This window comes from Candidatus Methylopumilus planktonicus, from assembly GCF_000981505.1.
GTDB lineage: Bacteria > Pseudomonadota > Gammaproteobacteria > Burkholderiales > Methylophilaceae > Methylopumilus > Methylopumilus planktonicus.
Genome location: NZ_LN827929.1, coordinates 1 through 57,671 on the forward strand (window position 1 = coordinate 1; position 57,671 = coordinate 57,671).

The 57,671-nt window shown below is 37.8% G+C and carries 48 protein-coding genes (1 of these 48 running past the window's edge); 24 read left to right on the forward strand and 24 right to left on the reverse strand.

Going from position 1 to position 57,671, the window contains the following annotated elements; translation table 11 throughout:
- The first annotated feature begins 181 nt into the window (after nucleotides 1-181).
- The 4 genes from dnaA (at nucleotide 182) to BN1208_RS00020 (ending at nucleotide 6,259) form a co-directional block, all read left to right on the forward strand.
- Nucleotides 182-1,573 (forward strand): chromosomal replication initiator protein DnaA, encoded by a 1,392-nt coding sequence (gene dnaA / locus BN1208_RS00005; protein ID WP_046486536.1) that lies wholly within the window; start codon nucleotides 182-184, stop codon nucleotides 1,571-1,573.
- Nucleotides 1,574-1,802: 229 nt separating this feature from the next.
- A complete protein-coding gene (gene dnaN, locus BN1208_RS00010) occupies nucleotides 1,803-2,903 on the forward strand; it encodes a DNA polymerase III subunit beta (protein WP_046486538.1) in 1,101 nt (366 codons plus the stop codon).
- Nucleotides 2,904-2,928: 25 nt separating this feature from the next.
- A complete protein-coding gene (gene gyrB / locus BN1208_RS00015; RefSeq protein ID WP_173424741.1) occupies nucleotides 2,929-5,346 on the forward strand; it encodes a DNA topoisomerase (ATP-hydrolyzing) subunit B in 2,418 nt (805 codons plus the stop codon).
- Between the two features lie 13 nt (nucleotides 5,347-5,359).
- Nucleotides 5,360-6,259 carry a LysR substrate-binding domain-containing protein gene (locus BN1208_RS00020; protein WP_046486541.1) on the forward strand — a complete coding sequence of 300 codons (900 nt, stop codon included), beginning with the start codon at nucleotides 5,360-5,362 and terminating at the stop codon, nucleotides 6,257-6,259.
- A gap of 43 nt (nucleotides 6,260-6,302) precedes the next feature.
- On the opposite strand, the gene BN1208_RS00025 is transcribed toward BN1208_RS00020, so the two are convergent.
- From BN1208_RS00025 to dsbD, 7 genes are all read right to left on the reverse strand, one after another.
- Nucleotides 6,303-6,620: a YgaP family membrane protein gene (locus tag BN1208_RS00025; protein WP_046486543.1), complete on the reverse strand. Its 318-nt coding sequence runs from the start codon at nucleotides 6,618-6,620 to the stop codon at nucleotides 6,303-6,305.
- A gap of 51 nt (nucleotides 6,621-6,671) precedes the next feature.
- A complete protein-coding gene (gene prmA, locus BN1208_RS00030; RefSeq protein ID WP_046486545.1) occupies nucleotides 6,672-7,571 on the reverse strand; it encodes a 50S ribosomal protein L11 methyltransferase in 900 nt (299 codons plus the stop codon).
- Nucleotides 7,572-8,921: an acetyl-CoA carboxylase biotin carboxylase subunit gene (gene accC / locus BN1208_RS00035; RefSeq protein ID WP_046486547.1), complete on the reverse strand. Its 1,350-nt coding sequence runs from the start codon at nucleotides 8,919-8,921 to the stop codon at nucleotides 7,572-7,574. It abuts the gene before it with no gap.
- 8 nt (nucleotides 8,922-8,929) lie between these two features.
- Nucleotides 8,930-9,400 carry an acetyl-CoA carboxylase biotin carboxyl carrier protein gene (gene accB / locus BN1208_RS00040; RefSeq protein ID WP_046486548.1) on the reverse strand — a complete coding sequence of 157 codons (471 nt, stop codon included), beginning with the start codon at nucleotides 9,398-9,400 and terminating at the stop codon, nucleotides 8,930-8,932.
- Between the two features lie 20 nt (nucleotides 9,401-9,420).
- Complete coding sequence (aroQ, locus tag BN1208_RS00045) at nucleotides 9,421-9,858, reverse strand: type II 3-dehydroquinate dehydratase (RefSeq protein WP_046486550.1); 438 nt, start codon at nucleotides 9,856-9,858, stop codon at nucleotides 9,421-9,423.
- A gap of 85 nt (nucleotides 9,859-9,943) precedes the next feature.
- Complete coding sequence (locus BN1208_RS00050) at nucleotides 9,944-10,492, reverse strand: TlpA family protein disulfide reductase (protein ID WP_046486552.1); 549 nt, start codon at nucleotides 10,490-10,492, stop codon at nucleotides 9,944-9,946.
- A complete protein-coding gene (gene dsbD / locus BN1208_RS00055; RefSeq protein ID WP_052734584.1) occupies nucleotides 10,479-12,272 on the reverse strand; it encodes a protein-disulfide reductase DsbD in 1,794 nt (597 codons plus the stop codon). Before dsbD ends, BN1208_RS00050 begins: the two co-directional genes overlap by 14 nt.
- Nucleotides 12,273-12,416: 144 nt before the next feature.
- Between dsbD and BN1208_RS00060 the strand changes: the two genes are divergently transcribed.
- Nucleotides 12,417-12,812 (forward strand): FxsA family protein, encoded by a 396-nt coding sequence (locus BN1208_RS00060; protein WP_046486555.1) that lies wholly within the window; start codon nucleotides 12,417-12,419, stop codon nucleotides 12,810-12,812.
- On the forward strand, nucleotides 12,812-13,834 hold the full coding sequence (locus tag BN1208_RS00065) for a CDP-6-deoxy-delta-3,4-glucoseen reductase (protein WP_046486563.1): 1,023 nt from the start codon (nucleotides 12,812-12,814) through the stop codon (nucleotides 13,832-13,834). The genes BN1208_RS00060 and BN1208_RS00065 overlap by 1 nt, the downstream gene beginning before the upstream one ends.
- A 232-nt stretch (nucleotides 13,835-14,066) precedes the next feature.
- Here the strand turns inward: BN1208_RS00065 and BN1208_RS00070 are convergent, their stop codons facing one another.
- Both BN1208_RS00070 and hemC read right to left on the reverse strand, forming a co-directional pair.
- On the reverse strand, nucleotides 14,067-14,840 hold the full coding sequence (locus BN1208_RS00070) for a uroporphyrinogen-III synthase (RefSeq protein WP_046486566.1): 774 nt from the start codon (nucleotides 14,838-14,840) through the stop codon (nucleotides 14,067-14,069).
- Nucleotides 14,837-15,766, reverse strand: coding sequence for a hydroxymethylbilane synthase (gene hemC / locus BN1208_RS00075; RefSeq protein WP_046486568.1), 930 nt, complete (start codon nucleotides 15,764-15,766; stop codon nucleotides 14,837-14,839). The genes BN1208_RS00070 and hemC overlap by 4 nt, the downstream gene beginning before the upstream one ends.
- Before the next feature lie 88 nt (nucleotides 15,767-15,854).
- On the opposite strand from hemC, the gene argH reads away from it, so the two are divergent.
- Nucleotides 15,855-17,249 (forward strand): argininosuccinate lyase, encoded by a 1,395-nt coding sequence (gene argH / locus BN1208_RS00080; RefSeq protein ID WP_046486571.1) that lies wholly within the window; start codon nucleotides 15,855-15,857, stop codon nucleotides 17,247-17,249.
- Nucleotides 17,250-17,254: 5 nt separating this feature from the next.
- Here argH and BN1208_RS00085 read toward each other — a convergent pair whose 3' ends face one another.
- The 5 genes from BN1208_RS00085 to BN1208_RS00105 all read right to left on the reverse strand — a co-directional run bounded on the left by BN1208_RS00085 (nucleotide 17,255) and on the right by BN1208_RS00105 (nucleotide 23,657).
- Nucleotides 17,255-18,655 carry an efflux transporter outer membrane subunit gene (locus tag BN1208_RS00085; protein WP_046486573.1) on the reverse strand — a complete coding sequence of 467 codons (1,401 nt, stop codon included), beginning with the start codon at nucleotides 18,653-18,655 and terminating at the stop codon, nucleotides 17,255-17,257.
- A gap of 3 nt (nucleotides 18,656-18,658) precedes the next feature.
- A complete protein-coding gene (locus BN1208_RS00090; protein WP_046486575.1) occupies nucleotides 18,659-21,781 on the reverse strand; it encodes an efflux RND transporter permease subunit in 3,123 nt (1,040 codons plus the stop codon).
- A complete protein-coding gene (locus tag BN1208_RS00095; RefSeq protein ID WP_052734585.1) occupies nucleotides 21,781-22,854 on the reverse strand; it encodes an efflux RND transporter periplasmic adaptor subunit in 1,074 nt (357 codons plus the stop codon). Before BN1208_RS00095 ends, BN1208_RS00090 begins: the two co-directional genes overlap by 1 nt.
- A gap of 170 nt (nucleotides 22,855-23,024) precedes the next feature.
- Nucleotides 23,025-23,300 carry a DUF6804 family protein gene (locus tag BN1208_RS00100; protein WP_046486581.1) on the reverse strand — a complete coding sequence of 92 codons (276 nt, stop codon included), beginning with the start codon at nucleotides 23,298-23,300 and terminating at the stop codon, nucleotides 23,025-23,027.
- Between the two features lie 18 nt (nucleotides 23,301-23,318).
- The gene (locus tag BN1208_RS00105; protein WP_046486584.1) at nucleotides 23,319-23,657 is read right to left on the reverse strand and encodes an STAS domain-containing protein; all 339 of its coding nucleotides are present in this window, start codon (nucleotides 23,655-23,657) and stop codon (nucleotides 23,319-23,321) included.
- A 221-nt stretch (nucleotides 23,658-23,878) separates the two neighbouring features.
- Between BN1208_RS00105 and BN1208_RS00110 the strand changes: the two genes are divergently transcribed.
- Nucleotides 23,879-24,307, forward strand: coding sequence for an ATP-binding protein (locus tag BN1208_RS00110; RefSeq protein WP_046486587.1), 429 nt, complete (start codon nucleotides 23,879-23,881; stop codon nucleotides 24,305-24,307).
- On the opposite strand, the gene BN1208_RS00115 is transcribed toward BN1208_RS00110, so the two are convergent.
- Entirely contained in the window at nucleotides 24,296-25,870 is a 1,575-nt protein-coding gene (locus BN1208_RS00115) for a Na/Pi symporter (RefSeq protein WP_046486590.1), read from the reverse strand. The two genes, BN1208_RS00110 and BN1208_RS00115, sit on opposite strands and share 12 nt — an antisense overlap.
- A gap of 11 nt (nucleotides 25,871-25,881) precedes the next feature.
- Nucleotides 25,882-26,562, reverse strand: a complete 681-nt coding sequence (locus BN1208_RS00120; protein ID WP_046486593.1) for a hypothetical protein — start codon at nucleotides 26,560-26,562, stop codon at nucleotides 25,882-25,884.
- Between the two features lie 141 nt (nucleotides 26,563-26,703).
- On the opposite strand from BN1208_RS00120, the gene BN1208_RS00125 reads away from it, so the two are divergent.
- Genes BN1208_RS00125 through BN1208_RS00145 form a run of 5 tightly spaced genes read left to right on the forward strand, consistent with a single transcriptional unit; the run spans nucleotide 26,704 to nucleotide 33,911 of the window.
- The gene (locus BN1208_RS00125) at nucleotides 26,704-29,322 is read left to right on the forward strand and encodes a response regulator (RefSeq protein WP_052734586.1); all 2,619 of its coding nucleotides are present in this window, start codon (nucleotides 26,704-26,706) and stop codon (nucleotides 29,320-29,322) included.
- The gene (locus BN1208_RS07405) at nucleotides 29,322-30,479 is read left to right on the forward strand and encodes a PP2C family protein-serine/threonine phosphatase (RefSeq protein WP_046486595.1); all 1,158 of its coding nucleotides are present in this window, start codon (nucleotides 29,322-29,324) and stop codon (nucleotides 30,477-30,479) included. Before BN1208_RS00125 ends, BN1208_RS07405 begins: the two co-directional genes overlap by 1 nt.
- Before the next feature lie 3 nt (nucleotides 30,480-30,482).
- A complete protein-coding gene (locus BN1208_RS00135; protein ID WP_052734587.1) occupies nucleotides 30,483-32,000 on the forward strand; it encodes an ABC transporter substrate-binding protein/permease in 1,518 nt (505 codons plus the stop codon).
- Complete coding sequence (locus tag BN1208_RS00140; protein ID WP_046486598.1) at nucleotides 31,997-33,085, forward strand: amino acid ABC transporter ATP-binding protein; 1,089 nt, start codon at nucleotides 31,997-31,999, stop codon at nucleotides 33,083-33,085. Before BN1208_RS00135 ends, BN1208_RS00140 begins: the two co-directional genes overlap by 4 nt.
- Before the next feature lie 37 nt (nucleotides 33,086-33,122).
- A complete protein-coding gene (locus BN1208_RS00145; RefSeq protein WP_046489127.1) occupies nucleotides 33,123-33,911 on the forward strand; it encodes a transporter substrate-binding domain-containing protein in 789 nt (262 codons plus the stop codon).
- 16 nt (nucleotides 33,912-33,927) lie between these two features.
- Here the strand turns inward: BN1208_RS00145 and BN1208_RS00150 are convergent, their stop codons facing one another.
- Nucleotides 33,928-34,632, reverse strand: coding sequence for a VIT1/CCC1 transporter family protein (locus tag BN1208_RS00150; protein WP_046486600.1), 705 nt, complete (start codon nucleotides 34,630-34,632; stop codon nucleotides 33,928-33,930).
- 96 nt (nucleotides 34,633-34,728) lie between these two features.
- Between BN1208_RS00150 and BN1208_RS00155 the strand changes: the two genes are divergently transcribed.
- Nucleotides 34,729-34,977 carry a hypothetical protein gene (locus BN1208_RS00155; protein ID WP_046486603.1) on the forward strand — a complete coding sequence of 83 codons (249 nt, stop codon included), beginning with the start codon at nucleotides 34,729-34,731 and terminating at the stop codon, nucleotides 34,975-34,977.
- A 147-nt stretch (nucleotides 34,978-35,124) separates the two neighbouring features.
- On the opposite strand, the gene BN1208_RS00160 is transcribed toward BN1208_RS00155, so the two are convergent.
- The 7 genes from BN1208_RS00160 to rph are packed head-to-tail and all read right to left on the reverse strand — an operon-like array spanning nucleotide 35,125 to nucleotide 39,760.
- The gene (locus tag BN1208_RS00160) at nucleotides 35,125-35,742 is read right to left on the reverse strand and encodes a MarC family protein (protein ID WP_231854580.1); all 618 of its coding nucleotides are present in this window, start codon (nucleotides 35,740-35,742) and stop codon (nucleotides 35,125-35,127) included.
- 23 nt (nucleotides 35,743-35,765) lie between these two features.
- The gene (locus BN1208_RS00165; RefSeq protein WP_046486606.1) at nucleotides 35,766-36,617 is read right to left on the reverse strand and encodes a radical SAM protein; all 852 of its coding nucleotides are present in this window, start codon (nucleotides 36,615-36,617) and stop codon (nucleotides 35,766-35,768) included.
- A gap of 2 nt (nucleotides 36,618-36,619) precedes the next feature.
- The gene (locus tag BN1208_RS00170) at nucleotides 36,620-37,039 is read right to left on the reverse strand and encodes a protein tyrosine phosphatase family protein (RefSeq protein ID WP_046486609.1); all 420 of its coding nucleotides are present in this window, start codon (nucleotides 37,037-37,039) and stop codon (nucleotides 36,620-36,622) included.
- Nucleotides 37,040-37,048: 9 nt separating this feature from the next.
- A complete protein-coding gene (hemW, locus tag BN1208_RS00175) occupies nucleotides 37,049-38,218 on the reverse strand; it encodes a radical SAM family heme chaperone HemW (RefSeq protein ID WP_046486612.1) in 1,170 nt (389 codons plus the stop codon).
- A gap of 7 nt (nucleotides 38,219-38,225) precedes the next feature.
- The gene (locus BN1208_RS07240) at nucleotides 38,226-38,453 is read right to left on the reverse strand and encodes a hypothetical protein (RefSeq protein ID WP_046486615.1); all 228 of its coding nucleotides are present in this window, start codon (nucleotides 38,451-38,453) and stop codon (nucleotides 38,226-38,228) included.
- Complete coding sequence (gene rdgB, locus BN1208_RS00185; RefSeq protein ID WP_046486618.1) at nucleotides 38,446-39,042, reverse strand: RdgB/HAM1 family non-canonical purine NTP pyrophosphatase; 597 nt, start codon at nucleotides 39,040-39,042, stop codon at nucleotides 38,446-38,448. The genes BN1208_RS07240 and rdgB overlap by 8 nt, the downstream gene beginning before the upstream one ends.
- Before the next feature lie 4 nt (nucleotides 39,043-39,046).
- The gene (gene rph, locus BN1208_RS00190; RefSeq protein ID WP_046486621.1) at nucleotides 39,047-39,760 is read right to left on the reverse strand and encodes a ribonuclease PH; all 714 of its coding nucleotides are present in this window, start codon (nucleotides 39,758-39,760) and stop codon (nucleotides 39,047-39,049) included.
- A gap of 103 nt (nucleotides 39,761-39,863) precedes the next feature.
- On the opposite strand from rph, the gene BN1208_RS00195 reads away from it, so the two are divergent.
- From BN1208_RS00195 to BN1208_RS07410, 10 genes are all read left to right on the forward strand, one after another.
- Entirely contained in the window at nucleotides 39,864-40,760 is an 897-nt protein-coding gene (locus tag BN1208_RS00195) for a YicC/YloC family endoribonuclease (protein WP_052734588.1), read from the forward strand.
- A gap of 19 nt (nucleotides 40,761-40,779) precedes the next feature.
- Nucleotides 40,780-41,391, forward strand: coding sequence for a guanylate kinase (gene gmk / locus BN1208_RS00200; protein ID WP_046486624.1), 612 nt, complete (start codon nucleotides 40,780-40,782; stop codon nucleotides 41,389-41,391).
- 16 nt (nucleotides 41,392-41,407) lie between these two features.
- On the forward strand, nucleotides 41,408-41,623 hold the full coding sequence (gene rpoZ, locus BN1208_RS00205) for a DNA-directed RNA polymerase subunit omega (protein WP_046486627.1): 216 nt from the start codon (nucleotides 41,408-41,410) through the stop codon (nucleotides 41,621-41,623).
- A 42-nt stretch (nucleotides 41,624-41,665) separates the two neighbouring features.
- Entirely contained in the window at nucleotides 41,666-43,867 is a 2,202-nt protein-coding gene (locus BN1208_RS00210) for a RelA/SpoT family protein (protein ID WP_046486630.1), read from the forward strand.
- Nucleotides 43,868-43,898: 31 nt separating this feature from the next.
- Complete coding sequence (locus BN1208_RS00215; RefSeq protein ID WP_046486631.1) at nucleotides 43,899-44,276, forward strand: RidA family protein; 378 nt, start codon at nucleotides 43,899-43,901, stop codon at nucleotides 44,274-44,276.
- Between the two features lie 28 nt (nucleotides 44,277-44,304).
- Nucleotides 44,305-46,368, forward strand: a complete 2,064-nt coding sequence (gene recG / locus BN1208_RS00220) for an ATP-dependent DNA helicase RecG (RefSeq protein WP_046486634.1) — start codon at nucleotides 44,305-44,307, stop codon at nucleotides 46,366-46,368.
- Between the two features lie 2 nt (nucleotides 46,369-46,370).
- Complete coding sequence (locus tag BN1208_RS00225; RefSeq protein ID WP_046486636.1) at nucleotides 46,371-46,832, forward strand: chorismate--pyruvate lyase family protein; 462 nt, start codon at nucleotides 46,371-46,373, stop codon at nucleotides 46,830-46,832.
- 119 nt (nucleotides 46,833-46,951) lie between these two features.
- The gene (locus BN1208_RS00230; RefSeq protein ID WP_046486638.1) at nucleotides 46,952-48,643 is read left to right on the forward strand and encodes a ShlB/FhaC/HecB family hemolysin secretion/activation protein; all 1,692 of its coding nucleotides are present in this window, start codon (nucleotides 46,952-46,954) and stop codon (nucleotides 48,641-48,643) included.
- 331 nt (nucleotides 48,644-48,974) lie between these two features.
- On the forward strand, nucleotides 48,975-49,277 hold the full coding sequence (locus BN1208_RS07245) for a hypothetical protein (RefSeq protein ID WP_156157754.1): 303 nt from the start codon (nucleotides 48,975-48,977) through the stop codon (nucleotides 49,275-49,277).
- A gap of 196 nt (nucleotides 49,278-49,473) precedes the next feature.
- Nucleotides 49,474-57,671 carry the 5' portion of an autotransporter-associated beta strand repeat-containing protein gene (locus tag BN1208_RS07410; protein ID WP_046486641.1) on the forward strand. Its footprint extends 718 nt past the window's final position, so 8,198 of the gene's 8,916 nt are visible here — the first part of the coding sequence; the start codon lies at nucleotides 49,474-49,476; its stop codon lies off the right edge, out of view.

Sequence of the window (57,671 nt, forward strand, 5' to 3'; positions counted from 1 at the left end):
CAACGATTATTTGTTTAGGAAGTCTTAAAACGCCTGTGGATAACTTTGACAGGTTCAGTTAAGATGACTTCCTTAAAGCAATCATTCCTAAAAGGCATTTTTACACCATTCCGGTTCTCTAAAATGCCAAACCAAGAAGAAATTGTAATTTTAATACTATATATATCGGATTTTGCCGTTAATGGAAAATTTTTGGACTCACTGTCTCGAACGCTTTAAAAAAGAGCTCTCCGCTCAGCAATTTAATACCTGGATTAAGCCGCTTAGGTTCGAGCACGACCAAAATAAAATTAAGATATTAGCCCCCAATAAGTTTGTGCAACAGTGGGTAAAAGATCGCTTTGCACAAAAAATTGAATTGCTAGCCAAAGAACTGCTCCCCGATGTCACCAAAGTAGAATTTGCCATACGCGCTATTAAAGAATCTATATTGCCTAAAAAAGAGGCTATTTTATCAAAGGCTTTAGCCATATCTCCACCAAACAACGTGGCCGAAGCGCCTAGTCAAGAAACAATCAAAAAAAGTGCGGGCGGCACACTTAAAGAAGTCAAGGCGTCTGGCCTCAACCCTCAATTTACATTTGAAAGCTTTGTGACTGGCAAAGCCAATCAATTGGCTTGCGCTGCAGCTATGCAGGTAGCTGAAAATCCAGGCAAAGCATATAACCCACTTTTTATATACGGCGGCGTGGGCTTAGGTAAGACTCACTTAATTCACGCAATTGGCAATCACTTAAAACAAATTCAGCCTGACGCAAAGATAAAGTATCTTCACGCCGAGCGCTACGTATCGGATGTAGTTAAAGCGTATGAAAATAAAGCTTTTGATGCTTTTAAAAAAAATTATCATTCATTAGATTTGCTATTGATTGATGACATTCAGTTTTTTTCAAAGAAAAATCGCACACAAGAAGAATTCTTTTATGCATTCAATGCGCTCATTGAAAATAAGAAACAAATTATTATTACCTGTGATAGCTATCCGAAAGAAATTGAAGGCGTCGATGAACGCTTGAGAACTCGATTTAGTTGGGGGCTTACTGTAGCTATTGAGCCGCCCGAGCTTGAAATGCGCGTAGCTATTCTTCTAAAAAAAGCCGAAGAAAATAAAATGAAAATCTCTGAAGAAGTTGCGTTCTTCATTGCAAAACAAATTCGTTCTAATGTGCGTGAATTAGAAGGTGCACTAAATAGAATATTAGCAATGTCTAATTTTACAAAATCAGCCATTGATATTCAGTTGGCTAAAGATGCGCTGAAAGATTTAATTGCGGTGCGCGGACGTCAAGTGAGTGTTGAGAACATCCAAAAAACCGTGGCAGAATATTTTAAAATTAAAATATCTGACATGTTAAGCAAGAAACGTTCACGTAATTATTCAAAACCAAGACAGCTTGCTATGGCTTTGACAAGAGAGCTTACTAATTTAAGCTTTCCTGAAATTGGTGAGGCTTACGGTGGCCGACACCATACAACTGTTATGCACGCATGTGAAGAGATTGAACAATTGCGTTTAAGTAATCAATCGGTTGCGCAAGACTTAGGAATACTTAAACAAGTACTTAAGGGTTAATTAAACCCTGTGGAATGGCTGTGGATGAATTGTGGGTAAGTAGTGTTTTATTAAAACATGTTCTTTTTGTCCACAATTCATCCACAGGAAATTACAATAGAAATGCATGGTTATTCACAAGATAACTATTTGATTATATTAAGGTTTATAAGGTTATCCATAGAAAACCTCACCATTATTACTATTATTAGATTTATATATTAAAAAACATTAAATAAAGAAGAACGACATGAATATAAAAATTAATCGAGACGCATTACTTAAACCCCTAGCTAATGTTGTAAGTATTGTAGAGCGTAAGCATGCACTTCCCATTCTTTCGAATATTCTAATTCAAGGAAAAGATGGTCAAGTACAACTTACGGCAACAGACTTAGAAATGCAAGTATCTTTAAGTTTTAAAGCAGACCTAAAAGAAGAGATTGCTACAACCATATCTGCAAGAAAATTTTTTGATATCACAAGATCATTACCCGACGATTGTGTGATCGATATTACAATTAAAGATAGTCGCGTTGCAGTAAAAGCTAATAAGAGTCGTTTCGCCATTCAAACATTACCTGCAAAAGATTATCCAGTTATGACAAAGGCCTCAAGCGAAGCTGTAGTTATTACAATTTCTCAAATTCAACTTAAGCGTTTATTAAAGCAAGTTGAGTTTGCAATGGCACAACAAGACATTCGTTATTATTTAAATGGTTTGTTATTTGAAGTGAATGGCAATCAACTTAATATTGTAGGCACTGATGGACACCGCTTAAGTTTTACATCAATTCATTTAGATCAAAATTACAATAAAACAGAAGTGATTCTTCCCAGAAAAACAGTAATTGAATTAATTAAACTTCTTAATGAAACAGAAGAGTTAGTATCGGTTGAGCTTTATAAAGGCCAAGTCAGTTTTAATTTTAATGACATAAAACTCATTTCAAAAGTTATTGATGGTAAGTTCCCAGATTACACACGCGTTGTTCCTGAGGGACATAATAACCAATTCACAATTGATCGATCACAGTTTTTAACTTCTTTGCAGCGCGCATCGATTTTATCAAACGAAAAATATCGCGGCATCCGCTTGATAATTGCAGATAATAATTTAAAGTTAATTAGCACAAACACAGAGCAAGAAGAAGCAGAAGAGGAATTAGAAATCCAATACCAACAAGATCCTATTGATATTGGTTTTAATGTGACATACTTAATTGATGTTCTTACAAACATTCAAGAAGATAAAGTAACACTCGCATTCTTGGATACGAACAGCAGCTGCTTATTTACAATACCGAACAACAACGACTACAAGTATGTAGTCATGCCAATGCGCATTTAATTCAATTTAAGATAAAGAGAAACTCGTGGCTCAAAAGATAGACAATCAAGAATACAACTCAGACAGTATTAAAATCTTAAAGGGATTAGATGCAGTAAGAAAAAGACCAGGTATGTATATTGGTGACACATCTGATGGTAGTGGACTCCATCACATGGTCTTCGAGGTGCTTGATAATGCGATTGATGAGTCTTTAGCAGGTCATTGTGACGACATTAAAATTATTATACATCCAGACAATTCCGTGAGCGTTTCAGATAATGGGCGCGGTATTCCAACAGACATTAAAGACGACGACGAGTTTAAAAGGTCGGCAGCTGAAATTGTAATGACAGAATTACATGCTGGTGGAAAGTTTGATCAAAACTCTTATAAAGTATCTGGCGGTTTACATGGTGTAGGCGTCTCTGTAGTGAACGCACTATCTGAATGGTTGCGCTTAAAAGTTTGTCGTAATGGTAAGGTGTATCAAATGGAATTTAAACGCGGCGAGCGTGTGGCTGCGTTAGCTGAAATGGGCACCACGGATCGTCGCGGAACAGAAGTTCATTTCTTCCCTTCAGCTGAAACATTTACTAATATAGATTTTCATTATGAAATCTTAGCTAAACGCATACGCGAACTATCATTTCTTAATAATGGCGTCAAAATGGAATTGATAGATCAAAGAAATAACAAGTCAGAAAACTTCGCATATTCCGGTGGCGTGCAAGGTTTTGTGGAATACATGAATCGATCTAAATCCGTGCTTCATAAAAAACCCTTCTACGCGGTTGGCGAAAAAGAAGGCATCATCGTTGAAGTGTCGATGCAATGGAATGATTCATATGGGGAAAATGTTCAATGCTTTACAAATAACATTCCTCAACGAGACGGGGGCACGCACTTAACAGGTCTTCGCACCGCGATGACAAGAACACTCAATAATTTTATTGAACAAAACGACCTCGCTAAAAAAGCAAAAGTAGAAACAACTGGTGACGACATGCGAGAAGGCCTCACTTGTATTCTTTCAGTGAAAGTGCCAGAACCTAAATTTTCTTCACAAACAAAAGATAAGCTGGTTTCAAGCGAAGTACAGCCAGTAGCGTCTGATGTGGTTGCTTCAAAGCTCGCTGACTTCTTGGCAGAAAATCCTGCGGACGCAAAAGTTATTTGCAATAAAATTATTGATGCAGCGCGCGCAAGAGAGGCAGCACGTAAAGCACGTGATATGACAAGACGCAAAGGCGTTATGGATTCGATGGGCCTTCCAGGCAAATTGGCAGATTGCCAAGAAAAAGATCCATCATTGTGCGAAATTTACTTAGTCGAGGGCGATTCTGCAGGAGGCTCAGCAAAACAAGGCCGTGATCGGAAAAATCAAGCGATCCTTCCATTAAAAGGAAAAATTCTAAATGTGGAGAAAGCGCGCTTTGATAAATTATTATCTTCACAAGAAATTGCAACCTTAATTACTGCCTTAGGGACTGGAATTGGCAAGGATGATTTTAATGTTGAAAAGCTCCGCTACCATCGCATTATTATTATGACTGATGCTGACGTTGACGGCGCCCACATTCGTACTTTGCTATTAACATTCTTCTATCGTCAAATGCCAGAGCTTGTAGAGCGAGGACATATTTATATAGCACAGCCCCCTCTTTTTAAAGTGAAACAAGGTAAGCACGAGCAATATCTCAAAGACGAACAAGAACTTGATCAATACTTACTTGAATCAGCCATAAAAGATGCAACCTTGCTTACTAAAAAAGGCGGTAGTAGTCTTACAGGCGATCCGTTAGGGGAAATTGCAAGACAAATGGTATTAACGGAGGCGGTCATTCGTCGTATTGCACCTCATTATGACGAAGCGGTATTGCGCGCAATTCTTCATGTAGGTGCTATAGACTTAACAAGCGAGACTAAGGTTGAAAATGTTGCAAAAGCGATAAGAGAGCGTCTCATTAATAAGAGCACAGAAAAATCAGAAGTAATTGTGTCGCTTGATGAAGAAACTAAAACTTATAAGTTAGCCGTTCATAAATTTGTTCATGGCAATTTAGAAAGCTGTGTTATTGACGCATTATTCTTGTCGAGTGGCGATTACCACCAAATATTAAAAACATCACAAATGCTAGATGGTCTTGTGGGTGCGGGTGCTGAAATTCAGCGAGGAGAAAAATCAGAATCCATTTCTAATTTTAAAGAAGCACTGGACTGGTTGTTGGGAGAAGCAAAACACAATTTAAATATTCAGCGCTATAAAGGTTTGGGTGAAATGAATCCAGAACAGCTTTGGGAAACAACGATGGATCCTAGCGTGCGCCGATTACTTAAAGTACAAATTGATGATGCTATTTCAGCTGATGAAATATTCTCAACGCTCATGGGAGATCAGGTAGAGCCGAGACGTGCATTTATTGAAAATAATGCATTAGGAGCAAGCAATCTCGATATTTAGTTTTGATTAATTTATGACGCTAAGCGAATTAAGATTTGTAGTGGCCGTGGCTAAAGAGAAAAATTTTCGACGTGCCGCAAATAAATGTTTTGTGAGTCAACCCGCTTTAAGTTTAGCAATTAAAAAACTAGAAGAAGAACTGAATGTTTCTTTATTCGAGAGAAATCGCACCGAAGTTACTATTACTGAAATTGGCGAAAAAATTGTTGAGCAAGCCAATATTATTCTAGAGCAAGTTGAAAAGATAAAATCATTTGCCAAATCTGGCGGTGACCCCTTAGACGGATTAATAAAAGTTGGCATGATTCATTCGGTCGGCCCTTACTTGTTGCCGCAAATTATTCCTATCCTAAGAAAAATCGCTCCAAAAATGCCGCTAGAGGTTGAGGAAAATATTACCGCGAGTCTCGAGCTACAATTGAAAAATGGACAAATTGACGCAGCGATTGTGGCATTGCCATTTAATATTCCGGGTATACATGTTCTGCCGCTTTATAAAGAAGAATTTGTTGTGGCTGTGCCGAATAACCATCCTTGGGCAACACGTAAAAATATTCATCCAAAAGAATTAAGCGACGAAAAAGTATTACTTTTAAATAGTGGACATTGCTTTAGTTTGCAAGTGATTGAGTCATGCCCAGATTTATCTAAAAAAGGTGAGGTGCTCCAAGGAAATTCACTTGAAACGATTCGTAATATGGTGGCATCGAACTTAGGGATTACTGTGTTGCCAAAAAGTGCAACCTCAGACCGCTATCAAAACTATTTAATAAAAGTAATTCCTTTTATTAAGCCTGTGCCTTCGAGAACAATTGCAATTGCTTATCGAAAAAGTTTTGTACGAATGAAAGCCGTAGAAAAAATCTCAGAGGCAGTACGATTGATTAAAACAGATACGATTGAAATGATATAAGAAGCGTTATTTATATGTAACGCTTCTTAACATGGATAAGCGATTAACGAGCCGCGCGTCTTCTTTTTGGAGCCGCTTTACGTTTAGCTGGTTTTTTTGCAGCAACTTTACGAGCTGGTTTACGTCTAGCAGCTGGTTTTTTTGCAGCAGGTGATCTTGCGGGAGCTTTCTTAGCACCAAGACCTAAAACAGATTTGATTGGACATGAAGCTAAAACACCAGTGCCTAATAACACAACACCAACGACTTCATCAACAATACCATATTCAAAAACAGAGTAACCACCAATTGCTTGACCTAATATAGCAGCGCCAAGAGCAATACGAACTACTCTTTCTAAACCTTTAACATTCGTTTTCATTTACTATCCTTTTTATTAAGAGGAGTTTGCATCATAAACGAATTAAAAAATTTAGGAAATACTTTTTTTGGTGCCTGACAGCAAAATCCAGCCTTCGCGTTCAATTGGTTTGTTTAAATCAAACCATGTACTATATATTTCAGTCAGCATCACGATTTGTTCTTTCAATATGCCAGATAATGCAATTTTCCCATGAGGCTTACAAGCCTTTGCTATGAGGGGTGCCAGGACGGATAGCGCGCTTGACAAAATATTTGCAACCACTATATCGGCTTCAAAAGTGAGTGGTAATTCCGAATTATAAAACTGAACATCGACATGATTTTCTTTTGCATTATGTATGCTTGCAATAATGGCTTGTGGATCAATATCAACACCTATGACTTGTTTTGCACCACATTTTTTTGCTGCAATAGACAAAATACCTGACCCACATCCGTAATCTAAAACGTGATCATTAATATTCACTTCTTTAATAAGCCACTCTAAACATAAATGTGTTGTGGGGTGACTTCCTGTTCCAAATGCTAGTCCAGGGTCTAAAATAATATTGATGGCATCAGGATTGGGTGAAGTATGCCAGCTTGGAACGATCCAAAGCCTGTCAAAAATGTTGATGGGTTCAAATTGTGATTGAGTCAAAGCAACCCAATTTTGTTCTTCCACAGTATCAAGCGTGTAATCAATATGAGGTAAACCAGTAATAGTTTTCAGTTCATTGATGATGGTGTCAATAGATACGGCCGCATCAAAAAGAGATTCAACTGTATTGTGTTGCCATATTGTATTGCTTGGAATGTTGGGCTCACCAAAAAGCGCTTCTTCATTTTCGCTATTAAGATAAGAGTCTTCGATAGCGCAGGAAAGTGCGCCGAGTTCGATTAAAGCATCACTCATGATATGTGCATAGTCTGCACTTGCTCGGATTTTAAGATTAATCCAAGCGGCCATTTATTTTTTTTGTATGCCGAGTTTTTTTTCTAAATAATGAATGCTGACACCACCATTATTAAATGCAAGATCAGCCATGAGGTCGTTGTGTAACGGAATATTTGTTTTAATGCCTTCGACTACCATTTCAGATAAAGCAACGCGCATTCGCGCAATAGCTTGATCGCGTGTGTCACCATAAGTAATTAACTTACCAATCATGGAGTCATAATTCGAAGGCACGGTGTAACCTGCGTAGGTATGAGTATCTACTCGAACGCCTGGGCCTCCAGGCATATGAAACGTAGTGACTTTTCCAGGCGACGGTAAAAAGGTATAAGGATCTTCCGCATTAATTCGACATTCAATTGCATGCCCTTTAAAGACAATATCTTTTTGTTTAAAAGGTAATTTTTCACCGCAAGCAATCTTGATTTGTTGTTGAACAATATCAATACCAGTTATAAATTCTGTAACAGGATGTTCAACTTGTAATCGTGTATTCATTTCAATGAAATAAAATTCATTGTTTTCATATAAGAACTCGAAAGTACCCGCGCCACGATAATTAATTTTTCGGCATGCTTCCGCGCAACGCTCACCAATTTTTTCACGAATTTTTTGTGATAAACCAGGTGCCGGCGCTTCCTCAATAATTTTTTGATGACGACGCTGAAGAGAGCAATCGCGCTCACCGAGATATACAGCATTACCATGCTCATCAGAAAGTATCTGAAATTCAACATGGCGAGGTTTTTCTAAATACTTTTCCATATATACAACGGGGTTGCCAAAAGCAGATTGTGCTTCCTGTTTGGTCATATTGACTGAAGTAATTAAAGCAGCCTCAGTGTGCACTACGCGCATGCCTCTCCCACCACCACCACCAGCAGCCTTAATAATAATGGGGTAACCAATTTTTTTAGCAATAGCAATGATTTCTTTGGGCTCATCAGGAAGCGCACCTTCAGATCCTGGAACACAGGGTACCCCCGCTTCTTTCATGGCGTGTTTTGCGCTAACCTTGTCGCCCATGAGGCGAATCGTTTCTGGACGGGGACCTATAAATACAAAACCACTCTGTTGAACGCGCTCAGCAAAATCTGCATTCTCCGACAAAAAGCCATAGCCAGGGTGAACGGCCTCTGCATCTGTAACTTCTGCAGCGCTAATGACAGCTGGGATATTTAAATAACTTTGTGTGGAGGGCGCCGGCCCAATACATACTGACTCATCAGACAGTTTGACATATTTTGCATCGCGGTCTGCTTCAGAATGGACGGTAACTGTTTTAATGCCAAGCTCGCGACATGCACGCAAAATTCTAAGTGCTATTTCGCCGCGATTAGCGATCAGTATTTTTTCAAACATAAAATAAGTTAGCCAATAATAAAGAGAGTTTCGCCGTACTCAACGGGCTGGCCATTTTCAACCAAGATCTTCTTAATCGTGCCAGTAGCGTCAGCTTCAATTTCATTGAGTAATTTCATAGCTTCAATGATACAAAGAGTGTCACCTTTAGTGACTTTGGAGCCTACATCGACAAAAACTTTAGCATCAGGCGACGGTGAACGATAGAACGTTCCCACCATAGGTGAATTTACTGCATGGCCATCTATTTTTTCTGCAATAGGTTTAGTTTCTGAAGTCGCTCCCCCGTCTGATGGAGCGGCCATTTGGGGCTGATGCCCCATTTGCTGAGGTGCTTGTATATAGTGTGTCATAGGTGCCGCTTGATTCATAAGTTGCCGGCTGATTTTTACTTTCTCTTCACCTTCGGTGAGTTCAAGTTCGGCGATACCAGACTCTTCTACTAAATCGATTAATTTTTTAAGTTTGCGTAAATCCATGATGGCCTCTTTTTAAAACTTTAAGCGTTAATTGCAAAATTAAGGGCTGCTATATAACCATCCGCACCTAGGCCGCTAATCACCGCGACTGCGATATCAGAAAAATAGGAGTGATGCCTAAAAGGCTCCCTTGCATATACATTCGATAAATGAACTTCAATAAATGGCACTTTGACGGCTGAGAGCGCATCACGCATTGCAACAGATGTGTGGGTATAAGCTGCCGGGTTAATAATTAGGAAATCAACTTTGTCATTACTAAGCGACTGGATTTTGTTTACCAAGTCTCCTTCGCTATTGCTTTGCATGGTTTCAAGCTTAATAGACTTCGCTGATGCTATGGTTTTTAACGCTTGATCGATGTCTTCTAGGGTCTGTTTACCATAGTGCTGTGGCTCACGCTCACCAAGAAGGTTTAGGTTAGGCCCGTGCAAAACTAAGATCGATTTTGTTGCCATGTGTTACGTTTTTCTTGAATCTATGGAAGTTAATTTTGCCGAAAATAAGGTTTTTTGTCTACAAATTAGACGAAATTAAGGAAAATTAAAGGCTTTTAGAGGGTTGCAATAAAGGCTTGAGTATGGCATCCAATTGGTCTTTATGTACGCGACCGAGAATCGTTTTCTGGATGTTACCATCTGAACTGATGATTACAGTATAAGGCAAAATACCCTCATTGTTCCCTAAATTTTTACTCAAAATCACCCCTTGATCTTCATCTACAAATATAGGGTACGCTACCTTTGTTTTTTGAAGGAAAGATTTCACGGCCTTTTCCTCATCAATTGCAATACCAACTACTACAAGGTTTTTGGATTTATTCTCAGCATAGAGTTGGGATAATTCAGGCATTTCTTCACGACAAGGCTCGCACCAAGTTGCCCAAAAATTAAGCACAATAGTTTTATCCTGAAATTGTTTGAGGCTTTGAGGCTTGCCATCAGGGTCATTCATTATGGATGAATATAGGGGGGCAGTCGAAGGAGCGTTTTTCTCAGACGGCATTAAAAAAATGCGAGAAAAAGAAAAACCTAAAAAAATAATAGCAACCAAATAGATGGCTAAATGAAGTTTGGTTTTATTGATTTTCATGTTGGAGCGTTTTAAGGTGGTCTAGCATTTGAGATGCGTTCTTATAACCTACAATTCTATAAGTACGCATTTCGTTATGCTGCTTATCAAAAAATAAGATGGCTGGCGGCCCGTAAAGATTGAAATGTTTTAAGAGGGCTTTATGGTTAGCATTATTTTTAGTGACGTCAACTTGAAGCAAGCTATATTCTTTGAGACGCTCTTTGACTTTTGAATTACTAAAAGTAAGTTTTTCGTATTCTTTACAAGATACACACCAGTCCGCATAAAAATCGAGCATGATCATTTTGTTATCGCGCTGATTAAGTTCGCGAGATAAATCATCGAGACTTTGAATTTGCTTAAAAGGCAAAACAGAAACGTGATTAGGCTTCGTGGCACTAGGAATGTTTTCATTATCTGAGACATTTATTTTTTGAAGAGTTAGGCCAAAAAGTAAAATGGAAGCAAGGAGCGTTACAAAAGCTAACACATGAACCCAAGACATCGCTTTATATTTAAAGCGACGAGCTGCAAAAAATAAATATATAGAGAGTGCGAGTAATAAAGCACTGTAAGCAATCTGATCAAAATGTTCAGGGAATAGTGGACTCATAATAAAAAGGCCCATGGCAATTAAGATAAAGCCAATCAGCTCTTTAACAATAATCATCCAATGGCCGCGCTTTGGTAGCCATTGATCAGAAAAAATACCAATGAGAAGAAGCGGTATGCTCATGCCAATAGACAGTGTAAATAAAGCTAAGCCACCCAAGATAAAATCTTGTGATTGATTGATATAAATGATTGCTCCTGCAAGGGGAGGGGCGATGCAAGGACTTAATACAAGAGATGAAATCATACCGATAATAAAAACATTAAAATATCTCCCCCCCTCTACGCGAAGGATAGATGTTGCAATGAAATTTTCAACGAAGTGAGGTAATTTGAGAGCATATAAATCAAACATAGAAAGAGCTAAAAGAATAAAAACAATGCCGAGGATAATCATGAGCAAGGGACTTTGAATGCTTGATGAAATTAAATTACCTGATAATCCTGCAAAAATACCTATCAAGGTGTAAGTAAAAGAAACGCCACCCACATAACTCAAGGACAGAAAAAAATCTTTTAAGCGTGTTTGATGAGAGGGGCGCTTATGTGATGCAAAAATAATACTTGATAAAATAGGAATCATGGGAAGCACACAGGGCGTTAAAGAAAGCAAAAGCCCTGCAATAAAGAATCCCAATAAGATAAGACCAATGTGTTGTGACTGAAGTAAAAATTGCATCGTATCAACTTCAGAATTAGAGCTGACCGCGTTTAAGTTTTTGTTTTGAATGTTATCGAATTTAAATGCTTTTGTAATGGGAGCATAACAAAGACCTTTTTGGCTGCATCCTTGATAAGTCAGGCTTATCTCTTTTGGTGGATGAGTTGGGTCATATGGAATAGATACATCTAAAGTGTCATGGTAAATTTCTGTTTTTCCGAAGTGTGGGTCTGTTTTAATTTCAGCTGTGGGCAAAAGCATTTGTTTTTGAACAATATGATCAAATTCAACTCTCAATTTATTACGATAAAGATAATAGTCTTTAGCAATAAAAAAGGCCGCCTCGATAGATTGAGGATTTTTCTTAATTGTTAATTGAAAAGCTTCGTCAGGCGGTAAGAATGCATTTTTATCTTTTAAGATTAAAGAGTCATTAGCATTTGCGCTGTTGATGAGTAAGCCGATAAAAAATAAACCAAATAAGATGGTTATTTTTTTTGATAAAGAAAAAATACGGCTAAACATGAATAACGGCCTTCAATTAATAAGAAATAAGTAGATTGGAGTTAATTTGTCACAAAATCGTTCCTTAAGTATTATTCAAACAAGCTCTTAAGCACAACGATCATTTATTACATATAATTCTAACTAGATTCATAGAATAACCCAATGCGATTACTTTTTACTATTCTTTTATTGTCCTTCCCAGTCATTGAGATATGGGGCATTTTTAAATTAAGCACTCTTTATGGCTGGTGGTTTTTTCTTTATATGGTTTTAGTCAGTTATCTTGGTTGGCGGTTAATTAAAGAAGAAAAACAATTAGTTTTTGCAAAGTTTATGGGAGCAATGGGCCAAGGTGGCAACCCAATTAAAGTCATGATTGGAAGTGCTCGTAATTTATTTGTAGGTCTCTTATTTATTATTCCCGGCGTAATTACAGATCTCTTTGCAGTCATATTGTTGCTTATTCCTATTAAAAATAACGCTTCTCAAAATATTAATCCATCAGAAGAAGATGTGATCGAGGGCGAGTATCGTCGCGATGATGAGCTTTTAAAATAATGAGTTACACCATAAAACTTTTACCAAGTGGCCATGTCTTTCAAGCTAAAGGAAGTCAAACCATTGTAGAGGCCGCCATAGATGAAGGGATTCATCTACCTTATGGTTGTCGTAATGGAGCATGCGGCGCATGCAAAGGTAAAGTGGTTGAAGGAAAAGTACATTTAGAAGATTATCAATCATCTGTGATTTCAGAAGATGAAATTAAAAATGGTATGACATTATTTTGTAGAGCCATCGCTTTAGAAAATTTAACCATCGAAATAAAGGAATTAGCGATTAACAATAATATTAGACCTAAAATTTTTCCGGTACGCGTTGAATCATTAGAGGCTCTTACACATGATGTGATGCTTATGAAGTTAAAGCTGCCGAGTACAGACAAACTTCAATTTGTGGCTGGCCAATATTTAGAATTTTTACTCAAAGATGGGAAAAGACGCGCTTTTTCTATTGCGAGTCCTTCTCACGAGTCTTCCTTGCTTGAAATTCACCTAAGACTGATCCCAGGTGGCGAATTTACAGAATATGTATTTAAAGAAATGAAAGAAAAATCTATTCTTCGTGTAGAAGGACCTTTCGGGAATTTTTACTTACGCGAACATTCTGAAAAAACTATTATTTTTGTAGCTGGCGGAACGGGCTTTGCACCGATTAAGGGCATGATCGAAGAGTCTATTCAAAAAGGCATGCAGAGACCCATCAAGCTTTATCGTGGTGCTCGCGTGCTGGAAGATTTATATATGGATTCATTATGCAAAAAATGGGCAAATGAATTTTCGCATATTGAATACATTCCTGTATTGTCTGAATCGCTTGAAGAAGATGCTTGGCATGGCCGCAATGGACTAGTGCATGAAGCTGTATTAAAAGATTTTGTAAATTTTAATGACTACCAATTGTATTGTTGTGGCGCTCCTCAGATGGTAGAGGTTGCACATAAGGCATTTATTAAAGCAGGGCTACCAGAGGATGAGTTTTATTCGGATGCTTTTACGTTTGCAGCACCCGTAAAAAAATAAACAGGCATAAAAAAGGCGCTAAAAGCGCCTTTTTCTTTAGTACTGAATAAGCAAATTACTTAGCAGCTTTAGCATCAGCAGCTGGTTTAGCAGCCTCAGCAGCAAATGCATTTAATGAAAGCAGGAAAAGTTCCTTGAAGCCGAAAGGACTTGCGAATTAAGTAATGTTTAATTAAAACGAGTTTGCAATAGTGAAAAAAAACTCTTAAAAGAGAACGCGAGAAATCTAAAATTAGTGATCGATTGTCTCTAAGAGCTTTTTCATCATAGATTGATCAGAAGGCTCGTCCGATGAAAAAGTCATAAAAGACTCCCTCTCAAGAACATTTACCATTCTCGGATGATTGACTATAAAAAGTACGTCCTTTAAAAAACTCATATCTTTTAAGCGATTTAAACGAATAAACTCCTTACATGCCTCAGAGCTTGTAATAAGAATTGCTGAAATATGAATTTTTTCAGAGAAAGTTTTAAGTAAATCTAAATTGGTTTGCGGAAACGTGCGGGTATAACATTCTGCGTAAGTAACTTCAGCGCCACGCGCTCTTAATGTTTCAGCTAAAGTTTCTCGGCCACCCTCGCCTCTGAAGATCACAATTTTTTTATTCTTAATATCATTCATTTCTTCGGTAGCAAGTAAACCCTCGCTATCGAAGTTTTCATCTGGTATGAGTACATGATTTACATCAAATAATTTCAATGCTTTTTGAGTGGAGGGGCCAATAGCTGCAAACTTTGTCGATTCGGGTAATATATGAAAAGCATGTTTGACTGCTGGCATACCAAATTGCACCGCATTAGAACTAATAAAAATAGCCCAATCATAATCATTCAATTTTAAAACGATATTTTGGAAAGTTTCGTTTTGACTTTTTGATTGAATTTCAAGCAAAGGAAATTCGATAGGATGCCCTTGATGATCATTGACCAAGGCTTTGATCTCTCCAGTTTGATGAGAAGGGCGAGTAATGACAATACCGGTTTGATGGAGTTCTTTTTTACTCATATAACAAGACTCGCTAAAATTTTATCGGCACCCTGATCAAGAAGTTGCTTCGCAAGCTTTTCGCCAAGTTTTTCAGCATCTTCAATAGAGCCTTCAATTCTATCTTTAATCATTTCTTTTCCATCTATGGTAGCTACAAAACCTTGAAGCTTGAGTATTTTATTTTCAATAATTGCATGGGCACCCAATGGAACATTGCAACTGCCACCCAATGTTCTACTCATAGCTCTTTCGGCTAAAACGCAGTAAGCCGACTCTTGATGATGCAGAGGCTTTAATAGCTCGACAAGATCCGAACGCACTTTTAATATCTCAATAGCAAGTGCGCCTTGCCCGACAGCAGGAATTGAATTTTCAGGGGACATGTACTGTCGAATACGTGTTTTTAATTTCAGCCGAATGAGCCCCGCCGCCGCCAATATAATGCCGTGATATTGTTTTTTATCGAGCTTTCTCAAGCGAGTTTGTAAATTTCCTCTCAATGGCTCAATCACGAGCTCAGGGAACCGACGTTGTAATTGACTTTGTCGACGAAGACTTGAGGTGCCAACAATACTTCCCGGTGGCAACATTTCGAGTGCCCCAAAATCATTAGAAATAAATGCATCTCTTGCATCTTCTCGTTTACCAATAGCGGCAATCATAAACTCTTCACTCAAATGCATGGGTAAGTCTTTAAGCGAATGCACTGCAATATCAGCCTCTTTATTTTGTAATGCGACTTCTAGTTCTTTGATAAAAAGACCTTTACCGCCAATCTTAGAGAGAGATTTATTAAGTGTTTTATCGCCTTGAGTCGTCATGCCAAGAATAGTAACTTCTAATCTTGGATAAAAAGATAAAAGTTCTGACTTAATATATTCGGCTTGCCATATTGCAAGGTCACTTTCGCGCGTCGCGATGGTTATGTGTGTAGGATAGGTCATATTTGAATTTAAAACGAATGTGTCATTTTATCATAAGCTATGGCATTGAAAATTTAGAAAATCATAAGCTTTAGCATATACTTTCATAATGGCTAAAAAAGATATGAAAAAAGCGAATTGGTCAGGCAGATTTAATGAGCCTGTGACTGAACTCGTCAAAAGATTTACAGCTTCTATTGTGTTTGATCACAAACTAGGTCTCCATGATATTGAAGGCTCGCTGGCTCATGCTGAAATGCTGGCCGCACAAAAAATTATCACTCAAAAAGATTTAAAAGCTATTCAAAGCGGATTACAAAGCATTCAAAAAGAAATTTTAGCTGGCAGCTTCAAATGGTCTATAGATTTAGAAGACGTACATTTGAATATTGAAAAAAGATTGACTGATAAAATCGGTGAAGCCGGTAAGAAATTACATACAGGAAGATCCAGAAATGACCAAGTCGCAACTGATTTGAGGTTATGGTTAAGAGCAACCATAGATGAAACGATCCAAAAAATTAAAACACTTCAGTTATCCGTTGTTCAGTTAGCAGATAAGCATCAAAAAACAGTTATGCCTGGATTCACTCATCTCCAAATCGCACAGCCTGTAACCTTTGGCCATCACTTGATGGCTTATTATGAAATGTTACAAAGAGATTTGACAAGATTTGAAGACGCAAGAAAAAGAATGAATCAATTACCCTTAGGATCAGCAGCCCTTGCTGGCACAAGCTATCCTATCGATAGAAATAAGGTTGCTAAAAAACTTAAATTTGACGGTTTGTGCGAGAACTCAATAGATGCAGTTTCAGACAGAGATTTTGCAATTGAATTTACTTTTGTAGCATCTTTACTCATGACCCATTTATCAAGATTTTCAGAAGAGCTCATCATGTGGTCGAGCCCTATGTTTGGATTTGTTGAAATTGCTGATAGATTTTGTACTGGTTCATCCATCATGCCGCAGAAAAAAAATCCAGATGTACCTGAATTGGTGAGAGGAAAAACAGGAAGAGTCACAGGCCATTTAATGAGCCTTCTTATGCTTATGAAAGCGCAACCACTTGCCTATAATAAAGACAACCAAGAAGATAAAGAGCCTCTTTTTGATACTGCAAATACTATTTTAGATGTACTCACCATTTATGCAGACATGCTTAAAAGCATTTCGGTGAATGAAAAAAATATGAAAGAAGCTGCTTTAAAAGGTTATGCAACTGCAACAGATTTGGCCGATTATCTTGTGATCAAGGGTGTGGCATTTAGAGATGCGCATGAGGTTGTTGCAAAAGCCGTAAATGCAGCTATTAAAAAGAAATGTGATTTATCAGAACTCAAGATAGATGAATTGAAAAAATTTAGTAAAGTGATTTCAAGCGATGTGTATAGCTATCTTACCCTCGAGGGCTCAATTAAATCGAGAAATCACATTGGCGGCACATCTTTTGAGCAAGTCAAAAAATCGATTGAAAAAGCTAAAAAAAGATTAAAACAATAATAGTTTTAACTATTTTCTGATTTTACAGACCAACCCCCACCTAAAGATTTAAATAATTCAACGCTCGCAATTAATCTTAACTGCCTTTTTTGAATATAAGCAATCGACGCATCATTGTATACACGCTGAGCATCAAGATATTCCAGATAACTTGAATAACCGGATTTGTATCGGTTCGATGCAATATCCATAGCCTTCTTCGCCGCATCTTGTGTGAGTTTTAAATCATTTTCTTGCTCGGTATATTCTTTTAAAGATACAAGTGCATTATTTACTTCTTTAAAAGCATTTTGTATAGAAGACTCATAATAGCTAAGCGCTTGTTTTTGTTTGGCTGTTGCTTGGCTAACTTTCGCTTGAGCTCTTCCCGAATCAAAAATTGGTAGTGTCAAGCCTAAACCTATTCCCCATATATCTGAACCAGTTTTATTAACATTTTTTAATTCAGCACTCTCTCTTCCAAAATTTGCCGTAAGAATAATATTTGGAAAAAGTGCCGCTTTAGCCACACCAATATTGGCATTCGCTGCAATCATTATTTGTTCAGCTTCTTTAATGTCTGGTCTTGATTCTAAAAGCGATGAGGGGATATTAGCCGGAGGTATTGGAGGCGTGATCAAAGTGTCCAATCTATTTTCAGGAATATTTAAATTCATATCGCCTGACAAAAGAATAAGTTGATTAGAAATGACTTCACGTTGACGAATAAGATCACTGAGTTGAGCAGATAGATTATTAAAAGCTGCTTCTGCTTGATGAAGATCGAGCGCTGATATAAGACCGCTCTCTAAGCGCTTTTTAGTGAGCTCTAGATTTTCTTTACGATATTCAACATTATCTTTTAAAGCCAATATTTGTGAATCGATGCTTCGCAATAATAAGTAATTACTTGCAAGAGTGCTTTGTAAACTTAATACCACAGTGTCTTTTGAATATTGAGATGAAATATATTCTGCACGAGCTGATTCTTTTGCTCGACGTAATCTTCCCCAAAAATCTAGCTCAAATGATGTGCCGAGTTGAATATTGAAATTTTTACGAAAAGGTTTTACAAAATTTGAGGGGACAATACCAGTTTCAGTGGCTTTAGTACGACTGCCTTGAGACGTTAAATCCACCGAGGGTATCAAAGCCGCTCCTATTTGTTTTAGGTATGCATCAGCTTCTTCCAGGCGCGCAATCGCAGCATTTATATCTATATTTTTAATTAATGCTTTGTCCATTAACTCATCAAGCGCTGGGTCCTGATAAAGCTTCCACCAATTATTTAAATCCGCAACTACATTGTCTTTATTAATTTCCTGGCGATAAGCGTTGGGTAAATTAATTTCTGGGCGCTTGTAGTCAGGCCCAACTAGAGTGCAACTTGCAACCAAAATTAGCGATATTAAAAATATGATTTTCATATTTTATTTTTTAAACTCTTCAGCAATTTTGATATAAGTGCCAATACGATCTTTTTGGTGTTTACTTAACCATACAAAAAATAGCGGAATAAAAATAGTCGCAATAAAAGTAGCCAAGATCATACCGCCAAAAACACCAGTCCCCATAGATTGACGTGCCGCTGCACCTGCACCCGTTGCAAAAACAAGAGGCACAATACCAAAAACGAAAGCCATCGATGTCATCACAATAGGTCTAAAACGGAGGCGCGCACCTTCAACCGCAGCCTCCATGAGGGGCATACCTTCTTCCATTTTTTGACTGGCAAATTCCACAATTAAAATTGCATTTTTAGCAGCGAGGCCAATCAAGGTGATTAAGCCAATCTGAAAATAAATATCATTTGGCATGCCGCGCACTAGAATAGCAATGAGCGCGCCAGTCATTGCAAATGGCACAGCCATAATTACTGCGAGAGGAAGTGCCCATGTTTCAAACTGTGCGGCTAAAATCAGAAATACCATAATAATGGCAAAGCCAAATGCGAAGAGCGCCGCAGAACCTGTGCGCTTTTCTTGATAGGCTTGTCCTGTCCAAGCCATTTGATAACCCTCAGGTAAACTTTCCTTCGCAATTTTTTCAACAAGTTTAATGGTGTCGCCCGAACTCACACCAGGGGCTCCTCCTGCTAAGACTTTTGCCGAGAGAAGTCCGTTAAAACGTTCGAGTTGTTCGGCACCTAAAAGACTATTGACTGTACTAATCGCTGAAAGAGGAATCATAGCGCCTGAATTTGATCTCACATACACTTTACCGAGATCATCTGGACTCATGCGATACGGCGCTTCCGCTTGAAGCTGAACGCGATAAGTTCTACCCGATTTATTAAAGTCATTAACATATAGTGAGCCCATAGTGCTTTGCAGCGTGTCATAAATACTCGAAATAGGTATGCCTAAGCTCATTGCTTTAGCTTCATCTACTTCAATAAAAAGCTGCGGTACAGTAGGCCTAAAAAAGGAATTAATGCCTATAAGGCGCGGTTCTTTTTTAAGTGCTTCAATGAACAAATTGACTGCTGCAAATAAACGTAATGGATCAGTGTCGCTCCTACTTTGGACGTAAGTTTCCATGCTACCCGAACTGCCCAATCCACGAATTGACGGGGGGTTAAATGCAATAGCAAGGCCATCGGATTGCATCATACCAATACCGATAATTTTTTTTACAATATCACTCGCGGAGCTTTCTCTTTCGGCCCAGTCTTTTAATCTAACAAAAGTTGTTGCTGCATTTGATTTGTTTCCACCACCTATCAGATCATAACCATTTATTGCAGTCTGATAGGCAACTGCAGGTTCCTTGGCAATTGAAATTCGTACGGCTTCTGTTGTTTTGGAAGTGCGACTAATTGTGGCGCCATCTGGCAACATCACGGCTGTAATAACGTATCCCTGATCTTCGGAAGGTATAAAGCTTGTAGGCGTATATTTAAAAAGACATATAGAGGCAATGACAATCCCAACAAAAACAATGCCACCAATAAAGCGGTGGTGCAATGTGCTATTAACAACCTTAATATAAAAATTGGTTAAGCGAGAAAATCCACCATTAAAGCGATCAAAAAATTTTGAATGAATAGAGTTCGGATTTAAGATAATGGCACAGAGTGCCGGCGTTAGCGTGAGGGCCACAACACCAGATATCACAACAGCAATAGCAACTGTCACAGCAAATTGGCGATAGAGCTCTCCCGCGATACCACCCATAAATGCCACAGGCACAAATACAGCACATAACACTAATACAATGGCAACGACTGCAGTAGAGACTTGCTCCATAGATTTAATAGCAGCTTGAATCGGAGAAAGTTTTTCTTCCGCCATCAAGCGTTCAATATTTTCTAAAACGACAATGGCATCATCGACCACAATACCAATAGACAAGACCATAGCGAATAGTGTCAGCGTGTTGATTGAGAAACCAAAAAGATATAGGCCTGCAAAAGTACCTATTAGAGAGATAGGCACAGCGATAATAGGAATTAAAGTTGCACGCCAGCTTTGTAAAAATAGAAACACGACAATCACTACAAGAAGCATTGCTTCACCAAGCGTTTTAAACACTTCTTTCATGGAAGCTTTTACAAAATTACTTGTGTCATAAGGAATTTCAAAATCCATCCCTTTAGGAAAGCGTCCTTTAAGTTCAGCCATTTTTTCTTTAATGCCTTTTGCTGTATCAAGAGCATTAGCGCCTGTTCGGAGGAAAATAGGAATACCTACGCCTGGTTTACCATTTAATGTTGTATTGATATCGTAGGTTTGTGCACCCAATTCGACCCGTGCAATATCTTTAAGATAAAGAATACCGTTAGGCCCTCCAGCTCTAACGATAATATTTCCAAATTCATTAGGATCAAGCAAGCGACCTTTTGCATTCACTGTATATACGAGCTGTTGGTCACTTAAAGAGGGTTCCTGACCAATTTTACCTGCCGCATATTGTGCATTTTGGCTTTGAATTGCTGCTGCAATATCAGAGGTGGTAATACCAAGTTGTGCCATTCGATCTGGTTTTAGCCAGATCCGCATAGAGTAATCGCGGGCACCAAAAATATTAGCATCACCAACACCTTTGACGCGTTTGATTTCATCTAAAACATTTAGCGTTGCATAGTTACTTAAATAAAGCGGATCAAATTGTTTGTCTTTTGACGTGAGCATCACCACCAAAAGAATGTCATTTGATTTTTTTTGTACAATCACACCTGTGCGCCTTACCATTTCTGGTAATCGAGGAGAGGCGATGTTGACACGGTTACTTACATTGAATGTAGCCTGATCAATGTTGGTGCCAATTTCAAAAGTAGCAGTAATGTTAAGTGTGCCGCTAGAGTCCGTGCTTGAATTAAAATAAAGAAGACCTTCAACGCCACTTAGCTGTTCTTCAATGGGGCCTGCAACTGTTTTCGAGAGTGTTTCGGCACTTGCACCTGGGTAGTTAGCAGTGATAATGACTGTAGGCGGTGCAATTTGTGGATATTGTGCAATGGATAATTTAAGTGCAGCTGCAATACCAGCTAGGACAATAATGATTGAGATTACCGCAGCAAAAATGGGCCGCGTAATGAAAAATTTACTCATTATTTTTTGAAGCTAGGCATGTTAGTCACAGGCATGCCAGGACGTACTTTGATAAGATTGTCGATAATGACTTTATCGCCCGCTTGAAGACCGCCTAGAATAACCCAATCTTTACCTTTCCATTGGCCAGTCACAACAGGACGGGGTGTCGCTTGACTTTTTTCATTGACCACAAATACAAATTTACCTTGGTCGGAATTAAGAACCGCTAACTGAGGCAATAAAAAAACACCATCTTTTTTACCTGTATTCACACGGACACGTACGAATTGGCCAGGTAAAATTTGACGCTCGTTATTTTCAAATGTTGCCCGGAGTTCTTGAGTGCCAAGTGACGGATTGATTTCGCTTGCGGCAAAGTTTATTTTGCCTTTTTTCGGGTATTCATTTCCACCAGAAAGGATCATTGAAACTTCTTGAATGTTTTTTTCATTTAATGCACCACCCAATTGTTTAAGTTCATTATCCGAAAAACTAAAACGCACCCAAATTGGATTTACTTGAGCTAATGTCGTAAGTAGACTTGTATTAGCAGAAATAAGTGCACCCTCAGAAAATTGAAAGCGACCTGAAATACCATCGACAGGTGCGGTGACATTAGTATAAGAAAGATTGAGTTCAGCCTGTCTTAAATTTGCTCGGCTTTGGGCAAGAGCCGCAACACTAATCGACTCATCTGATGTTGCATTATCAAATTCACGCTGACTAATTGATTGGGATTCAATCAAACTTTCTAAACGTTTTTTTTCTCGCTTAGCTTGTTCAGCTCGAGCAAGATTCTGATTGTATTGAGCACGCGCTTGATTTAAGGCTATTTTGTATGGCTCGGGATCAATGGTAAATAAGGTTTGACCGGCTTTAACTGGGGAACCTTCATTGTATTTTCGTTTTAATAAAATACCGCCAACACGAGGCCTAATTTCGACTTCTTTAGCACCTTCTGTTTGGCCTACTGCTTCAGCTGTAATAGGGACACTCGAAGGCGTCACTTCAAGCATGGTTACAGGCATTACAAAATTAGGTGGCATGCCACTTTGCTCAGGGGGTTTATGGCAGCCAACCAAGAAAAGCATTAGAAAAGGGAAGAGTAAAATAGATCTTAATGACAGGAAATGGCTTAACAACTGAAACCTCAACTTAAAAAATATGGATATAAGAAATGTATCTTAAATGTGACTATATTTTACTCTGAAACAGGGATGCGAGGGGTTAAACCCAAGTTTTTAAAGCTTAGATATTAAATCTAGCTCTTAAATTTTGTAGATAAATAAATGAGGTAAGCACCAATGATGATATCAAGAAAAATCCATACCATTATTGGGAAGTAAAATGGAATGAAAGGATTATCTATAATTAAGACGCCAATTAAAAAAGCAATATGAGGTGTATTAAGCTTTACCCATTTGTTAAGCAAAATAAATCCGACACCAATGAAAACAATAACTCTAAAATAATCATAAAAACTTTCAGGCAATGGAAAGGCTGCAACAAAATAGAGCAAGGCAATAACCCTTTCCATAAATATTATTTTTTTACATTACTTAACATAATCAATAGCAGCTTCTAATGTGCCGAAACTTGGAATAATTTTATCTAATCCAGAAATGGTAATAACCATATTTACATCAGGCTGAGTTCCAAATAATGCAAACTTACCTTTGCGGGCATTAATTGCTTTAACGTTAGATATTAAGAGTCTTATACCAATTGAAGATATATAAGGTACGTTTGACATATCTGCAACAACAGACATTCTTGGAGATGCTGTCATACCAGAAAATTTCGTTTCTATTTGTCCAACACCTTCAATATCAAGTCGTCCTGATAATAATATTTTTGTAATCGAGCCATCGATTTGTTCTTCACTAATTTCCATATAATCACCTTTTAAGTTATAAAGTTTTGTTATGTAATAATTATAAAAGTCATAATTTTTAATGCGTTAAATTAGGCTAATAGCCTAATAAATTAAAGATAGCTTAAACAAGAAAATAACACAATTTATCTATAAATTCGATGTTATATTTGCAACATTAACTAAAAAATAATAATAAAATAAGTTTTATGTCATAAATTTATAATACTTTTTAAGTTAGCATGGGCTTAAATAATATGAATGCACTAAAGATAAATTTAACTAAAAATATTTCCGACCTCACTATTTTAGTTACTAAGCTCGAGCAATTTTTTCAAGAAAATAATACTCCTAGTATTTCAATGCCGATGACTTTGATTTTGGAAGAGCTTTATACAAATACGATTACGCACGGCGCTTCTGATGGCCGGGATGTTTTCATAGAAATCAATTTGGGTATTGATAAAGATGAATTGATTATGACTTATAAAGATAATGGTATTCCATTTAATGTCCTTGAGCTTCCAGAGCCCGACTTGAATGCATCAATAGAGAACAGAGAGGTTGGAGGCCTTGGCGTTCATTATGTAAAGGCTCTTACGGATTCAGTTGAGTATGAGTATGTAGAAAAGCATAATGTACTAAAAATGAAGAAAAAATTAAGCGGCTAGTCTTGCAGCCTGAATTCTACGAACCAGCCAAATAATTCTCTCAAATGAACTCGTAGAAACGAAGAGCATCTGTCTTTCTTCTAAACTAATTGATTGATCATTCAGTAAAGAATCTCGAATTTTTTCCATAAGATCACTGCGGTCCGAAGTTAAACTTACAAGCAATTCGTCGTCATTATCTTTCGTAACCAGAGACTCATTAAGTAAAGTTAAGATGAGATGAAGGCTCTCTACCATTGAGCTCGCAAGCCCCTTTTGAAAATTATGAGTGGCCTCAATATTTTGTTCAAAACTATAGAGCCCATTAACAAGAGAAATAATGTCTTCATTTCTGCTTTGAATCAAAAATAAGTTCTCAGTATTAGTGTCATTTTTATTTAAAGAGGCAGCTTCAGAGATAAATAATTTTGTTTTAGTTAATAAGTCTAAAGTTAACTCATGTCTTGTATTTAATTGAATAGTTACATCTCTCTCATGCTCAATTCTTACTGGCTCAAGATAATCGACTAGGCTCTCAATGAGTCTATTTTGCTCTTTCGACACCAATATTAAAGCTGTTTCAGTATTATCAGAAGATTCGGGATATATAAAATGTAGCTTAAATAAATTCTCTTCTTCAGATTCGGGGCTAAGATAATTAAGTAACAAAATAATCTTATTTTGAAATAAAGCCACTACGAGGCCGCCGGATAATTGCAAAGCCAAATAGACTAAAGACAACATCAAAGATGAGTTGATTGTTAAATGGATAGCATTAAAAACTCCAAAGAGTTTGGAGGAATCTAACCAAGTTAGCGGATAGAGGACTAAACTCCCCAAAAGTTTTGAAAGAAAGCAATAAATAGCGATCTGTTTTTTTTTGCCTTCCAGATGAGAAGCGAAAAATAAGACACTTAATCCAGATCCAATATTGGCCCCAAAAACTAAAATCAAAGCTTCATTAAAATGTATGATGCCGGCCATATTTAATGCAACAGCAAGAATGGCAACACTTGAAGATGATTGCACTATCAATGCAGAAAATATTCCAATCAATAAACCTATCAAACTTGACTCAGCTGAAAATATAAAAAACTCTCTGGCCCAAGTCGACGTGTTTAAAATATGTCCTGTTTCTTTAATGAGGCTTAGTCCAAATAAAAGTAAGCCAAAGGCAAGGAATACAGCTGCAAGTTGTTTGGCTTTGATATCTTTAGTTAGATTAAGGAGATGCATCAATCCAACGATCCCAAGTGAAAAGAAACTAGCAGTTTTTATATCAATTGACACTAAAAAAACTAGCAATGCTGTTCCTGATCCTGACCAGGCAACCATTGCTAATGCTCGATTGATAGTCAAGGCTCCAGAATTTAAAAGCCCTAAACATAAAAAAGTTGCTGCACTAGTACTTTGAGTGATGACGCCTAAAAACGATCCAGTGAGTGCACTTGATAATGGCCCGCGAGTAAAATTGATTAATATAGAACGCAATTTACCAGAAAAAATAGGTTGCATACTGGCAGAAAGATAATGTAACCCAGTAAAAAAGAAACCAAGTCCAGCCAAGAATGAAATGATTTGCATAATACTAAATTCTATTCAGAGGAAACTCTAAGTGCTTTAAATAAGTTGATAAAAGATAAAAATAAGGCAAATAAGATAACTAAGATTAAAAATTGTCTTAATTCATAATAGCGAATTTCAAAATCATTTTTGACTTTTACTTGCAGTGCGACATATATTTCAATAATTTCGTGATTCATAATAAATAATTTGTTTTCAATATTTTTAGTTAAACCTATAGTTTTTTTGTCTAATAAAACTCCTTCCGTTAATGAAAGAGATTCATATGCTCTCAAGAGATCTCTATATCGATTTATGATAATTAAAGAATCTTTTTTTAGATTATCAATATCTTTTAGAGCCAAGAGTGGGATTTTATTATCGCTTTCTATGCTTTCTATGTTTTCTTGAAATGCTAATACTTTTATCTCAAACAAACGCTTATATTTAATTTTTGTTTCTTTATCGCGGGCACGAATAATAAGATTTTTCCATTCTTGATCTACTGATTTTAAATTAAGTTGTGCTAGTGATAGTTGTTCAGAAATATTCTTTAGCACATTTACTTTTAATAAACTTTGATTGTATTCACGCTCCATCTTCCATAAAGCAAAAAGTGAAGCGATGCCCATCACAACTATTAAAAATATAATTGTGATGGTAGATGAAATTAGTTTTTGTCGAAACAGCGTTTTATTCTTTAGTTGATCCAATTCAAGCACCTTATTGTGTAATTAGTTTATTGATTAAAAGCCAAGCTTTTAGGAACTTATAGTAATATTAAATTATGTAACACTATTAATGGTTACATTTGTTAATTGTTACATTTGTATGACATAAATTTAGAGAAAACTATGGCAAGTATCGAACAAGCGCAAAAACTTATCTTAGAGCTTTTAAAGGATTTTGAAGAAGACACTTTAGAAATTTTAAGACATAGCCCAGTAGCTGTGAGGATCATGAGAGTATCTGATCGCCAAATTACTTTTGCCAACCCTCGATATATGGAAATGTTTAAGGTCAAAGAAAAGGATCTTCAAACTCTAACCCCTCTTCAGGTATATCAGCACAAAGATGACTTTGAGGCGCTCAGTATTCGGATAAATGCTCATGAAATTATTGTAGATGAGGTGTTGGCAATGAAAACCCTGGCTGGGGATTTACTACAAGTTATGGGGTCATTTCATCACATGAAATATCTTGATCAAGAAGTTGTTGTCGCTTGGTTTTACGATGTGACAGCAGCTCACCAGGCAAAACAACTTGCTGAAGATGCGGCAAAAATGAAAAGTGAATTTTTAGCTAACATGAGCCATGAAATTAGAACTCCTATGAACGGAGTTATAGGAATGGCTCATTTAGCCCTAAAGACAGACTTAAATCCAAGGCAACGAGATTATGTGCTTAAGATTCAGCAGGCAGGCAAACATCTTTTAGGCATTATTAATGATATTTTAGATTTTTCTAAGATTGAAGCAGGCAAGGTAACTATAGAAGAAGTAAGTTTTGATATTGATGAAATGATGTCAAATATATCAAGCATGATTAGCCAAAAATGTTCAGAAAAAAATTTAGAACTTATTTTTAAATTGCCTGGTGATCTTCCTCACAAAATTATTGGGGACCCTTTAAGGCTCTCCCAAATTCTTATTAACTATGGAAATAATGCGATTAAATTCACAGAAAAAGGTGAAGTAATAATTTCGGCAGACATTCTTGAACAAGATGAAGAAACTATTTTTCTAAAATTTAATGTTTCTGATACAGGCATTGGATTAACGCCAGAACAAAAAGGGAAATTATTTCAGTCATTTCAGCAAGCTGATACTTCGACCTCGCGTAAATTTGGTGGCACCGGTTTAGGACTTGCCATATCAAAACAGTTAACCAATCTGATGGGGGGCGACGTAGGTGTTGATAGTGAATTTGGTAAAGGTAGTACATTTTGGTTTACGGCTAAATTTAAACTTGACAAAACTATAACAAAAAGAGTTTTCTTTAAAGAGGATTTAAGTAGTAAATCTGTTTTGGTGATTGATGACAACGAGCCTGCAAGATTAATTATTGAAGATATGTTAATTGCAATGTCACTTAAGGTAGCAGCAGTAGAATCCGCAGAAAAAGGTTTGCAAGCAATTATTGACGCGGATAAACAAGGCGCCCCTTTTGATATGATCTTTGTTGATTGGCACATGCCACCTGGAATGAACGGCATTGAGTTTGTAAAAGCATTGAAAAAATTAATTATTAACAAAAAACCACCATGTGTTCTCGTAACAGGATATGCAAAAGATGATGTAATGAATGATGCAACGATTGCGGGTATAGAGCATGTGATTGCTAAACCAATTAATGCCTCTTTACTTTTCGAAACTATCTTAAGTACTTTCAATTTAGAAGCTCCAGAACATAATGTACAAAAAAGCTATAGCAACCATACAAAAATAGATCTTAATAGTCTTAAGGGTTCAAGAATACTTCTTGCGGAAGATAATTTACTCAATCAGCAGATTGCAACTGAGATATTAGAAGACGAAGGTTTTATTGTAGAAATAGCAAACAATGGCGAAGAAGCGGTCAATATGGCGAATCAATCTCAATACGATGTTGTATTAATGGACATGCAAATGCCCGTTATGGATGGACTTGAAGCAACAAAAACAATTCGCCAAAAATTTTCTAATAATGATTTACCTATTTTAGCCATGACAGCTAACGCATCTGATGCAGACAGAGATAAGTGTTTAGAAGCGGGGATGGACGCGCATATTACGAAGCCTATTGATCCAAATTTATTGTTTGCTGGACTAGCTAAATGGATTAAGGGAAAAAATTCAAATCTAATAAATGATGAAAAGACCGTAATCAGCGCAAAAGAAGAAATAAAGGTTCCAGAAATTAATGGGGTAGATTCTCGTTTGGGGCTTCAAGTTGCGGCAGGGAAAGTTTCTCTCTATATAAAAATGCTAAAAACATTTTCTACTGATCAAATAAATGCAGTGAGTGATATTAAAAGAGCCCTAGATATAAGTGATTATTTAACAGCTCAAAGAGTAGCTCACACTCTCAAAGGAACATGTGGCAGCATAGGCGCAAATGAAATACAAAAAAAAGCAGGTGAAGTTGAAGGTCAATGTCTGGACAAAATACCAGTTGAGAAAATTATTAAAAATCTTGACCTAATTCAGCCTAAATTAATAAGCATTATTGATAGCATTAAAAAAACTTTGCCCGAGGATAAAAAATTAATTTCAACAACAATCCTTGACGATAGCCAAATTAAATCATTAATTAATAAATTATCAGAATTATTAGCAAACGACGATACTGAAGCAAATGATTTGCTTGAAAAGTCACAAGACGTTTTTATCCAATATTTTGGTAAAGAAATGTTTAGTAAAATTTCTGATGCAGTACAAAATTTTGATTTCGAATCAGCATTAAATTTAGCAAATGAAAAGTTAATTAAATAATGATTACAAAACCAACTATATTGGTGGTAGATGATACGCCTGCTAATCTTCAGTTAATGAGCGGGCTCCTTCAGGATGACTACAAGGTAAAAGCAGCAACAAGCGGTGAAAAAGCCTTAAAAATTGCTTTTACAGATCCTCAGCTAGATCTTATTTTATTAGATATCATGATGCCAGAAATGGATGGTTATGAAGTTTGTAAGCGGCTTAAGGCAGATGAAAAAACTAATCAAATACCTATTATATTTCTAACCGCCAAAGCGGAAACCCAAGATGAAGCTTTGGGTCTTTCATTAGGGGCTGTCGATTACATTACAAAACCTGTAAGCCCTCCCATTGCTATAGCTAGAATAAAAACGCATATTGAACTTTATCGCCAAAAAAGAGAATTAATTGAAAGCCAGCGATTACTTGCAGAAGAAATTAATGAGGCAGCTATCTATATTAGGAGTTTATTGCCATTACCATTAGAAGGAAAAGTGAAAACTTCTTGGCAACATATCCCGTGTTCATCTCTTGGAGGTGATGCTCTTGGATATCACTGGATTGATGAAGAGCACTTAGGTATATATTTAGTGGATGTTTGTGGTCATGGCGTGGGAGCCGCAATCTTATGCATATCTGCTATCAATGCAATTCGTTCACAATCTCTCACAGATACAAATTTTAAGAGTCCAGCATCTGTTTTAAAGGGCTTAAATGAAGCCTTTCCCATGGAACATCAGAATAATAAATATTTTACTATCTGGTATGGCGTCTATCGTAAGAAAAATCATGAATTAATTTTTTCAAGTGCTGGCCATCCCCATGCAATTTTATTTACGGGAAGTGATTTAAATAATAAAACACTTCAAACCTTAACTTCTGGAGGATTGGCAATTGGTATGATGGGAGATATCATTTTTAATGAAACTATTGTGCCATTAAATAATTTCAATAAGCTTTATGTGTTTAGTGATGGAGTTTACGAAATTACACAAAAAGATGGCAAAGAAATGAACTTAGATGACTATACCCAGCTTATGAAAGAGTATTTTAGTGATTTGGGATTGCTTGAATCAGAAAAAGTTTTAGAAAAAATTAAAAGCTTAAAAAATGAAATCGGACCATTTGATGATGATTTCTCCCTCGTTGAATTAATTATTAACGCTACTTAAAATATGATAAAAATATTTTTACTTATTTTTTATTTCCTTCTTCCTTTGCAAGCTAACGCGAATGAAGAAATGCAGCCTATTACTAATCTCGAAGATCTTAAAAATAAAAAAATTGGAGTGATGCTGGGATCAACGCATGATGCATTTGCTCACAAACAATATCCTGAAGCAGATATCTTGCAATATAAAAGTCCTGCCGATGTATTGCTAGGGGTGAAATCAGGAAAAGTTGATGTGGGTATTTACAACAGTGTTTCACTCACAGAGATATTAAAACTAAATCCTGACTTAGGTGTAATAGACAAGCCTTTTGAATTTAGCCCTGTAGGTTTTGGTTTTAACAAAAAAAATGTCGAGTTACATGCGCAATTTAATACTTTCTTTCAAACTATCAAAGATAGCGGTGTCTATGCAGACATGATTGAAAGATGGACTAAAAAAGGCATTACTGATATGCCTAAAATAGATACTCCAAATAAAAATGGTTTATTAGTGGCAGGACATATAAGTGACGGTGGACTTCCATTTGTTACCTTGCGAAATAATGAAAATATTGGTTTGAACATTGAACTTGCCAAAAGATTTGCAGCGTACCTAGGCAAAGATATTAGATTTGATGATATGGAGTTTGGAGGTCTTATTCCTTCTCTTAATACGGGGAAGATTGATTTTATTGCTGTTACTTTGATGTTTACAGAGGAGCGAAAGCAAAAAATTAACTTCGGCGAACCTTATTATGAAATTGGGATGAGTGCTTTTGCACTCAAAAAAAATATTGCTGCCTTTAAGCAAGAAAAAAAGAATGATTCAACCGCGCCAACATTTTTACAAGAGTTGGTAAATAACTTTCAAAGTAATTTAATTCAAGAAAAGCGTTATTTACTTCTTTGGGATGGATTAAAAACTACAATAATTATTTCAATTTTAGCTACAATTTTTGGTACTTTTTTGGGAGGTTTAATTTGCTTCTTAAGGATGTCTAACAATAAATTCTTAAATATTCCTGCGAAGATATATATCAGCATTTTAAGAGGTACTCCAGTTCTTGTAATATTGATGATTATATTTTATGTGGTTTTTGCATCAGTAAATGTTAGTCCTATTTTTGTGGCAACCATTGCATTTGGGATGAATTGTGGTGCATATGCTGCTGAAATCTTTAGAAGTGGTATCGAGGGAATAGAAAAAGGCCAAACTGAAGCGGGTATTGCCATGGGCTTTAATAAAATAAAAACCTTCATTTATATTATTCTTCCCCAAACTGTCAGAAGAATTCTTCCCATTTATAAAGGTGAAATTATCACATTAGTCAAAATGACCTCTATTGTTGGTTATATTGCGGTCCAAGACTTAACTAAAGCGAGCGATATTATTAGAAGCCGAACATTCGACGCATTTTTCCCATTAATAATGATTGCGATTTTGTATTTCCTAATCTCATTAATTCTCATCCAGTTTTTGGATTATCTGGAAAAAATTACAGATCCAAAATATAAACGTAAAGTTAGAACAAAATCATGATTAAAGTTGAAAATCTTTCTAAAAAATATGGCGATCTAGTTGTATTGAAAAATATTTCTACAGAAATTAAAAAAGGCGAGGTTGTCTCGATTATAGGACCTTCCGGCACTGGGAAAAGTACTTTTCTTCGATGTCTTAATCTTCTCGATGAGCCAAGTAGTGGAAGTATTTTTATTGATGGCGAAAATATTTTAGATAAAAAAGTTGATGTATCAAAAATACGTCAAAAAATGAATATGGTATTTCAATCATTTAATTTATTTTCTCATCTGTCTGTTTTAGAAAATCTCACTTTAGGACCCATCAAACTTAAGGGGATATCTAAAGAAGAAGCAGAAAATAAATCGATGGACCTATTAAGGCTAGTTGGTCTCGCTGAAAAAGCAGACAATTATCCAGACGAGCTTTCCGGCGGTCAAAAGCAGCGTGTGGCAATTGCTCGATGTCTTGCAATGGAGCCAGAAATTATTTTATTTGATGAGCCAACCTCAGCCCTTGATCCAACTATGGTAAGCGAAGTGCTATCAGTTATTCGCCGTTTAGCCAAAGAAGGTATGACAATGGCTATCGTTACACATGAGATGGCATTCGCGAGGGACGTTTCAAATCGAGTATTTTATATGGATCAGGGCCTTATTTACGAGGAAGGTTCACCAAAGCAAATTTTTGATGCACCGAAAAAAGATAGAACTAAAGCATTTATTAATCGTATTAGAAATTTTGTATTTCAAATAAAGACACAAGATTTTGATTTTTATGCCCTTAATGGTGAAATCGAAGGCTTTTGTGAAAAACAATTAATTTCAAAATTAATGCGAGCTAATTTACTTCGAGTAGTTGAGGAGTTGCTCATTCTATACAAACCTTTTTTAAACAAAATTGAATTGGAACTTGAAATTGCTCATTCTGAAAAAACGAATCAACTTTCATTAATTTGCCAAACCAAAGGTAAGAAATTTAATCCATTAGACAATAAAGATTTAGAGGATGATATTGGATTAAAAATTATTTGTAAATTTACTGAGGTTGTTGAGTTCAAATGGGCAGATAATCAAAATAGACTAGAGCTATTATTTATAAATTAAAGTAATAAATCGATTATTGATTCATAGAGGGCAAATCATGAGTAAGCAATTTAAAGTATTAATTTTTTTTATGTTTGCATTATTTTTATCCGCAATAGTAGCTGGGTGCAGCGATAAAGAAAAAGTTGTTTTTACTAATATTAAGCAATTAAATGATAAAGAATTTGGAATTCCTACAGGGACAGTCGCTGATAAGCTTGTATTATCAGTATTTCCAAATGCAAAATTTCAATATTACAATTCAGTTCTTGATGCGGCCATTGCTGTTAAACAAGGAAAAGTTGATGCTGCAGCCTATGATGAGCCAATATTAAGGAATATAGCAGCAAAAAATCCTGGTTTAACTGTACTTTCTGAAATGATCACCAAGGATGATTACGGATTTGCTGTTCGGTTAGAAGACGGCGATTTAAAAAAAACGATCGATGATGTTGTTAAAGGCTTAAAAACAAGTGGTGATTATGAGCTGATGCTTAAGCGTTGGTTGCCAAAAGAAGGGCAGCCCAAAGCAACGCCCCTAATAGAAACAGGCAATAATGGTTCATTGAGGTTTGGCACTTCATCAGTGACCGAACCTTTTTCATTTGTTGATGAATCTCAGAAAGTGGTAGGCATGGATATAGAAATTGCATCACTGGTAGCTAAAAAACTTAATAAAAAATTAGAAATAGTTAATATGGAATTTGGCTCATTGATTCCAGCATTAGCCTCAAAGAAAGTAGATATGATTGGCGCATGCATAACTATTACTGAAGAACGATCAAAAAAAGTGTTATTTTCCAGCCCATATTACACAGGTGGAATTGCTGCAATTGTAAAAAAATAATTTTTTAATTAATTATCTAAGAAAATAGATGAGCTAAGCCAAAAGCAGCCGAAGAAGCTAAGGCACCAATCACAAGTGTTTGCATCGCTGAACGTCCTTGATTCACCCCTGTAAAGCGACCTTTAATCCAACCAAAAAGTACGAGTGCAATACCTGTTGCTATGGCTGACATTTTTAGAGCAGGCATGATGTCAGATATAAAGATATAAGGCATCAAGGGAATGAGCCCCCCTATAATATAAGCGATTGCAATAGTAGCCGCGCTAGTCACTGCTCTTTTCGGATCAGGTCTTTCTAAATTTAATTCAAATTTCATCATGAATTTTAGCCAGCGTTCACGATTAGAAGTGATGGACTTAACGACTGCTTTAAGCGCGCTCCCTTTGAGTCCATATTCTGAAAGTATTTCCTGGACTTCTAAAATTTCATGCTCACGCAAATGCTTAATTTCATGGGCTTCACGTTTTAATTCAGAATCGTAATGTTCAATATCTGTTTTTCCAGCAAGATAGCCACCCAAGCCCATCGCAATGGAGCCAGCCGCAACTTCAGCTAAGCCAGCTGTAACAATAATCGCTGATGAATCAACAGCTGCAGATAAGCCTGCAGCAAGAGCAAATGGAACAGTCAGTCCGTCCGCCATGCCAATGACAATATCGCGGACTACTGCAGTTGAGGTAAAGTGTGTTTCAGAGTGATCTGAATGATGGTCGTTTGACATGAATATCTCTTTAAATTTTATGTTAATTTAAGTAAAAAATACTATATATTAGATTTTTTGTAATTTAAACATTTTTAAATATCTAAGGGCTCAAAAATGAAACAATGTAATTACAATATATTAGCTTTATTAGTCTTTGCTTTGTCTTTTTCTTACGTTCCAACTGCAGCATATGAATATCACTGTGTCTATGACGGCGTGACAACTTTTAATGTGCCTATCTTTATATTCCAACAAGTTTTTTTAGCTACAATTCTTTTCATCATTAGTCGTTATGGTTTTAGAGATGGCAAAATGGTTTGCTGGGCAGCATGTGGAACTAAAAAGAGTAAAAAGAAAAAATAGTTAATCAAGTTTAGCTTTATGTTTTGACAGCCTTTTAAACTTTGTTTTATCTTTTTCCACTTTAGGCTTAAAAGGCAAGTCAGCACGGAAAAGAGCGTAATGTGTCTGAGAGCGCAACTTAAGTTTACGAATTTGCTTCATAAAGCATTACGCAATAATATCTAATACGCCCCGTGTAATAAACTCAATCGCCATGGAACCTAAAAGTAAGCCCATGACACGGGTAACTATTTTAGTCCCTACATCACCAATCACTTTAGAGATGTTTTCAGCAAAACTTAAAGTAAGCCAAATTGTTAAAGACACGAAAATACATGGCAGCACTAGAAAAGATAGATTTACAAAATTAGGGGCCTGGTGAGCAGCAATAATCATATTACTAATTGCGCCGGGCCCTGCTAAGAGCGGAATACTAAGTGGGACAAAGGCAATTAATTCTTTTTCTGACTTATTATTTTGTGTAGATTCCATAACTTGATTTCGTCCTAACATCATGTATATGGCCATGATCAGAAGAAGTATACCGCCGCAAATCTGAAAACTTGGCATAGAAATGCCAAAGATATTTAAGATTTTATCTCCGAGAAAAAGTGAAACTACAAGAATGATAAAGACAGTTAAAGCTGTCATCTTGGCTACATTTTTTTTATTAATCTTTTTATGTTGACTCGTTAAACTCAAGTAAATCGGTAAGCAGCCTGGGGGGTCAACAATTGCTATCATAGCGATTGTCGTTTTTATTATAAAAGTCCATTCAATCATCATAAATTTCCAAAGGTTAAAAAGTTTTAATAACTCACTGTTGATTCGATACCATTATTATGAAGCTGGTCTGCAATATTCTCTAATACATTAATATTTACTCTACCAAGACGGTAAGCTTCTGGCTGCATGGATGGTCTCGCAATTCCATACAAATGAACACCTTTGATACTCTTCTTGGCGCTATCAATAAGTTTAATATATGCGTCAATTTCCTTATTATTAGGTTCTTTATTGTCGATGGTAAAAATACATGTTTGAACGAATGTAGGACATATTTCACTACAACGTTTTAATCGATCAATCGCTTGTTGTGGTTTTATATTAACTTGATTAATTACTTTAGTATTCTCTTCTAGCGCAGCATCGACCTTAAACCAGACTTCCCCGTTCATTTTTGCAAGCACTTGAATACCTTCAAGCACAGATTCTTTGTGCATTAAACTTCCATTAGTAATCAAACGAATTTTAATCTTATGAAGTAAGTTAAATTCTTCCAGTATCTTTTTAACAATTAAAATAACTTGTGGAAATTCTTCCGCACTTGTAGGCTCTCCATTGCCTGAAAAAGCAATGTCTTTTAAATGACGATCCTCAATTGCTACATTTTTCTCCATGTAATCGCCGTGAATAATTTCATGAAGAAAAAAACGTAGTTCATCTTCAAGCACATCGAGCTCAATAGGAGGAGGTGAGCCACGGGTAAGATTTGGAATTTCACAATAAATGCATTGCCAATTACAAGCATTATTTACATTTAAGTTAACACCAATCGACAAGCCGCCAGCACGTCTTGAAATAACAGAATAAATATATTTAAGACCACTTAATTCCCGGCTGTGATCATGAATACTCAGATACTGTTTAGATACGTCCATATCTATTTAAGGGAGTTGAGACGGTCTTTTAATGGAGATAAGTCATAGCCCGCAATCTGGGTTTTGCTTAAAATTTCATCAATAGGCAAGGTTTTTGCATGTGAAAGCGCCCAAAGCATTGAACATCTTGTGCCAGTTCGGCAATAAGCAAAGATAGGCTTTTGAGCCAACTCAAAAGAGCTGCCAAATTGAGCAATATCATCATCTGAAATTTGCCCACCAATTACAGGCTGATGGATGGCTTTGATACCTAAATTTTGAGCTTCTTTTTCAATGACTGAAAAAGCTAGCTGTCCTTCGGATTCCTGGTCAGGGCGATTACAAAAAATAGTTTTGTAGCCTTGCGCTTGAATTTCTTTTAAGTCTTCAATCGTGATTTGATCAGAGACGGTAAGTTCGGTATTTATTTTTGCAAATTTCATAATTTCATTCTACTTTAAAAAAATACTCAATAGGTCATTTAAGAATCGCTGACCTAAAAGCGTTGGTTTAATCATTTCATGATCCATGGTAATCAGTTTTATATCTATCGCAGCTTTGAGTTCTTTATCGATAGCTGAAATATTTAAACCCGTTTTATCTTCGAAGCTTTGAATACTAAACCCATCGATAAGACGTAAGTGGTTCATCATAAATTCAAAAGCCAAATCACTTTCATGAATGATTGTTTCTGATTCAATCATATGTTGTGTGACTACTTTTTCCATATATTGTTTCGGATTTTTATAGCGACTCTCGCGACTCATCTTGTCATGAAAGGTAAGTTTGCTATGCGCACCTGCGCCTATACCAAGATAATCGCCAAACTGCCAATAATTAAGATTATGTTGGCATTGTGATTTAGGTTTTGCAAAAGCAGAGGTTTCGTAATGCTGGAAGCCATGCTGGCTTAAAATACCTTCAATAGTTTCTTGCATTTCTGCACTCTCATCATCGAGCGGTAATTTGGGTGGGTGTTTAAAAAAGAATGTATTAGGCTCAATCGTTAAATGATAAAAAGATAGGTGCTGTGTATAAAAAGATGTCGCAGTTTTAGCATCGTCTATCGCTTCATCCAATGTTTGGTGAGGTAATGCATACATTAAATCTAAATTCACTTCATCAAAATGACGCATGGCAATTTCAATGCCTTTTTTGGCTTCACTGCTATCGTGGATACGACCTAATGCTTTGAGATGGACATCATTAAATGATTGAATACCTAAAGATACTCTTGTGACGCCAGCTTCTTTATAGCTTTCAAAATGATTGCTATCAATCGCGCCTGGATTAGCTTCAAGTGTAATTTCGCCATCATACAAAATAGGCGTCAGCGCACGAACCTGACTTAAAATTTTCTGAATAGCTTTTCCACTAAAAAGACTGGGTGTGCCACCCCCAAAAAAAATGGAATGAATTTTTCTACCCCAAATTTTAGGTAATGAATATTCAAGATCCTTGATAAGTGCATCCACATACATGGATTCTAAATCAGTAAAGTTTTGAGCTTCCTTATGTTCGTGCGAATTAAAATCACAATAGGGACATTTTTTGACACACCAAGGGATGTGAATGTAAAGCGAGAGTGGGGGTGGCATGGCGAGTCTTGATGTTTGACTCATAGAAGACTTATTTATTTTTTAAGTATGGATTAATAAGATCATCAACCATTTGATGAAGTGCTTCCTTCATCTGCTTTTCAGATACTTCCATTAAAAGGCCATCTTCAATGGCATCTTGAGAAAGCTGCTTTAATTCATCAAAGTTTTCTTTCATGACCTTAATTTTTTCTGCACACGACACTACTGATTTATCGTCACGAATCCAAGCAGGCCATTTATTTTTTGATTTATCCATATATCTGATTCAATTTTAATTTAAGTTTATGTAACGCTTGTCCACGATGACTAATTCGATTTTTAATTTCTAATGGTAATTCTGCCACAGCTTTTTCAGTCATATGATCTAAAAATAACGGGTCATAACCAAACCCTCCAGAGCCTCTAGGTGATTTTAAAATCTCTCCATGCCAGATACCTTCGGCAATAATAGGTTCAGGATCAAATTCATGTTTTACAAATACAATGACACAAGTGTAATGCGCTTTTCGATTCGATTCATTTTCTAAACTTTTCAAAAGTTTTTCATTGTTTTTTTGATCCGATGAAGGCTCTCCTGCAAATCGGGCAGATAAAACGCCAGGTTTTCCTCCGAGCGCATCCACGCATATCCCTGAATCATCTGCGATTGCAGGTAGTTTTGATAAACGACTTGCATGCCTTGCTTTAATCAGAGCATTCTCAAGGAAGGTATGGAAAGGCTCCTCAGCGGCTTCAATTTTAAAATGCGATTGAGGAAATATCTCAAGATTCATATCGTCTAAGATCGATTGAATTTCGGTGAGTTTTTTGACATTGCTTGTTGCAATGACGATTTGGTTTTTCATGAAATTACTTTAAAACGTTTTTTTGTAATTGAATGAGTTCTTTAATGCCTTGCGCTGCAAGGTCAGACATTTGGTCCATCATTTCGCGCGAAAAAGGTGCCCCTTCTGCGGTACCTTGAATTTCCACAAACCCCCCTGAGCCTGTCATGACGATATTCATATCTGTGTCACAACTTGAATCTTCACTGTAATCCAAATCTAATAGTGGATTTCCTTCGTGCAGCCCTACAGAAATGGCTGCCACATAATCAATGAGCGGCGATTCTGAAATCAGTTTTTTATCCATTAAATGTTTAATGGCATCATGTACTGCGACATAAGCACCCGTAATACTGGCTGTGCGTGTGCCACCATCGGCTTGAATGACGTCGCAATCAATTTGAATGGTTCGTTCGCCCAGTTTTTTTAAATCAATAATCGCGCGTAAGCTCCGTCCAATAAGACGTTGTATTTCTTGAGTCCTACCGGATTGTTTTCCGCGTGCTGCTTCTCTGTCCATTCTTGACCCTGTCGATCTTGGTAGCATGCCATATTCAGCTGTAATCCAGCCTTGACTTTGACCCTTTAAAAAAGAAGGTACTTTTTCATCAATACTTGCAGTGCAAAGTACATGCGTATCCCCGAATTTAATCAAGACGGAGCCTTCAGCATGTTTTGTGTAATGCCTAATAATTTCAACCGGTCTTAATTGGTTGTGAGCGCGTTGATTTAATCTCATAGTCTTCTTCCTCGATAGAAGTCGTCATTATAAGCTAGCTTTAATTGATTGATATCTTGTCATTTAAAGGTTTTAGTCGCAAATGCAACTATAGATTGATAAAATGGCTTCTAAACATCGAATTGGATACCTTATGGCTTTAAGTATGACTGGTTTTTCTTTTAAAGAAGCAGATACTCAGCAAGGTATTTTGCTCCTTGAATTTCGGTCTTTAAATAATCGATATCTAGAACTCCAGGTTAAATTAGATGAATCCCTTAGATCTTTTGAACCCATGATTCGCGATCTGATATCAGCCGAAATTAAAAGAGGTAAAGTAGATTGTAGAATCTATTTCAAATCTAAAACACATGCGCTTGATGTTAAAAATGTAGATCCGGTGAAGTTAAAACAACTCGCAAATTCAGTCGATGAAATTGCAAAACATTTTTCCCATGTCCAACCAATTAATCCGCTCGATATCTTAAAAACGAACGAGATCATGCACGATCAATCCGTCGACATGAATGTACTTGAACAAGATCTTAAAAAAAATCTCAAAGAATCTTTATTAGAGATTCAATTATCTAAAGCTCGCGAAGGTGAAAAATTACAAAAGATTTTATTGGATAAATTAAAAGATATTGAAGTGCTTGTAGGTGAAGCTAAAAAAATATTACCCGTTTTAATTAAAGATTATCAAACTAAAATTGAAAATAAGTTTAAGGAAGCTTTGATTGCGATCGATGATGATCGATTGAAACAAGAGTTTCTTATTTTTATTCAAAAGATGGATATTGATGAAGAGCTCAATCGTATTACATCCCATATCGATGAAGTCAGGCGTTTACTTAAAACTGATGGCGCCATTGGTAAAAAACTAGACTTTATGATGCAAGAACTAAATCGTGAGGCGAATACTTTAGGTTCGAAATCCATTTCACCTAAAACTTCACAAATATCCATCGATTTAAAAGTTTTGATTGAGCAAATGCGCGAACAAATTCAGAATATTGAATAATAACCACTAAAGAATATTTATGAGCCAAGCCCATTTATTTATTATTGCAGCAGCTTCCGGTGCCGGCAAGACGACCCTTGTAAAAGCCCTATTAAATAAAGATAGAGATCTTCAAGCTTCTGTATCTCACACAACCCGCAAACCGCGGCCAGGTGAAGTCGATGGTGGGGATTATCATTTTGTTGATGAAGTGACCTTTTTAGATTTGAAGAGTAAAGGTGAGTTTTTAGAATCCGCCGAATGCCATGGCAGTATGTATGGCACAAGTAAGAAATCAGTGCAGCTTATTCTCGATCAAAAGAAAGACGTCATTTTAGAAATCGACTGGCAAGGCGCTCAGGCTCTCAAAGCCCAATTTAAGGAGGCTGTTTCAATCTTTGTATTGCCACCTTCTGTTGAAACACTTGCTGAAAGATTAAACAGCCGCGGACACGACAGTGAAGAGACGATTGCCATGAGACTTGCGGTTGCGCGAGAAGAGATGAGCCATGTAGATGAGTTCGATTATGTTACAATCAATGATGACTTTGAAGTAGCGCTCCACGATCTTATGGCCATTATTCGATCCACTCGATTGATGTGTCATATTCAGCTCACACGACATAGCCACTTAATTAAAAACTTGACTTGAAATTTGGAGAAATAACATGGCACGAATTACAGTAGATGATTGTTTAGAGATGATTCCTAATCGCTTTAAACTTACTTTAGCTGCCGCATACCGCGCAAGGCAATTAGCCAATGGTGCTGAAGCATTAGTGAGCACTCATGGCTTAAGAGATAAGCCTACGGTATTAGCATTAAGAGAAATCGCAGCAGGTAAAGTCGGTCTTGATATCTTGAATAGAAAAACAACATACTAAATTCTTAAACAGGGCTTAAAGCCCCCTCAAGAGAACAAGACCATGGCTAGTACCGCTCATTTTAATAAAGCGGATGCTCAAAAAACACCGCCACTTCCGTTACTGCCTGTCGATAACGAAGCGTCTGAACTCACAATCCTTCTTAAGACTTATTTAAAACCGAAAGATATCCAGAAGATATGGGATGCCTATCGATTTAGCGAAGAAGCGCATCACGGCCAATCGAGAAGAAGTGGTGAGCCTTATATTGTCCACCCTGTTGCTGTGGCATGTACTTTAGCTAAACTTCATCTTGATGCCCCTACGATTCTTGCGGCTCTTCTTCATGATGTTGTTGAAGATACGACCATTACCAATAAAGAAATTGAAAAGAAATTTGGCAAACAAGTCTCCGTTCTAGTCGACGGTTTATCCAAACTCGATAAAATTGAATTTCAAGATGCGACAGAAGCCCAAGCCGAAAATTTTAGAAAAATGTTATTGGCAATGTCAAACGACGTCCGTGTCATTTTAGTAAAGTTAGCTGATCGTCTTCATAATATGCAAACGTTAGATGTTTTAAGACCTGAAAAACAAAAACGTATCGCTCAAGAAACTCACGATATTTATGCGCCTATTGCAAATCGATTAGGTTTAAATAGCATTTATCAAGAGCTTGAAGATTTAAGTTTTAAATACCTCTATCCCATGCGCTATCGCGCGATTCAAAAAGCCATGAAAGCTTCTCGAGGTAATCGTCGTGAAGTCGTTGAGAAAATAACAGCAGCGATCCATCAAAAATTAACTGAAATGAAAATGGATACTGAGGTTTCGGGGCGAGAGAAGAATACTTATAGCATTTATAAAAAGATGAGCGAAAAAAGCATGTCTTTTGCACAAATCAATGACATTTATGCCTTTAGGATTATTGTGAAAGAAGCGAATGATGCCTATTCTGCTTTAGGTGCATTGCATAGCTTATATAAACCTCTTCCAGGCAAATTTAAAGATTACATTGCCATTCCAAAAGCGAATGGCTATCAATCGCTACATACAAGTTTATTTGGACCTTTCGGCACACCCATTGAAGTGCAAATTCGCAGTAAAAAAATGCACAAACTGGCAGAAGCAGGTGTTGCAGCGCATTGGCTTTATAAAACCAAAGACGCACACTTGACTGAACTTCAACAACAAACACATCAATGGTTAAAACGTCTTTTAGAAATTCAATCAGATAGTGCCGATTCGCTGGAATTCTTAGAGCATTTAAAAGTCGATCTTTTCCCTGACGAGGTTTATGTATTCACTCCTAAAGGAAAAATACTAGCATTACCAAAAGGTTCAACGGCTGTTGACTTTGCATACGCGGTTCATAGTGATGTGGGTAATTGTTGTGTAGCTGCAAAATACAATCAAGAGCTCGTCCCTCTTCGTGCCGAAGTCAACAATGGTGATCACATAGAAATTATTACAGCCCCCTTAGCTAAGCCTAATCCTGCATGGCTGAATTTTGTGATTACAGGAAAAGCAAGATCACATATTAGACAATATTTAAAATCGATTGAATCAGAAGAGTCTTCAAGACTTGGCGAAGGCATGCTTAATCAAGCACTCAAGGCACTTCATATCAGCCCTTCATCGGTCAAAGAATCTCATTGGAAAAAATTAATCAGTGATTATGGCGTTAAAACCAAAGAAGAGATTTTGGCTGAAATTGGTTTGGGAAAACGTATGAACGTGATGGTGGCTCATCAATTGATAAGTTTTATGGATGGTGTGAGTCATGTTAAGGGCAAGCATAAGCAATTAGATGTCATTACCATTAAAGGCTCTGAAAGCATGGCGATTCAATTGGCAACATGCTGTCATCCAATTCCAGGCGATCCTATTTTAGGATTTATTAACAAAGATAAAGGACTTGTTGTTCACACTCATGATTGCTTAGCGATTCGTAAATTTAAACTTGACCCTGATAAATGGCTTGATGTTGAATGGGACCCTAGTCCGGATCGATTATTCAAAGTCAATTTACAAATTATGGTATTAAATGGGCGCGGAATGCTTGCTAAAATTTCATCTGTGATTACAGAATCAGATTCAAATATCGATAATGTGAATGTCGAAGAATCCGATGGTGGACATTTTGTAAATGTGAACTTTATTGTACAAGTCCATAACCGTATTCATTTGGCAGATCTCATGCGAAACTTAAGAAAAATTAGTGATATTGCTAGAATTAGCCGCGTCAAGATGAAAACCTTTTAAGCACCTTAATAAAAAAAGAAAGACTTAAGAAATGACAAAAGAAATTATTCAAACTAAACATGCCCCAGAAGCGATTGGTACCTATTCTCAAGCGGTCAAAGTAGGCAATACTATTTACTTATCAGGGCAAATTGCACTCGATCCTGAATCTATGCAGTTAGTTGAGGGCATTGAGGCACAAATTCATCAGGTATTTAAGAATTTAAAATCAGTCGTTGAAGCTTCTGGCGCTCAATTAAGTGATATCGTGAAAATTAATATCTTTTTAACAGATTTGTCGCATTTTGCTTTGGTCAATACGGTCATGGGCGAATATTTTACAAAGCCTTATCCAGCAAGAGCTGCGGTAGGCGTTGCATCATTACCCAGAAATGCACTTATTGAAGCTGATGGTGTTGTTGTTATTTAAACTATTTCTATTTTAAGAGTATTTCAATCTGACTTCTCTAGCTGAGCTTAAGCTCTTTACCCCTTCAGTATTAAATAAGCTCAAAAAGTTGGGCCTTGAAGATGTCTTTAGTTTAGTCATGCATCTTCCTATTCGTTATATTGACGAAACGATTGTCACACCTATTCGTGATATTCAAATGGGCGTGCTATCTCAAATAGAAGCAGAAGTTGTTAGAGCTGAAATTGTTTATAAACCTAAAAAAATGCTTATCGTACAAGTCAAAGATGCATCTAGTAGTTTACAGCTTCGATTTTTACATTTTTATCCAAGTCAAATGAAGATGTTTGAGGCCGGCTCTCGTATTCGTGTTTTAGGAGAAGCGCGCCATAATTTATTTGCCTTCGAGATGATTCATCCCCAATGCAAACCAATAAAAGAAGGTGATGTATTGCCAGAAGCATTAACACCGATTTATTCATTGGTTGCAGGCGTGGGACAAAAAACAGTTAAAGATGCGATTCACAAATTGTTTATTCACTTTGACTTAAAAAATTATTTAAAAGATTCATTTTTACCAACGATTTATGAGAAATTGCGCTTACCAAATCTTTATGAAAGTTTAAAAAGCATTCACCACCCAAAAGATTTTAAAGAAGTTACAAGCCATGAGACTTTCACAAGCAAAGCTTATCAAAGAATTATCTTTGATGAATTTTTAGCGCAACAATTATCTTTAAGATCTAATTATTTAATAAGGCGAGCACTTTCAGCTATGCCATTAAAAGCTAAAAATAAACTCACAACTATTTTTATGGATAAGCTTGAATTTGAGTTAACCGAAGCTCAAAAAAAAGTCGTTCAAGAAATTAAAAATGATCTTGAAAAAAATTATCCGATGCAAAGACTTTTACAGGGTGATGTAGGCAGCGGTAAAACAGTAGTAGCAACAATCGCAGCCTTACAAGTGATCGAAAATGGAAGTCAGGTGGCTTTTATGGCGCCTACTGAAATTTTAGCGGAACAACACTATCGAAAATTGACCGGGTGGTTAAACCCTTTAAATATAAAAGTCGCATGGCTAACAGGTAGTCAGTCCAAAAAAGACCGCGAGATTTCTTTAAATATGACAGAATCCGGAGAAGCAAATATTGTAGTCGGCACACATGCACTTTTTCAAGAACACGTCATCTTTAATAAATTAGGCTTAAGTATTATTGATGAACAACATCGATTTGGTGTTGAGCAAAGACTAGCCTTACGAAAAAAAGGTCAATTAGACAAAGCAATTGAACCTCACCAATTGATGATGAGTGCCACACCTATTCCAAGAACACTTTCTATGAGTTATTTTGCAGATCTTGATGTGTCTATTATTGATGAATTGCCTAAAGGTCGTGAAGCGATTGTAACAAAACTTTTTTCAGAAGATCGACGCAATGAAATTTTAAAGAGAGTGCATGAGGTATGTCATCAAGGTGCTCAAGTTTACTGGGTATGCCCTTTGATTGAAGAAAGTGAAGCATTGCAACTTCAAACCGCAGAAGAAACGTATTTAAATATGCAGTGTCATTTTAAAGATTTAAAAGTAGGCTTAGTCCATGGGCGCATGAAATCATCAGAAAAACAAAAAGTCATGTCTGATTTTGTGAAGGGCAATATTCAATTATTGGTAGCGACTACAGTGATTGAAGTAGGTGTGGATGTGCCCAATGCGACGTTGATGGTCATTGAAAATGCAGAGCGCATGGGGCTTTCACAATTACATCAGCTTCGAGGCCGCGTAGGACGAGGCTCACTAAAAAGCACATGTATATTATTGTTTCAGAAAAAATTATCAGAGCTTGCAAGACAAAGACTCAAAGTGATTTTTGAAAATACGGATGGTTTTATCATTGCACAAGAAGATTTAAATATAAGAGGCCCTGGAGAGTTTCTAGGGATTCGACAGAGTGGAGCACCAATGTTACGCATTGCCAACCTCAATCGTGATTTTAAATTACTAGAAGAAGCTAAAACGATAGCAGACCAATTATTAGAGGATTATCCTGAGGCTTCTCATCTTCACTTAAAGCGCTGGCTAAATCATGCGAATGAAAGAGTTAAAGTATAAACATGTCCTGGCTGCTATCACCTCCAGTTCAAGGTAATAAGTTATCGTGGCTTATGGAAGAGGGCTCTTTGACGGAGCGATTAAAAAAAGAGTTTGATGATGTTAAGGTTGAAGTTGTTTATGAAGGGGCTTATTTACTAGACAAAAGCTTTTATATGCGTGAGGTTTTTTTAAAAAGTAATGATAGCCCTAAAGTTTTTGCAAGGACTCTAGTTAAGAAAGAGGATTTGCAGGAAGTGTGGAGCTCTCTTAAAAATTTAGGTGATCAATCACTTGCTACGATTTTATTTAACTCACCAGAAATTAAAAAAATCTCAGTGTTTTATAAGGAGTTATTTTTAGATGATTCGATATTTGCACATATTAATGCATTAAGCCCAATTCATCAAAAGTCATTATGGGCAAGAAGGTCATCGTGGGAAAAACAAGGCACTTATCTTGAGTTGTTAGAGATTTTTTTATAAAAGGCTAGTTTGTAAGCTATTGATGACAGCTTTTTTTCAAGTATTATATTAAAATTCTAAAGAAAAATACTATTAAAATTCTAAAGAAAAATAATATTAAATTATTTACTACTCTTAGTGTGTTATTACTTTTACTTTCGAGTAGTAATTTTGCTATTGCTATTGATGCGGGTGACCAATTAAATCAAATAGAGCGGGATCAAAAGAGAAGAGAACCTCTCAGAGCAGCGCCAATAATAGAAGAGGATAAGCCCACTCCTAAGCCTAAAGTGCAAGGCGAAACTTTTAAGGTAAATAATTTCTTATTTGAGGGTAATACCCTAGTTTCATCTGATGAACTTAAAGCCTTTCTTAAAGCATACCTAAACCTTGAAATTACGTTAGATGAATTAAAGTCTGCCGTAGACTCCATCAGCATCTTTTATAAAGACCGCGGATATTTAGCAACAGCAACTCTTCCAAAGCAAGACATCACCGAGGGTATTGTGAGGATTATTATCACAGAAGCTAAATTTGGTGGGACAGAATTGATGCTCGATCCAAATATCAAATACCGTATTCAGCCCGAAATTATTCAGAAATTTGTTGAGTTTAATCACCCCAAAGGTGAAATTTTAAATTTAAATCGTCTTGGCAGGGCCATATTAATCGCTGATGAGTTGCCAGGCGTCGCAGTGACGCAATCGTTACAGCCTGGTTCCAAAGAGGGGCAGACTAACTCAGTTTTGGACATCAATAATGAAAGTGCTTATATCGCAAGAGTATCAACAGATAATTATGGTGCTCGCGCCACAGGCTATGCTCGCTACCAGGCCAATGCATCATTTCTCAGCCCTTTGGGAACGGGCGACAGGATTGATGTGGCTTACCTTCACTCTCGTGGAGTAGATTTTGGAAGATTTTCTTTTTCTAATCCCATAGGATACTCTGGGTTAAGAGCTGGTGTTGCAGCCAGTGCACTTAAATATGAAGTAGTTGCAGGGACAGCATTATCTCTGAAACCAGAGGGAGAAGCTGAGACAATTTCATTTGATCTTTCATACCCCTTAAATCGCTCTAGAACTTTTGATTTAAGTCTCACATCATCGCTCGAGAGAAAACATTTTAGAAACAAAATCGATAATGCGACGGATAGTAACTATTTGGTAGATTTATTAAATTTCGGCAGTTCTTTAAATCATAAAAATACCTTATTCATAGCTGGCGAAACTTATGCTTCCATTGATTTTGATTTTGGAAATGCTAACTATGATAATTCCCCAGCTAGTTTTAAATCTACCAAAGTTCAGCAACATGTCGAAGGCAGATTTAATCGTATGAAATTTGCAATTAATAACACGCAGTTCTATACGGAAACGATCAGCTCAGTATTAAAATTAAACGGACAGATATCAGATACAAATTTAGATTCCTCACAAAAGATTTATCTCGGAGGCGCAACGGGAGTCAGAAGCTACCCAACAAGTGAAGGGTCAGGCAGTAATGGATATATTTTTTCAGCAGAACTTCATAAAGAACTACCGAAAAATTTTACCGTGTTAGGTTTTTATGATCATGGTTTTGCACAACAGTTTAATAAAAGTAAAGATAGTTTAGGAGCTGCAATCACGGAAGAAAAAAATACTTTTACTTTAAGAGGTTATGGTGTGTCGCTCGAATGGACTGGCTTTATTAATACATACCGCTCTTCAGTTGCGGCGATATGGTCAAAACGAATTGGAGGTCATCCCAACCCTGAAACAGATGGTTCAGATTCTGATGGAAGACAACCACATAATTTTCTTTGGATTCGAGGGGCAATAAATTTCTAGTCTAAAAAAAAGTCTTAAAAAAAAGAATCAGAATAAATTCCATATCATAAGCCCGAAGAAGTCTCTTAAATCTATTGAACTCGCTGGGGAAAAGTTATTGTTACAAGGGGACGTAAAACTACTCACTATAAATAATTTAGTAAAAAAATCTGGTTATTCCGTTGGCAATATTTATTATCACTATAAAAATATACAAAATTTTTATGCCACTATCTTTTTGAGAAAAAGAATAGGCGTATATGTCGAGTTAATAAATGAAATAAATAATTTTTCGTCAACAAAGACATGTCCTGATTTGTGGAAATTTATTTTAGAATTTATTTTTGATAAGATGACAGGAAAATTTAAAATTAGCATCATAAGCTATCTTTTTCTTCAAGCCTATAAGAGCAAAGAAAAATCATATGAATTAGAGCAAATTATTGATTGTCTGATTGAGCCATTAATGCATTGTCAAAAGAGAAATAAAACAAATACATTTTTATTGATAGGTGAGGAGGAATTAAAATTAAAGCTAAGATCTCTTCGGGTATTCATTGAAACACCTTTCCTTGAAGAGAATTCGATTGCAGGTAAAGCCCTCCATTTCGAACTGACGCTGAAATACTGCCTAGCAAACTTTTGTAAAACTTAATTTTTTAGAACTTTGATTATTACTTGTAAAAAGTATGGTCAATTTAGTATTTAAAATCATCTAGTTAGATAAAAAAAAATTTGAATCTAAAACCGAACGCTATGTAACTTCTTTGTCATAAATTTAAGTTATATTCAGCAAATTAAATCTTAATAATTTTCTTGTGACAATTTTTTCAAAAATAAAATTAATCTTTTTGTTGGTCTTTTTTGGCCTTCAAACCCCAGCAGTTGCTGACTTGGCAGTTGATACCCTTCCTGTTAACGGTCAAGTAGTGTCCGGCGATGCCTTGATTGAAACTTCTGGAACAGTCCTTAATATAAATCAAACATCGCAACGTGCAATTTTAAGCTGGGATACTTTTAACGTAGGACAAGACGCGACTGTAAATTTTAATCAACCCAATGCTAGTGCGTCCACTTTAAATAGAATCGGCGGCCAGAGTCCAAGCAAAATTTTTGGAAAAATAAATGCCACGGGTGAAGTGATCCTTCAAAACTCCGCTGGCGTATACATCAGTAAATCAGGCAGATTAGATGTAGGCTCCATCACAGCAACCTCGCATTCCATCAGTAATGATGACTATCTTAATGGCCAATATCATTATGATCGAAATGGCGCTCGCGGCAGTGTAGTTAATGAGGGTACTATTCATTCAAGCCTCAAAGGATATGTGGCGCTTCTGGCTCCTGAGGTCAGAAACTCAGGACTTATTATGGCTCAAATGGGGACAGTTGTCATGGCTGCTGGTGAGAGAGTCACCTTAAATTTCGATTCGAACAGTCATCTAGCCTCCATCACGACCACGCCATCCACAATCAATACACTTATTGAAAATAAATCAGCTGTCACTGTGAGCGGCGGCACAATTATCTTGTCTGCAAAAGCGCTCAATACTTTGGTTTCGGGGTTGATTAAGCAGAGTGGAACGTTAAATGCAAGTGATATGGGTACTAAATTAGTGAGTGTTGGTGGACGAATTTTGATTGAAGGTGATTCAATCCATGTTGCAACTAATTCAGAGACTCTAGCCCAGGGCTCAGCGGGAGGCGGAGAAGTTAAAATTATTGCCTCACAGTCATTGACCCTAGAATCTCAGTCCAAAATTAATGTATCTGCAATAGATAATGGCAACGGAGGTTCTATTAAAACTTCTGCACCTCAGACTTTATTAGCAGGCCAATTGGAAGCACATGGTGGTGTAATTGCTGGAAAGGGTGGGTTGATTGAAACACAGACAGACAATCTAAATATTACTGATACTGCTCAAGTGGCTGCGATCAGTCGTGATCAAGTCAATGCAGAGGGTCAATGGATCATGAATTTACCTCATCTCACCATGACGCAAAATATCGCCGCACTTATTTCCAGTACACTTAAAGACACGAATGTGCAATTAAATGTATATCGATCCTCATTTGATTTATTAAAAGATCAAATCATTGAAAAAATTTCAGGTATTAAAACATCTTTTGAAATTCATTCAAAAACACAAATGAACATAGCGGGCAATATTTCGAGTGACACCTCAGCTCCTCTTGACCTCATTCTTAAAAGTTATGAGTCTATTCTTGTGAGTACATCATCAACGGTTCATGTTAGAAATATTAATGTAGAGGCCCCAACAATTTCAGTAGCAGGCAATCTAAATGCATATGGAAGTACTCATCAGGACTCTTCACCTTTTATGGCGCTTCTTGGTGCAAGAATTGCAATCGCTGGTAACTTGCGTTCCGGTTCAAAACAAAATTCAGGTCGGATTCTTGTCAAGGGTGCAAATGAGATAGCCATCAATTCTTCAGCAAAAATAATCACTGAAGGTAATGAGGGCGGATCAGTCATCATGCAATCTGAGTATGGAAGTATTTCAGTACTTGGAACGATCATGACAAACGGAGAGAGCGGACGAGGGGGTACCATCGATATTGATGCTCACCATTCTTTCATTGCGCAGGATGCCAAGCTATTTGCTAACGGTCTTACTGATGGCGGATCTATTGTCGTCTTATCGCGTCATGGTGATGTGAATTTCCAACAAAGCTTTATCCAAACGAACGGAGGGGCAGGTGTTGGCGGAACAATTCTTATGTCCGGTGTGAATAATACTTATATCTCCAGCACCGAGATATCAGCGACAGGTGAAGTGAAAGGCGGTACGATTAAGGTTGGTAATGATTTAGCAGGTCAACTGGTCCCATTCTCAAAATATTTAGATGTTGATATTTTCTCAAGTATCAATGCCTCACAAATAAATCCAAATCATAAAAATTATCAGGGTGGTTTCATTGAAACTTCAGCCCACACTGTCAATCTCTTAGGTTCCATTAATGCCGGTCGTGGAGGAATGTGGCTTCTTGATCCATTTGATATTGTTATCGATGCTACCAAAGCAGGCTATATTAAAACCGTTCTTGATGCAGGCTCGTCAGTCACAATTACCACAGCATTTGCCACCAATACCGTAGGTGAAAACAGCATTTCAGGATCCTCAGGTAATGGTGATATTACAATCAATGCCGCTATCTCTTCCGCAGGGCTTGGCGCATCTCTAACATTAACCGCCGCTAATGAGATTTATGTCAATCAAGCCATCACACTATCAGGCGCTGGAAGTTCAATTACATTCACAGCGATTAATACAAATCTCTCGAACAACATTACAACTAACGGCGATCAAACATTTAATGGAAATATAAAGCTTTATAGCGGCATCACACTCACAAGTAACGGAGGAAATGTGAATATCACAGGTAATGTGATTGGCATTTCAGGGCTTCTGGAATTTTTAGGTGGGGGTGTCTATAAATATAATGGTACAAGTTATACGGTAGGTGTTGGATCAAGCCCAGTGAGTGTGCTCTACACCTCCTCCTCTTCAACATACTCATGGCAAGCACAATCTACTTCGGCAGAAGTGTTATTAGTTGCAGGCGGTGGCGGTGGCGGTATGGATATGGGTGGCGGCGGCGGTGGCGGCGGAGTTATTGCGCAAACAGTGACCACAACGGCTCAAGCTTTTTATGAGATCAAAGTCGGCGCAGGAGGTTCAGGGGCTCCGGCTGGAGGTACGAATGGTCAAAATGGTGGCCATAATTTCAATATCAATGCGAGCTCAGGTAACAATTCTACACTTCAACATGCAGGTGGCACGCTCACCGCTGTGGGTGGCGGTTATGGTGGTACAAGTTATTGGTCATCACCTTTAGGCGGTCAAGGCGGAACTGGCGGTTCAGGCGGTGGTGCTGCAGGTTATAACGCTGGCACCTCAGGTAAAAATGGGAGTGGTACTTCAGGTCAAGGCTATGCCGGTGCAAGTGGATACGGTCACCACGTGTCTGGCGGGGGTGGGGGTGCAGGTGCTCCAGGAAATACGGGTGGTTCTAATGGCGCATCCTCAGGCGGTGCGGGCATTGAAAACTGTATCTTAGGGACTTGCTATTACTGGGGTGGTGGTGGTGGTGGAGCTGGATACTCTTACACCGGAGGTAACGGGGGCATAGGTGGTGGCGGCGGCGGTGCTGTGGGCACTACGACGGGTGGTGCCGGTTATAACAATGGCTCTGCAGGTGGCGGTGGATGTACAGGTTGTTGGGCACAAACACCAGGTGGTAATGGAGGAACTAACACAGGTGGCGGTGGCGGTGGCGGCTCCCATTACAACAGTAATAACAAAGGAGGTAACGGAGGCACAGGGATTGTAGTCCTCAAATACAATGGCTCATTGATCATTAATTCTGGCTCGGGCGCTGCTCAAATAGCTGGTACGGCTTCAAATGGCGCAATGACAATTAATTCAAATAGCGTTCTAAGTAGTATTGGAGGGGCTATTTCAGGTGCGATGAGCCTCACTAAACTAGGCTCAGGCACGCTCACTTTAAGTGGTACAAGTAGCTCCTACACTGGTGTGACCGCGATTTCAGCGGGTACCATTAAATTAGGAGCGGCTGGCGCAATATCAGATTCATCAGCGGTCAGCCTCACAGGTACACTGGATCTCAATAGCTTCTCCGAGACAATTGGCTCCCTCTCAGGCGCCGGCACCATCACAAGCTCTGCCGCAGGCACGCCCACCCTTACAATTGGAGCTGACAATACATCATCCACATTTACAGGTCTGATTGAAAACGGTTCTGCCACAGTGACACTCACTAAATCAGGCTCCGGCACACTTACTTTAAGTGGTAGCAATACTTATACCGGAGGCACGAATATCAATGCGGGTGTTTTAAGTTTAGGCTCTACGAATGCCATTGGTTCATCAGGCACCATTTCATTTGGCGGTGGCACACTTCAATACACAAGTTCCAATACGACAGATTATTCAAGTCGACTCAGTGGCGCTTCAGGCCAAGCATTTAAAGTCGACACCAACGGACGCACAGTCACTTGGGCCAGTGACCTCACCAATGCATCCAGCTCGATCACGAAGTCGGGAACAGGGACGTGGACTGTAGGGGTAATTAATTTAGCCAATGCAAGCTTTAATCAAGGCACCCTCAACGCCACCTCAATTGCGATCAGTGGCACCAATACGATTGGTGGCACGATCTCAACCTCAGGTACCGTGAGTTTTACTGGTGCTACTACCCTCGTTCGAGATACGACGATTACAAGTTCTAATAGCGCGGTCTCATTTGGATCGACCATTAATGGTGAGTATGAATTAATTATCAATGCAGGAAGTAGCACTGCGTCATTTGCTGGAGCGATCGGAGGCACTTCCCCAGTCGGGCGCCTTGAAGTGAGTGCATCTTCAGGGATCAGTATTGGGGGCAACATCACGACCATTCAAGGTTTATCAAACGGCCTCTATTTTGAGAAGTTTTCAGGTCAAGCTTATGGCAATATGACTTTTTATAATACTGCTACACGACTTAATATTAATAATGGTAACGGTGCAACGATGCCAGCTTCATTAACGAATCCCATTACGACGATTAATGCAGCAAATGGAACTGTCAATGTTACCACGGCCACTAGCACACATATTTATGTCTGCCCAGGTACAGATTGTGACTCCAATTACTCTGTTCGCGCCACGGGTTACTTCATGGCACCTACTTCAGGTACCTACACTTTTGTGACCTATGCAGACGATGACCATTATTTATTCATTGGTAACAATAGCGAATCCATTTCAGATTTTATGACACGCGTTCAATCAACAAGCGCAACTCCTAATACAGGAGAGCGAGGCTTAGTAGTGCGTGCACCAGGTTGTTGTCAACGTGTGACCGGTACGACAAGTTTGGTTGCGGGAGGCCGTTATCCAATTTATGCCACTTTCAATGAAGGGGGTGGTGGAGATTACATGTGGACTAAGTTTATGTTGCCAGGCCAGTCAAGTTTTGTGAGTGGAGTGCACAGTGATGTATCGAGTGGCTTAGGTTATTACTACAGTAATCCTGCGGGAGCGAGTGGGGGAGGAGGTGTAACAGGAGTGGCATTGACTGGGCCTGTAACACTGAATGGGAACTCCACTATTTCAAGTGCTAATGCAAGTGTCACCATCACAGGGGCACTATCGAGTGATGCGACCCCGAGGAATTTTGTGGTGAATGCCCAATCATTCAATGCACAAGCCTTGTCTTCTTTATCTAATTTGAGTGTCACTGTGGCAGATTCTAGTGCGATTACTGGCATCATTTCAAGTGCTACTTCTGTACCTGATATGCAATTCACGAAAGCGGGCGATGGAATATTGACCTTGTCAGCTAATAATACCTATTCAGGATCAACGCTTATCAGCGCAGGCACGCTAAAATTAACTGGTTCAAATGCATCACTTGGGGCATCAACAAATTCATTAACCATCGCAGGCGGGACCCTTGATCTCGTCAATAAAGCACTCACACTCAATACGCTTACCATGAACAACGCGAGTAGCTATATTACGAACACCAGCGGTACTTCAAGCATGATAGTGACAAATCCAAGTTCGCTCAGAGGCTCAATTACAACTCAAGGTACGCAAACTTATTCAAGTGGAATTTCTCTCACAGGCAATATGTCCTTTGCCTCAACTAATAGCGATATCATATTTAGTTCAACTGTCTCAGGAGCTTATAACCTCACAGTGAATTCAGGATCAGGTACAGCAAGATTTAATGGTGCTTTGAATAATATTGTGAATTTTTCAAGCCTAGGCACCACCATTCTTGATAGAAGCATTGCAACTACAGGCACACAAACCTATGGAGCAACCACACTTAGCGCAGGAGTTTTACTCTCCACAACAAACGATGACGTAACTTTTAACTCTACTCTCTCAGGACCCTTTGGATTAACCGCAAATGTTGGAACTGCACAGGTTGTATTCTCCGGACGAGTGGGAGGAGACGGTAATTTGGCCGATGCCTTAGCATCGATTTCTATTACTGGCAGAGCATATATGGTTGAAGATATATATACAGCAAACGACCAAACCTATTCAACAGACATCACGATCAATGGGGTTCGAGCATTACAAAGTTTGAATGGCAGTATTACTCTGGGCGGTAACGTTAATGCGGTGGGCAATGCCACAATTGTTCTCTTAGGTGGCGGAATTTATAAATATAATGCGGACTCTTATACAGCAACAAGCACAGTAAATACAATTACTGGTATTTCGTATACCTCTTCTACAGGCCAATATTCTTGGAATGCAGCAGCGGGTTCAGCACAAGTTCTAATTGTTGCTGGTGGCGGTGGCGGTGGCTCTGATATGGGCGGTGGCGGCGGCGGTGGCGGCGTTATTGCATCTAATGCTGTGGCTCTCTCAAGAGGGAATGCATATACAATTGTTGTAGGTCAAGGGGGCAGCGGAGCACCAGCTGGTCAAGGACGAGTGGCAGGTAGTAACGGCTCTAACTCATCATTTGCGGGGTTAGTGGCGATTGGCGGCGGCGGCGGCGCATCGAATCATGATGGCTCTTCGAATCCTGCTGGAAACGGTGGAAGTGGTGGGGGAGCATCAGGAGGCGCCCAAAGTCCTAACGGTGGCAGCGGCGGTGGCGGTGGATATGGTGGTGGCAGAGCGGGAACTGGAACTGTTGGCCAAGGCAATAACGGTTCTTTTGGTATTTGGGCATGGTATCCCGGTGGTGGTGGTGGCGCCGGTGCTGCTGGGTCCACTAATCCAGCTCATGGAGGCAGGGGCATTGAAAATGATATCCTAGGAGTCAGTTATTACTGGGGTGGCGGTGGCGGTGGCTCAGGCTATTCGAACATTGGAGGTAACGGAGGCATAGGCGGCGGCGGCGGCGGTGCTGTGGGCACTACGACGGGTGGTGCCGGTTATAACAATGGCTCTGCAGGTGGTGGTGGATGTACAGGCTGTTGGGCACAAACACCAGGTGGCAATGCAGGTGCCAACACAGGTGGCGGTGGCGGTGGCGGCTCCCATTACAACAGTAATAACCAAGGAGGCAATGGTGGTTCGGGGATTGTTGCTTTTAAATATGCCACCAACAATAGTCTTACTTTAACGGCAAGTAATGGCAGGGTGAATCTTCCCAGTGATTTAACTTTAAGTAATCTTAATAGCTTTACCTTAGTTGATGGCAACCTTAATCGAGACTTAACTTTTAATACTTTGGCACTGGTTAACACTTCATTAGATCTCGTGAATCGAAAATTAACGAGCGCAACATTGAGTATGGATGCTAATAGTTCGATCACAAATAGCAGTGGCTTTGCTAAGTTACAAGTGACAGGCGCTACATCACTTGCTGGCTCTATTACTACGGGTCGCGGCTTTTTTACAGTGCCAAATGCACTCACAATTAAAAATGTGGTGACACAGCTTGACGAAACACTAGAAACGTCATGGGGCCAATACTTCGGCGGAGCGGTCACTTTGGTAGGAAATGCGACTTTAAGATCTTATACTTTCGATAATTTGGCCTTAGATAACGGTAAAAGTAATTCATTTGATATTGGCTTTAATTCAACAATAAAAGGAAACTATGACTTAACTATTGATGCAGGATTAGGTTACGTTCTCTTTAAAGACCGCATTGGGGAAGACCCAGTTTTGGAGACAAGCTCAACGATTATGACTTTGAACCGCAACAACGGAAATGATTATGTTGGTTATGGCAATCGTAACTATGGAAGAGGTACAAGTTATGCATCGAGCGTTGCTAGATCATCTAATAATTTAAAAAACTTGACTGTCACGGGTAATGAGATCTTTATTAAGGCAGACATTACAACGGAATACAATCAATCTTACACAGGACACACCCAAATTGGAGACAATGGCACAAATGGATTAACACGATCCCTAATTTCTCTTGATCCTACGATAAGTTTTTATGGAAGAGCGATTCGATATGAAACGATTGTGAATAATGCTTATGTCTATCAAGATACTACAAACAAATATACCTTTGACGATGAGTCATCAGT

Bases quoted from the DNA above. Each gene is read 5' to 3' on its own strand.
- dnaA (WP_046486536.1), top strand. From the start codon at position 182: ATGGAAAATTTTTGGACTCACTGTCTCGAACGCTTTAAAAAAGAGCTC.
- dnaN (WP_046486538.1), top strand. From the start codon at position 1,803: ATGAATATAAAAATTAATCGAGACGCATTACTTAAACCCCTAGCTAAT.
- BN1208_RS00020 (WP_046486541.1), top strand. From the start codon at position 5,360: ATGACGCTAAGCGAATTAAGATTTGTAGTGGCCGTGGCTAAAGAGAAA.
- BN1208_RS00025 (WP_046486543.1), bottom strand. From the start codon at position 6,620: ATGAAAACGAATGTTAAAGGTTTAGAAAGAGTAGTTCGTATTGCTCTT.
- prmA (WP_046486545.1), bottom strand. From the start codon at position 7,571: ATGGCCGCTTGGATTAATCTTAAAATCCGAGCAAGTGCAGACTATGCA.
- accC (WP_046486547.1), bottom strand. From the start codon at position 8,921: ATGTTTGAAAAAATACTGATCGCTAATCGCGGCGAAATAGCACTTAGA.
- accB (WP_046486548.1), bottom strand. From the start codon at position 9,400: ATGGATTTACGCAAACTTAAAAAATTAATCGATTTAGTAGAAGAGTCT.
- aroQ (WP_046486550.1), bottom strand. From the start codon at position 9,858: ATGGCAACAAAATCGATCTTAGTTTTGCACGGGCCTAACCTAAACCTT.
- BN1208_RS00050 (WP_046486552.1), bottom strand. From the start codon at position 10,492: ATGAAAATCAATAAAACCAAACTTCATTTAGCCATCTATTTGGTTGCT.
- dsbD (WP_052734584.1), bottom strand. From the start codon at position 12,272: ATGTTTAGCCGTATTTTTTCTTTATCAAAAAAAATAACCATCTTATTT.
- BN1208_RS00060 (WP_046486555.1), top strand. From the start codon at position 12,417: ATGCGATTACTTTTTACTATTCTTTTATTGTCCTTCCCAGTCATTGAG.
- BN1208_RS00065 (WP_046486563.1), top strand. From the start codon at position 12,812: ATGAGTTACACCATAAAACTTTTACCAAGTGGCCATGTCTTTCAAGCT.
- BN1208_RS00070 (WP_046486566.1), bottom strand. From the start codon at position 14,840: ATGAGTAAAAAAGAACTCCATCAAACCGGTATTGTCATTACTCGCCCT.
- hemC (WP_046486568.1), bottom strand. From the start codon at position 15,766: ATGACCTATCCTACACACATAACCATCGCGACGCGCGAAAGTGACCTT.
- argH (WP_046486571.1), top strand. From the start codon at position 15,855: ATGGCTAAAAAAGATATGAAAAAAGCGAATTGGTCAGGCAGATTTAAT.
- BN1208_RS00085 (WP_046486573.1), bottom strand. From the start codon at position 18,655: ATGAAAATCATATTTTTAATATCGCTAATTTTGGTTGCAAGTTGCACT.
- BN1208_RS00090 (WP_046486575.1), bottom strand. From the start codon at position 21,781: ATGAGTAAATTTTTCATTACGCGGCCCATTTTTGCTGCGGTAATCTCA.
- BN1208_RS00095 (WP_052734585.1), bottom strand. From the start codon at position 22,854: ATGCTTTTCTTGGTTGGCTGCCATAAACCCCCTGAGCAAAGTGGCATG.
- BN1208_RS00100 (WP_046486581.1), bottom strand. From the start codon at position 23,300: ATGGAAAGGGTTATTGCCTTGCTCTATTTTGTTGCAGCCTTTCCATTG.
- BN1208_RS00105 (WP_046486584.1), bottom strand. From the start codon at position 23,657: ATGGAAATTAGTGAAGAACAAATCGATGGCTCGATTACAAAAATATTA.
- BN1208_RS00110 (WP_046486587.1), top strand. From the start codon at position 23,879: ATGGGCTTAAATAATATGAATGCACTAAAGATAAATTTAACTAAAAAT.
- BN1208_RS00115 (WP_046486590.1), bottom strand. From the start codon at position 25,870: ATGCAAATCATTTCATTCTTGGCTGGACTTGGTTTCTTTTTTACTGGG.
- BN1208_RS00125 (WP_052734586.1), top strand. From the start codon at position 26,704: ATGGCAAGTATCGAACAAGCGCAAAAACTTATCTTAGAGCTTTTAAAG.
- BN1208_RS07405 (WP_046486595.1), top strand. From the start codon at position 29,322: ATGATTACAAAACCAACTATATTGGTGGTAGATGATACGCCTGCTAAT.
- BN1208_RS00135 (WP_052734587.1), top strand. From the start codon at position 30,483: ATGATAAAAATATTTTTACTTATTTTTTATTTCCTTCTTCCTTTGCAA.
- BN1208_RS00140 (WP_046486598.1), top strand. From the start codon at position 31,997: ATGATTAAAGTTGAAAATCTTTCTAAAAAATATGGCGATCTAGTTGTA.
- BN1208_RS00145 (WP_046489127.1), top strand. From the start codon at position 33,123: ATGAGTAAGCAATTTAAAGTATTAATTTTTTTTATGTTTGCATTATTT.
- BN1208_RS00150 (WP_046486600.1), bottom strand. From the start codon at position 34,632: ATGTCAAACGACCATCATTCAGATCACTCTGAAACACACTTTACCTCA.
- BN1208_RS00155 (WP_046486603.1), top strand. From the start codon at position 34,729: ATGAAACAATGTAATTACAATATATTAGCTTTATTAGTCTTTGCTTTG.
- BN1208_RS00160 (WP_231854580.1), bottom strand. From the start codon at position 35,742: ATGATGATTGAATGGACTTTTATAATAAAAACGACAATCGCTATGATA.
- BN1208_RS00165 (WP_046486606.1), bottom strand. From the start codon at position 36,617: ATGGACGTATCTAAACAGTATCTGAGTATTCATGATCACAGCCGGGAA.
- BN1208_RS00170 (WP_046486609.1), bottom strand. From the start codon at position 37,039: ATGAAATTTGCAAAAATAAATACCGAACTTACCGTCTCTGATCAAATC.
- hemW (WP_046486612.1), bottom strand. From the start codon at position 38,218: ATGAGTCAAACATCAAGACTCGCCATGCCACCCCCACTCTCGCTTTAC.
- BN1208_RS07240 (WP_046486615.1), bottom strand. From the start codon at position 38,453: ATGGATAAATCAAAAAATAAATGGCCTGCTTGGATTCGTGACGATAAA.
- rdgB (WP_046486618.1), bottom strand. From the start codon at position 39,042: ATGAAAAACCAAATCGTCATTGCAACAAGCAATGTCAAAAAACTCACC.
- rph (WP_046486621.1), bottom strand. From the start codon at position 39,760: ATGAGATTAAATCAACGCGCTCACAACCAATTAAGACCGGTTGAAATT.
- BN1208_RS00195 (WP_052734588.1), top strand. From the start codon at position 39,864: ATGGCTTCTAAACATCGAATTGGATACCTTATGGCTTTAAGTATGACT.
- gmk (WP_046486624.1), top strand. From the start codon at position 40,780: ATGAGCCAAGCCCATTTATTTATTATTGCAGCAGCTTCCGGTGCCGGC.
- rpoZ (WP_046486627.1), top strand. From the start codon at position 41,408: ATGGCACGAATTACAGTAGATGATTGTTTAGAGATGATTCCTAATCGC.
- BN1208_RS00210 (WP_046486630.1), top strand. From the start codon at position 41,666: ATGGCTAGTACCGCTCATTTTAATAAAGCGGATGCTCAAAAAACACCG.
- BN1208_RS00215 (WP_046486631.1), top strand. From the start codon at position 43,899: ATGACAAAAGAAATTATTCAAACTAAACATGCCCCAGAAGCGATTGGT.
- BN1208_RS00225 (WP_046486636.1), top strand. From the start codon at position 46,371: ATGTCCTGGCTGCTATCACCTCCAGTTCAAGGTAATAAGTTATCGTGG.
- BN1208_RS07245 (WP_156157754.1), top strand. From the start codon at position 48,975: ATGACAGGAAAATTTAAAATTAGCATCATAAGCTATCTTTTTCTTCAA.